The organism is Pseudomonas iranensis (assembly GCF_014268585.2).
Classification (GTDB): Bacteria; Pseudomonadota; Gammaproteobacteria; order Pseudomonadales; family Pseudomonadaceae; genus Aquipseudomonas; species Aquipseudomonas iranensis.
Window position 1 is genome coordinate 5234804 of sequence record NZ_CP077092.1, and the last position, 54826, is coordinate 5289629.

General features: G+C 60.3%; 60 protein-coding genes, 2 tRNA genes and 3 pseudogenes (1 of these 65 only partly in view). 39 read left to right on the forward strand and 26 right to left on the reverse strand.

Features of this window, described 5'->3' with window-relative positions; all coding sequences use genetic code 11:
- Positions 1-371: 371 nt before the first annotated feature.
- Both HU724_RS28070 and HU724_RS28075 read left to right on the forward strand, forming a co-directional pair.
- A pseudogene (locus HU724_RS28070) lies at positions 372-569 on the forward strand (HAMP domain-containing protein); the annotation flags it as partial.
- Positions 570-680: 111 nt separating this feature from the next.
- Positions 681-1424: a methyl-accepting chemotaxis protein gene (locus tag HU724_RS28075; protein ID WP_371915155.1), complete on the forward strand. Its 744-nt coding sequence runs from the start codon at positions 681-683 to the stop codon at positions 1422-1424.
- Positions 1425-1630: 206 nt separating this feature from the next.
- On the opposite strand, the gene HU724_RS23505 is transcribed toward HU724_RS28075, so the two are convergent.
- The 3 genes from HU724_RS23505 to HU724_RS23515 are packed head-to-tail and all read right to left on the reverse strand — an operon-like array spanning position 1631 to position 2742.
- Positions 1631-2254, reverse strand: a complete 624-nt coding sequence (locus HU724_RS23505) for an SOS response-associated peptidase (RefSeq protein ID WP_186569164.1) — start codon at positions 2252-2254, stop codon at positions 1631-1633.
- 35 nt (positions 2255-2289) lie between these two features.
- Positions 2290-2550 (reverse strand): putative signal transducing protein, encoded by a 261-nt coding sequence (locus HU724_RS23510; RefSeq protein WP_024014272.1) that lies wholly within the window; start codon positions 2548-2550, stop codon positions 2290-2292.
- Between the two features lie 9 nt (positions 2551-2559).
- On the reverse strand, positions 2560-2742 hold the full coding sequence (locus HU724_RS23515; protein ID WP_186569163.1) for a CPXCG motif-containing cysteine-rich protein: 183 nt from the start codon (positions 2740-2742) through the stop codon (positions 2560-2562).
- A gap of 141 nt (positions 2743-2883) precedes the next feature.
- Here HU724_RS23515 and HU724_RS23520 point away from each other — a divergent pair, with 141 nt between their 5' ends.
- Positions 2884-4047 (forward strand): 1-acyl-sn-glycerol-3-phosphate acyltransferase, encoded by a 1164-nt coding sequence (locus HU724_RS23520; RefSeq protein ID WP_186569162.1) that lies wholly within the window; start codon positions 2884-2886, stop codon positions 4045-4047.
- Positions 4048-4178: 131 nt separating this feature from the next.
- Here the strand turns inward: HU724_RS23520 and HU724_RS23525 are convergent, their stop codons facing one another.
- The gene (locus HU724_RS23525; RefSeq protein WP_016770663.1) at positions 4179-4457 is read right to left on the reverse strand and encodes a hypothetical protein; all 279 of its coding nucleotides are present in this window, start codon (positions 4455-4457) and stop codon (positions 4179-4181) included.
- A 193-nt stretch (positions 4458-4650) separates the two neighbouring features.
- Here HU724_RS23525 and HU724_RS23530 point away from each other — a divergent pair, with 193 nt between their 5' ends.
- A complete protein-coding gene (locus tag HU724_RS23530; protein WP_016770662.1) occupies positions 4651-4857 on the forward strand; it encodes a hypothetical protein in 207 nt (68 codons plus the stop codon).
- Between the two features lie 349 nt (positions 4858-5206).
- On the opposite strand, the gene HU724_RS23535 is transcribed toward HU724_RS23530, so the two are convergent.
- Positions 5207-5791 carry a YajG family lipoprotein gene (locus HU724_RS23535; protein WP_024014276.1) on the reverse strand — a complete coding sequence of 195 codons (585 nt, stop codon included), beginning with the start codon at positions 5789-5791 and terminating at the stop codon, positions 5207-5209.
- A gap of 205 nt (positions 5792-5996) precedes the next feature.
- Here HU724_RS23535 and HU724_RS23540 point away from each other — a divergent pair, with 205 nt between their 5' ends.
- Entirely contained in the window at positions 5997-6230 is a 234-nt protein-coding gene (locus tag HU724_RS23540) for a hypothetical protein (RefSeq protein ID WP_186569161.1), read from the forward strand.
- A 704-nt stretch (positions 6231-6934) separates the two neighbouring features.
- Positions 6935-8443, forward strand: a complete 1509-nt coding sequence (gene mqo, locus HU724_RS23545; protein ID WP_133338292.1) for a malate dehydrogenase (quinone) — start codon at positions 6935-6937, stop codon at positions 8441-8443.
- Between the two features lie 76 nt (positions 8444-8519).
- Here mqo and HU724_RS23550 read toward each other — a convergent pair whose 3' ends face one another.
- From HU724_RS23550 to HU724_RS23560, 3 genes are all read right to left on the reverse strand, one after another.
- Positions 8520-8807 carry a PA4642 family protein gene (locus HU724_RS23550; protein ID WP_110603002.1) on the reverse strand — a complete coding sequence of 96 codons (288 nt, stop codon included), beginning with the start codon at positions 8805-8807 and terminating at the stop codon, positions 8520-8522.
- A 63-nt stretch (positions 8808-8870) separates the two neighbouring features.
- Positions 8871-9350, reverse strand: a complete 480-nt coding sequence (locus tag HU724_RS23555; protein ID WP_186569160.1) for a hypothetical protein — start codon at positions 9348-9350, stop codon at positions 8871-8873.
- 180 nt (positions 9351-9530) lie between these two features.
- Positions 9531-10088 carry a hypoxanthine-guanine phosphoribosyltransferase gene (locus HU724_RS23560; protein ID WP_016773231.1) on the reverse strand — a complete coding sequence of 186 codons (558 nt, stop codon included), beginning with the start codon at positions 10086-10088 and terminating at the stop codon, positions 9531-9533.
- Between the two features lie 165 nt (positions 10089-10253).
- Here HU724_RS23560 and upp point away from each other — a divergent pair, with 165 nt between their 5' ends.
- Both upp and HU724_RS23570 read left to right on the forward strand, forming a co-directional pair.
- On the forward strand, positions 10254-10892 hold the full coding sequence (gene upp, locus HU724_RS23565) for a uracil phosphoribosyltransferase (protein WP_024014279.1): 639 nt from the start codon (positions 10254-10256) through the stop codon (positions 10890-10892).
- A gap of 2 nt (positions 10893-10894) precedes the next feature.
- Positions 10895-12169: a uracil-xanthine permease family protein gene (locus HU724_RS23570; protein ID WP_186569159.1), complete on the forward strand. Its 1275-nt coding sequence runs from the start codon at positions 10895-10897 to the stop codon at positions 12167-12169.
- Between the two features lie 132 nt (positions 12170-12301).
- On the opposite strand, the gene hemH is transcribed toward HU724_RS23570, so the two are convergent.
- Positions 12302-13327 carry a ferrochelatase gene (gene hemH, locus HU724_RS23575; RefSeq protein WP_186569158.1) on the reverse strand — a complete coding sequence of 342 codons (1026 nt, stop codon included), beginning with the start codon at positions 13325-13327 and terminating at the stop codon, positions 12302-12304.
- A 13-nt stretch (positions 13328-13340) separates the two neighbouring features.
- Complete coding sequence (locus HU724_RS23580; RefSeq protein ID WP_024014281.1) at positions 13341-14243, reverse strand: TIGR01777 family oxidoreductase; 903 nt, start codon at positions 14241-14243, stop codon at positions 13341-13343.
- A gap of 197 nt (positions 14244-14440) precedes the next feature.
- On the opposite strand from HU724_RS23580, the gene HU724_RS23585 reads away from it, so the two are divergent.
- The 12 genes from HU724_RS23585 (at position 14441) to HU724_RS23640 (ending at position 24562) form a co-directional block, all read left to right on the forward strand.
- Positions 14441-15427: an NAD(P)/FAD-dependent oxidoreductase gene (locus HU724_RS23585; RefSeq protein ID WP_186569157.1), complete on the forward strand. Its 987-nt coding sequence runs from the start codon at positions 14441-14443 to the stop codon at positions 15425-15427.
- Positions 15424-15639 carry a TIGR02450 family Trp-rich protein gene (locus HU724_RS23590; protein WP_076564097.1) on the forward strand — a complete coding sequence of 72 codons (216 nt, stop codon included), beginning with the start codon at positions 15424-15426 and terminating at the stop codon, positions 15637-15639. The genes HU724_RS23585 and HU724_RS23590 overlap by 4 nt, the downstream gene beginning before the upstream one ends.
- Positions 15640-15852: 213 nt before the next feature.
- The gene (locus HU724_RS23595) at positions 15853-16815 is read left to right on the forward strand and encodes a YbgA family protein (RefSeq protein WP_186569156.1); all 963 of its coding nucleotides are present in this window, start codon (positions 15853-15855) and stop codon (positions 16813-16815) included.
- Positions 16815-17756: a MerR family transcriptional regulator gene (locus HU724_RS23600; RefSeq protein ID WP_186569155.1), complete on the forward strand. Its 942-nt coding sequence runs from the start codon at positions 16815-16817 to the stop codon at positions 17754-17756. The genes HU724_RS23595 and HU724_RS23600 overlap by 1 nt, the downstream gene beginning before the upstream one ends.
- Positions 17757-17772: 16 nt before the next feature.
- The gene (gene phrB / locus HU724_RS23605) at positions 17773-19218 is read left to right on the forward strand and encodes a deoxyribodipyrimidine photo-lyase (protein WP_136492720.1); all 1446 of its coding nucleotides are present in this window, start codon (positions 17773-17775) and stop codon (positions 19216-19218) included.
- On the forward strand, positions 19211-19633 hold the full coding sequence (locus HU724_RS23610; protein WP_133338275.1) for a nuclear transport factor 2 family protein: 423 nt from the start codon (positions 19211-19213) through the stop codon (positions 19631-19633). The genes phrB and HU724_RS23610 overlap by 8 nt, the downstream gene beginning before the upstream one ends.
- Positions 19630-20412, forward strand: coding sequence for an SDR family NAD(P)-dependent oxidoreductase (locus tag HU724_RS23615; protein WP_016773219.1), 783 nt, complete (start codon positions 19630-19632; stop codon positions 20410-20412). Before HU724_RS23610 ends, HU724_RS23615 begins: the two co-directional genes overlap by 4 nt.
- On the forward strand, positions 20409-21656 hold the full coding sequence (locus HU724_RS23620; protein WP_186569154.1) for an NAD(P)/FAD-dependent oxidoreductase: 1248 nt from the start codon (positions 20409-20411) through the stop codon (positions 21654-21656). Before HU724_RS23615 ends, HU724_RS23620 begins: the two co-directional genes overlap by 4 nt.
- Positions 21653-22468 (forward strand): DUF1365 domain-containing protein, encoded by an 816-nt coding sequence (locus HU724_RS23625; RefSeq protein ID WP_186569153.1) that lies wholly within the window; start codon positions 21653-21655, stop codon positions 22466-22468. The genes HU724_RS23620 and HU724_RS23625 overlap by 4 nt, the downstream gene beginning before the upstream one ends.
- Positions 22455-23720, forward strand: coding sequence for an SAM-dependent methyltransferase (locus tag HU724_RS23630; protein WP_186569152.1), 1266 nt, complete (start codon positions 22455-22457; stop codon positions 23718-23720). Before HU724_RS23625 ends, HU724_RS23630 begins: the two co-directional genes overlap by 14 nt.
- Positions 23713-24204 (forward strand): DUF2878 domain-containing protein, encoded by a 492-nt coding sequence (locus HU724_RS23635; protein WP_186569151.1) that lies wholly within the window; start codon positions 23713-23715, stop codon positions 24202-24204. The genes HU724_RS23630 and HU724_RS23635 overlap by 8 nt, the downstream gene beginning before the upstream one ends.
- A 52-nt stretch (positions 24205-24256) precedes the next feature.
- Positions 24257-24562 carry a YkgJ family cysteine cluster protein gene (locus HU724_RS23640; RefSeq protein ID WP_024014290.1) on the forward strand — a complete coding sequence of 102 codons (306 nt, stop codon included), beginning with the start codon at positions 24257-24259 and terminating at the stop codon, positions 24560-24562.
- 135 nt (positions 24563-24697) lie between these two features.
- Here HU724_RS23640 and HU724_RS23645 read toward each other — a convergent pair whose 3' ends face one another.
- From HU724_RS23645 to hemA, 6 genes are all read right to left on the reverse strand, one after another.
- Positions 24698-25216 carry an acyloxyacyl hydrolase gene (locus HU724_RS23645; protein ID WP_024014291.1) on the reverse strand — a complete coding sequence of 173 codons (519 nt, stop codon included), beginning with the start codon at positions 25214-25216 and terminating at the stop codon, positions 24698-24700.
- A gap of 111 nt (positions 25217-25327) precedes the next feature.
- Complete coding sequence (gene murI / locus HU724_RS23650) at positions 25328-26119, reverse strand: glutamate racemase (RefSeq protein WP_186569150.1); 792 nt, start codon at positions 26117-26119, stop codon at positions 25328-25330.
- On the reverse strand, positions 26112-26867 hold the full coding sequence (locus HU724_RS23655; RefSeq protein WP_186569149.1) for a molybdopterin-synthase adenylyltransferase MoeB: 756 nt from the start codon (positions 26865-26867) through the stop codon (positions 26112-26114). The genes murI and HU724_RS23655 overlap by 8 nt, the downstream gene beginning before the upstream one ends.
- Complete coding sequence (gene prmC, locus HU724_RS23660; protein WP_186569148.1) at positions 26861-27691, reverse strand: peptide chain release factor N(5)-glutamine methyltransferase; 831 nt, start codon at positions 27689-27691, stop codon at positions 26861-26863. Before prmC ends, HU724_RS23655 begins: the two co-directional genes overlap by 7 nt.
- Positions 27692-28774 (reverse strand): peptide chain release factor 1, encoded by a 1083-nt coding sequence (gene prfA, locus HU724_RS23665; protein WP_016773210.1) that lies wholly within the window; start codon positions 28772-28774, stop codon positions 27692-27694. It lies immediately after the preceding gene.
- Positions 28771-30057 (reverse strand): glutamyl-tRNA reductase, encoded by a 1287-nt coding sequence (hemA, locus tag HU724_RS23670; RefSeq protein ID WP_016773209.1) that lies wholly within the window; start codon positions 30055-30057, stop codon positions 28771-28773. Before hemA ends, prfA begins: the two co-directional genes overlap by 4 nt.
- 182 nt (positions 30058-30239) lie before the next feature.
- On the opposite strand from hemA, the gene HU724_RS23675 reads away from it, so the two are divergent.
- The 8 genes from HU724_RS23675 (at position 30240) to ychF (ending at position 37162) form a co-directional block, all read left to right on the forward strand.
- Positions 30240-31964: a tetratricopeptide repeat protein gene (locus tag HU724_RS23675; RefSeq protein WP_041480005.1), complete on the forward strand. Its 1725-nt coding sequence runs from the start codon at positions 30240-30242 to the stop codon at positions 31962-31964.
- Positions 31965-31967: 3 nt separating this feature from the next.
- Positions 31968-32585 (forward strand): lipoprotein insertase outer membrane protein LolB, encoded by a 618-nt coding sequence (gene lolB / locus HU724_RS23680; RefSeq protein WP_016773207.1) that lies wholly within the window; start codon positions 31968-31970, stop codon positions 32583-32585.
- A gap of 3 nt (positions 32586-32588) precedes the next feature.
- A complete protein-coding gene (ispE, locus tag HU724_RS23685; protein WP_186569147.1) occupies positions 32589-33440 on the forward strand; it encodes a 4-(cytidine 5'-diphospho)-2-C-methyl-D-erythritol kinase in 852 nt (283 codons plus the stop codon).
- Positions 33441-33477: 37 nt separating this feature from the next.
- A tRNA-Gln gene (locus tag HU724_RS23690) sits at positions 33478-33552 on the forward strand.
- A 45-nt stretch (positions 33553-33597) separates the two neighbouring features.
- Entirely contained in the window at positions 33598-34539 is a 942-nt protein-coding gene (locus HU724_RS23695; RefSeq protein WP_186569146.1) for a ribose-phosphate pyrophosphokinase, read from the forward strand.
- A 141-nt stretch (positions 34540-34680) separates the two neighbouring features.
- The gene (locus HU724_RS23700) at positions 34681-35283 is read left to right on the forward strand and encodes a 50S ribosomal protein L25/general stress protein Ctc (protein WP_110602994.1); all 603 of its coding nucleotides are present in this window, start codon (positions 34681-34683) and stop codon (positions 35281-35283) included.
- 171 nt (positions 35284-35454) lie between these two features.
- Positions 35455-36039 carry an aminoacyl-tRNA hydrolase gene (gene pth / locus HU724_RS23705; protein WP_016773203.1) on the forward strand — a complete coding sequence of 195 codons (585 nt, stop codon included), beginning with the start codon at positions 35455-35457 and terminating at the stop codon, positions 36037-36039.
- Positions 36040-36061: 22 nt separating this feature from the next.
- On the forward strand, positions 36062-37162 hold the full coding sequence (ychF, locus tag HU724_RS23710; protein ID WP_016773202.1) for a redox-regulated ATPase YchF: 1101 nt from the start codon (positions 36062-36064) through the stop codon (positions 37160-37162).
- A 182-nt stretch (positions 37163-37344) separates the two neighbouring features.
- Here the strand turns inward: ychF and HU724_RS23715 are convergent, their stop codons facing one another.
- Positions 37345-38562, reverse strand: a complete 1218-nt coding sequence (locus HU724_RS23715; protein WP_073473520.1) for an MFS transporter — start codon at positions 38560-38562, stop codon at positions 37345-37347.
- A 331-nt stretch (positions 38563-38893) separates the two neighbouring features.
- Between HU724_RS23715 and HU724_RS23720 the strand changes: the two genes are divergently transcribed.
- Complete coding sequence (locus HU724_RS23720) at positions 38894-40951, forward strand: methyl-accepting chemotaxis protein (protein ID WP_186569145.1); 2058 nt, start codon at positions 38894-38896, stop codon at positions 40949-40951.
- Positions 40952-41066: 115 nt separating this feature from the next.
- Positions 41067-41143, forward strand: a tRNA-Met gene (locus HU724_RS23725).
- A gap of 361 nt (positions 41144-41504) precedes the next feature.
- On the opposite strand, the gene HU724_RS23730 is transcribed toward HU724_RS23725, so the two are convergent.
- Both HU724_RS23730 and HU724_RS23735 read right to left on the reverse strand, forming a co-directional pair.
- Positions 41505-41729, reverse strand: a complete 225-nt coding sequence (locus HU724_RS23730) for a SymE family type I addiction module toxin (RefSeq protein ID WP_186569144.1) — start codon at positions 41727-41729, stop codon at positions 41505-41507.
- Positions 41730-41810: 81 nt separating this feature from the next.
- Positions 41811-42203, reverse strand: coding sequence for a helix-turn-helix domain-containing protein (locus HU724_RS23735; protein WP_225927643.1), 393 nt, complete (start codon positions 42201-42203; stop codon positions 41811-41813).
- A gap of 364 nt (positions 42204-42567) precedes the next feature.
- Here HU724_RS23735 and HU724_RS27685 point away from each other — a divergent pair, with 364 nt between their 5' ends.
- The 6 genes and pseudogenes from HU724_RS27685 (at position 42568) to ggt (ending at position 46440) form a co-directional block, all read left to right on the forward strand.
- Positions 42568-43032, forward strand: coding sequence for a hypothetical protein (locus HU724_RS27685; protein ID WP_225927644.1), 465 nt, complete (start codon positions 42568-42570; stop codon positions 43030-43032).
- A pseudogene (locus HU724_RS27850) lies at positions 43029-43348 on the forward strand (S-type pyocin domain-containing protein); the annotation flags it as partial. The gene HU724_RS27685 and the pseudogene HU724_RS27850, both read left to right, overlap by 4 nt.
- Before the next feature lie 114 nt (positions 43349-43462).
- Positions 43463-43813, forward strand: coding sequence for a pyocin-S2/colicin E7-DNase domain-containing protein (locus HU724_RS27855; RefSeq protein WP_367617208.1), 351 nt, complete (start codon positions 43463-43465; stop codon positions 43811-43813).
- A gap of 9 nt (positions 43814-43822) precedes the next feature.
- Positions 43823-44092 (forward strand): bacteriocin immunity protein, encoded by a 270-nt coding sequence (locus HU724_RS23745; RefSeq protein ID WP_130888171.1) that lies wholly within the window; start codon positions 43823-43825, stop codon positions 44090-44092.
- 50 nt (positions 44093-44142) lie between these two features.
- Positions 44143-44391, forward strand: coding sequence for a bacteriocin immunity protein (locus HU724_RS23750; protein ID WP_186569143.1), 249 nt, complete (start codon positions 44143-44145; stop codon positions 44389-44391).
- Between the two features lie 216 nt (positions 44392-44607).
- On the forward strand, positions 44608-46440 hold the full coding sequence (gene ggt, locus HU724_RS23755) for a gamma-glutamyltransferase (RefSeq protein ID WP_186569142.1): 1833 nt from the start codon (positions 44608-44610) through the stop codon (positions 46438-46440).
- Positions 46441-46513: 73 nt separating this feature from the next.
- Here the strand turns inward: ggt and HU724_RS23760 are convergent, their stop codons facing one another.
- From HU724_RS23760 to HU724_RS23775, 5 genes and pseudogenes are all read right to left on the reverse strand, one after another.
- Entirely contained in the window at positions 46514-47146 is a 633-nt protein-coding gene (locus HU724_RS23760) for a LysE family translocator (protein ID WP_071173586.1), read from the reverse strand.
- A gap of 73 nt (positions 47147-47219) precedes the next feature.
- Positions 47220-47819, reverse strand: coding sequence for a flavin reductase family protein (locus HU724_RS23765; protein ID WP_186569141.1), 600 nt, complete (start codon positions 47817-47819; stop codon positions 47220-47222).
- Positions 47820-48035: 216 nt separating this feature from the next.
- Complete coding sequence (locus HU724_RS28080; protein ID WP_241663599.1) at positions 48036-48596, reverse strand: methyl-accepting chemotaxis protein; 561 nt, start codon at positions 48594-48596, stop codon at positions 48036-48038.
- Positions 48576-49352, reverse strand: a pseudogene (locus tag HU724_RS28085) (PAS domain-containing protein); the annotation flags it as partial. The pseudogene HU724_RS28085 and the gene HU724_RS28080, both read right to left, overlap by 21 nt.
- Before the next feature lie 114 nt (positions 49353-49466).
- Positions 49467-50780 (reverse strand): MFS transporter, encoded by a 1314-nt coding sequence (locus tag HU724_RS23775; protein WP_186569140.1) that lies wholly within the window; start codon positions 50778-50780, stop codon positions 49467-49469.
- 338 nt (positions 50781-51118) lie between these two features.
- Here HU724_RS23775 and HU724_RS23780 point away from each other — a divergent pair, with 338 nt between their 5' ends.
- The gene (locus HU724_RS23780; RefSeq protein WP_016773194.1) at positions 51119-52537 is read left to right on the forward strand and encodes a short-chain fatty acid transporter; all 1419 of its coding nucleotides are present in this window, start codon (positions 51119-51121) and stop codon (positions 52535-52537) included.
- A gap of 36 nt (positions 52538-52573) precedes the next feature.
- Here HU724_RS23780 and HU724_RS23785 read toward each other — a convergent pair whose 3' ends face one another.
- Complete coding sequence (locus HU724_RS23785; protein ID WP_186569139.1) at positions 52574-52918, reverse strand: HepT-like ribonuclease domain-containing protein; 345 nt, start codon at positions 52916-52918, stop codon at positions 52574-52576.
- Positions 52915-53205, reverse strand: coding sequence for a nucleotidyltransferase family protein (locus HU724_RS23790; RefSeq protein WP_042609686.1), 291 nt, complete (start codon positions 53203-53205; stop codon positions 52915-52917). Before HU724_RS23790 ends, HU724_RS23785 begins: the two co-directional genes overlap by 4 nt.
- Positions 53206-53422: 217 nt before the next feature.
- Between HU724_RS23790 and HU724_RS23795 the strand changes: the two genes are divergently transcribed.
- Both HU724_RS23795 and HU724_RS23800 read left to right on the forward strand, forming a co-directional pair.
- Entirely contained in the window at positions 53423-54595 is a 1173-nt protein-coding gene (locus tag HU724_RS23795) for a hypothetical protein (protein ID WP_186569138.1), read from the forward strand.
- Between the two features lie 176 nt (positions 54596-54771).
- A protein-coding gene (locus HU724_RS23800; protein ID WP_186569137.1) for an SET domain-containing protein-lysine N-methyltransferase crosses the window boundary here: on the forward strand, positions 54772-54826 show its start. Its footprint extends 470 nt past the window's final position; only the first 55 of its 525 coding nucleotides appear in the window; it begins with the start codon at positions 54772-54774; the stop codon falls past the right edge of the window.

Genomic DNA, 54826 nt, shown 5'->3' on the forward strand with positions numbered 1-54826 from the left:
ATTTCATTCAGGACATGCTACTCGCCGCCAACCAGAAGCTTTACAGCGGCGCCGGTGAAATGGCTCTGGTCGGCGGCAACGGGCGGATCGTTGCCTACACCAAGGACTCGAGCAAATTCGGTGAAAAAGTCAGCGACATCCTCGACGCCGAACAGGCCGGCAACCTAGCCAGTCTCAAGCGCGACGAGGTCACCTATGCGGTGAATCAGGCCAAGGGTCGTATCGAGCTGTACCTGCCGTTCGGCATCGGCCAGACCGACGCACGCTGGACGCTGATGCTGCAACTGCCGCTCAACGCGGTCATGGCCGATCTGCAAAACCTCCAGGCTGATCTTGATGCCCAGCGCAAGTCCGACACCTTCGGCATGGCCATGGTCGGCCTGATCATCGCCGGCATCGGCCTGCTGGTGATCTGGCTGGTGGGCCACGGCATTGCGCGGCCACTCAAGCAAATGGTCGCCATGCTCGATGACATCGCTCAGGGCGAAGGCGATCTGACCCGTCGCTTGAGCAGTGACCGCAGCGACGAACTGGGCTCGATTGCCAAAGGCTTCAACACCTTCCTCGCCAAGTTGCAGGCGATGATTACGCAAGTGGTGACCTCGGTGCAGAGCGTCAGCGATTCTTCGGAACACACCGCCGACATCGCCATTCGCACCAACATCGGCGTGCAGAAACAAATGGCCGAAATCGATCAGGTGGCGACTGCGGTGCAGGAAATGACCGCCACCGCCCAGGACGTGGCGCGCAACGCCACCCAGGCAGCACAAGCGGCAAGCCACGCCGATCAGGCCGCCAGCCAAGGCATGCAGATCGTGCGCGACACGTCGAATTCGATTGGCGTACTGGCGGTGGAAATCGGCAAGGCTGTCGAGGTGGTGCAGACGCTGGCCAAGGACAGCGAAAACATCAACGCCATCCTCACCGCCATTCGCGGCATCGCCGAACAGACCAACCTGCTGGCACTGAACGCGGCAATCGAAGCCGCGCGCGCCGGCGAGCAGGGTCGCGGTTTCGCCGTGGTTGCGGATGAAGTGCGCAATCTGGCGCAGAAAACCCAGAAGGCCACCGAAGAAATCCAGAGCATGATCCAGCAGTTGCAACAGGGCACCCGCGATGTGGTGCGCGTCATGGAAGACAGCCAGAACCGCACCGACGAAAGCGTGCAGCACGCGGCGAAAGCGGCCGAAGCGCTGGAGACCATTACCCAGGCCGTGTCGGTGATCAATGACATGAACACGCAGATCGCCAGTGCGGCAGAAGAGCAAAGTGCAGTGGCCGACGACATCAACCGCAATGTGATCAATATCGGTCAGGTGGCGAATGAAGTGGCCGGCGGTGCGGATGAGTCGAGCTCGGCGAGCGCCGGGTTGACCAAACTGGCGGAACAGCAGCGGCGGTTGATCAATCAGTTCAAGGTCTGAAAGATCAAAAGCCCCTCACCCTAGCCCTCTCCCGGAGGGAGAGGGGACCGACCTCGATGTCTTGCGTTATACATCGACCTGAAAAAAACAGTCGATTATGGATTCACAACAGATCGTTCAGGTCGGTGTACCTCTCAAGCATCCCCCATTCGGCTCCCTCTCCCTCCGGGAGAGGGCTGGGGTGAGGGGCTTTTGATCAACGCAAATCAAGCCGGGGTGAGGCACTCCGGCCCGTTCAACTTCGGATCATTCACCAGATTCGCCAACACCCGCTCGCGCAGCGCCGCCGGTTCACTGGCGAGCAAACCCTGCAAGACATGCATCGGCGTTTCGGGATCAAGCCAGGCAGCCTGCCCCGCTTCATCAAGAATCAACGGCCGCCGCTGGCTCGCCGCCGACTGAGTAATCACCGCCGTGCTCAGCCAGACCTGTTCCTGCACCGGATACGCTTCCCAGATCGCGGCGAAAAACAACGACGAGCCCTCCCCCGGCGTCAACCAGTAAGGCCGTTTGCGCTGGGTGCCGCGCCATTCGTAGAAGCCGTTGGCCGGCAGCAGGCAACGCCGCAGACGCAGCGCCTCACGAAACATCGGTTGTTCAGCGACGGTTTCGGCGCGGGCATGGGCCGGGGTCTTCGACAGATCGGTCAGCCACGGCGGCGTCAGGCCCCAGCGCGCACGGGCCAGCGTGCGCTGGCCAGCTTCTTCGGCACGCAGCATCAACACCGAATCATTCGGGGAAATGTTCCACTGCGCCTGCTGATCGGCGGGAAAACCTGGCAGGGCCGCGAACTCGCGGTTCCAGCGAAACAGGGCATAACGTCCACACATGGGGCAACACGACTCTGAATAAAACGAAGGCCAGCCTAACAGACCAGCGTGCCGGGAAAGCTTTCCGGCTCGTCGCCGGGCAGCGGCAGCGCGGCATTGTACGCGGTGATCAGCTCGCGGGCGTATTCGGCCTGATCGTTATCCACCGACAGCCAGAGCAGGCCGAAGATCGGCAATTCACCCGCACCGCCCACCAGATCACGACCGATCAGATGCGCCTCGATCCCCTCACTGGCAAGCATGCCCTTGAGCATTTCGCCCTCCATCAGGTTCGCCGGTTCGTAGATGCGCTGCATACGCGGCCCTCACTGGTTTTCGCTGAAGACTTCCAGATGCCACTCTTCTTCATGTACCTGCAGGACAAAGGTGATCGGACGACAGCACACCTGGCAGTCTTCGATATACGTCTGATCCCCACCGGATAAATCCAGAGTGGTCTCGACTTCCTCACCGCAATACGGACATTCATACAGTGCATTTTCCAGCATCGCGGTCTCCCCAGTGACTTGTGCGTATAATCGCCGGTCTATTTGCAGGGCTATTTTTGTCTGGCTACTTTTCAGACCGTGCCCCGCGGGTTTTCGATCAAACCCTTTACTTACCCTAGCCGTTTCCAACAAGAGAGCATGATGGGCGAATTCGATGCCATCCGACCTTACGACGACAGCGAAGTACCTGCGGTACTGGCAAGGCTGCTCGGCGACAAGGCGTTTCTAGATATCCTCACCCACTTCCGCTTCCCGCGTTTTGCCGGTGCCTTCGGCTGGATGCTCAAACCTCTTATAGCCCATCGGCTGCGTCGTGAGTTTGCCGACGTGAATTCCGTGGCTACCTTACAGGACAAAGTCGAGTTCTACGTCGACCACACCATCGAGCGCGCCACCGACGGCGTGACGTATACCGGTGTCGAGCAATTCAAGTCCGGCAGCGCCTACCTGTTCATCGCCAACCACCGCGATATCGTCATGGACCCGGCCTTCGTCAACTACGCCGTGTACCACGCCGGCCTGCCGACGCCGCGCATCGCGATTGGCGACAACCTGCTGCAAAAGCCGTTTGTCAGTGACCTGATGCGCTTGAACAAGAGCTTTATCGTCCACCGTTCGATCACCGGCCGTCGCGAGAAAATGGCTGCGTATCAATTGCTGTCGGCGTACATCAATCACTCGATCCGCAACGATTGCGCGTCGATCTGGATTGCTCAGGCGGAAGGTCGGGCGAAGGACGGCGACGACCGCACCGAGTCGGCGATCCTCAAGATGTTCCACATGAGCCGCAAGGACGAGCCGTTCGGCGAAGTGATCCGCTCGCTCAACGTGACGCCGGTGTCGATCAGCTATGAGTACGACCCGTGCGATCAGGCCAAGGCCCGCGAGCTGTACATCCGCGTCACCACCGGCACCTACGCCAAGGCGCCGGGCGAGGATGACGTGAGCATCGCCAAGGGCATCACCGGCTACAAGGGCCGGGTCCACGTGAATTTTGCCGCGCCGATCACCGAGGTGTTTGAAGACACCAAGCAATTGGCGATCGAAATGGACAAGCAGATTCTCGGCGGCTACCGGTTGTTCCCGGTGCATTACCTGGCGTACGCGCAGTGGGCGGATGCCGATTCGCAACTGAACGTGCCGAAAGCGGCCGAGGTGTTCCCGGCTGACGAACTGGCCAAGGCGCAGGATGAATGGCAGAGCCGACTGGACGCCTGCCCCGCTGAGCATCGGCCGTACCTGGTGCTGCAATATGCGACGCCGGTGCGCAACCAGTATCGGGTCAAGGCTGGATTGCCGCTGTAAAGCAACAGCTGTGGCGAGGGGATTTATCCCCGCTGGACTGCGCAGCAGGCCCTGTTTTTCTCAGGTAAAAACTTGGGAGCGCTGCGCACACCAACGGGGATAAATCCCCTCGCCACAGGTTTGCTATTGCTTCAGAAGCGGGTGCTGATCCAGGAGACGATCAAAGCAAGCCCCAGGCAAGCAAAACCAAAACGATAGAAAAACCGGTTCATGCGCAACGTCGCCCAATCGAGCATCGGCTCGGCATTCGGCTGCGCCTGGCGCTGTGCCGCCAGACTGGCCTGGGCGCGTTGCTCTCGTCGGCGGGTCGCGTGCAGCAGCCAACTGCCTGGAAAGGCCAGGAGCAAGGCCAGCAGGTTGATCAACTTGGCGGGATGGGCGGTAAACAGCGTCATCAAGTGCAGCGACATCACAGACCTCGAACTTAACCGGTGTGGCAGACGCCAGACCGACGACCGCGGCGCGGATTCTACCCAAACCGGCCCACCCTGCCCCAGCCTTTGCGACAAATAACCTGACAATCGACCGATGGCTGTCCTGTGTCATGGCATCGTCACGTGGATGCTTCACCCTGCGCGCCTCGAAACCCGAATGGAATGCGACATGCTGCACGCGGAAAACCAGGATCGCCTGTACCTCATCACTCCTTACGACGACCAGCAAAGCCTGGTCGGCAGCCTCGCCTTCAACGTGCAGGACCGGCACTGGCTGGTGTATTGCGCGCTGGGCGGGCATCAGCATGCGGACTTGCCCGAGACCGATTTGCTGACTGGCGTGAGCGTGCTCGATTTTTATTCTCAGGCTGCCTGAACGTCAAAAGCACCCTCACCCTAGCCCTCTCCCAGAGGGAGAGGGGACTGACCGAGGTGTTTGCGGTAGATACGCCGACATGAGATACCGCGCCGAACTCAGGTTTTGAAGCACACGCGATCGACTCCCTCTCCTTGGGGAGAGGGGACTGACCGAGGTGTTTGCGGTAGATACGCCGACTTGAGATACCGCGCCGAACTCAGGTTTTGAAGCACACGCGATCGGCTCCCTCTCCCTCGGGAGAGGGCTGGGGTGAGGGGAATCGATTTCCCATACGACACAAATCTCAGATCCACAAAAAAGCCCGGAACCATCACTGGCCCCGGGCTTTTTCAGATTCGCTGCAAACTTACTCAGCGAGCACCTGCCCCACGGTCGGGTCCTTGAACAGACGCGTCAGTGCATCGCTCAATACATCGCTGACCAGTTTGGTGTTGGTTTCCTGATTCGGCGCCATGCCGAAGCGCTGGTCCAGCGACGCACCGTAACGGCCGCTGTAGCGGCGGTTGGCGTTCTGCACGTCGGAGCGGAAGGTCGCGCCGATGGTCGCTTCGGTCACGTACATGCCTTCTTTCGGCGACTGGTATTTCAGCTCGGCCAGGGTCACGGTCAGCTGCGGCGCGTTGGGTGCGTTGGTGGTCGGGGTGAAGCCGAGCAGGCGTACGGCGGCTTCGGCCTGGGCTTGCAGCTTGGGCAGGATCTGCTCGCGCTGTACGGTGATGGCGCTGGTTTCCGGGTACAGACCGCCACGGGTGCCGAGGGTTGGCGACGGACGACCGTCGACCACACGCACGATGACAGGCTGGCCGCGACCGACCGCTGGCAGTTGCGTGGTCAGCTTCGGCTCCGGATTCAGTTGTTGCGGGCTGTGGGCGCAGCCGGCGAGGGTCAAACCGGCGACAGTGATCAAACCGAACAACAGGCGTTGCAACATGCTCTTCTCTCCAGAATCAGGCACAAACAGGCCGGCAGTATAGCGGTGGGCCACTGCGCGTAACCAGCGCCGCACAGTGAATACTGCAATGTCAGACAAACCCCACCGAAAGCGGTTCCTGTCACACATTCTTCACCGTCCATACACCCTGGCGTCATGGCTTGCCGACAAGCTTCAAAGCAGTCCTCCTTCAAGGAACTCTGCCATGCGCTATCTGATCTCGCTGTTCGCCCCACGCCCGCTGCATCGCAGCTTCGCCCTGCTCGACCGCAACGGCCATTGCCAGGCTTTCAAGCAGTGCAGCCTGCAACCGATGGGCGATGGTTGGGTGGAAATCGAAGAAATCCGCCTGATCTGGTTGAACCAGCCGCTGCCCGCCAGCGCCCGGGTCGTACCGCGACAAATGCGCGCACGGGGTCAGGTGCAGTTGAGCATCTGACCGGATGCCTAATAAAAGTCATTAAACACGAGCAACTGCGCGCATTTCTTCGCTACAATCTCCCCCCGATTATAAGGACGTCTCCTGATCGGGCCCCGCAACAGCGTCAATGCGCATGCATCGACATCAAAATCGCCCACAGAGAGCCGCCCACACAGATCGAGTGAAGTTGGCGCGCTTGCCTGTTCTTCCGGCAAAAACCCGCTTTTCGCGAATCTGCAGAGCTGTCATTCGCTCGGCCACCGCGTTGTTTTGCCCTAGCGGGCAGGTGCCAGGCCAAGGCAGCCCTTTTTTGAGGTTCACGTCTTCAAAAGAGCGTGAAAAAAACGGGTTTTCACAACTTCACAAGAGTGTGGCGAGCAAATGAATAGTTTTGCGTCTGAACATGCACCATTAGCGTCCGAAACAGCCCAACGACACAGGACCGGGTATACCTCGAACATCGGAGCCTGAAGCCTGTCCGCTACGGATTTGGTTGCACGAAAACGGATGACTCGACCATAAGTCGAATTGCCAGCCCTGCGTGAAAATGCGTTCATGGAACGCTTGAAACCAGGCCGCACGCATCCGTCGAAGTTGCGAAAAATTGCGAAGATTCGGACATGGCCCACCTGACCACGGATAGCCCGGGCCCACTGACCTGCCCTGGAACGCCTGGCAGCCATGCCGACAATTTGGTGCTGCAGATTTGGGAGACGCGTTAAATGGCGCATAACGAAGCAGTCGACGTAGTTCTGGTAGGGGCCGGCATCATGAGTGCCACCCTGGCCGTACTGCTCAAAGAGCTCGACCCCGCGATCAAGCTGGAAGTCGTCGAGCTGATGGATTCCGGCGCCGCCGAGAGTTCCAATCCGTGGAACAACGCCGGTACCGGTCACGCCGGCCTGTGCGAGCTGAACTACACGCCGCAGGCCGCCGACGGCAGCGTCGACATCAAGAAAGCCGTGCACATCAACACCCAGTTCGAGGTGTCGAAACAGTTCTGGTCGTACCTGACCAAAAAGGGCACGTTCGGCTCGAGCAAATCCTTCATCAGCCCGGTGCCGCACCTGAGTTTCGTTCAGGGCGAGAGCGGCGTGTCGTTCCTCAAGGAACGCTTCAATGTCCTGAGCAAGCACCACGCGTTCGCCGACATGGAGTACACCGAAGACAAGGGCAAGATGGCCGAGTGGATGCCGCTGATGATGCCGGGCCGCTCGCCCGACGAAGTCCTCGCCGCCACCCGCGTAATGAACGGCACCGACGTCAACTTCGGCGCCCTGACCAATCAGTTGCTCAAACACCTGAGCAGCGCGCCGGACACCCAGGTCAAATACTGCAAGCGCGTGACCGGCCTCAAGCGTAACGGCGCCGGCTGGACCGTCAGCATCAAGGACGTCAACAACGGCAACACCCGCGAAGTCGACGCAAAGTTTGTCTTCCTCGGTGCCGGTGGCGCGGCCCTGCCGTTGCTGCAGGCTTCGGGCATCGAAGAAAGCAAAGGCTTCGGCGGCTTCCCGATCAGTGGCCAGTGGCTGCGTTGCGATAACCCGGAAGTGGTCAAGCAGCATCAGGCCAAGGTCTACAGCCAGGCTGCCGTGGGTTCGCCACCGATGTCGGTGCCGCACCTCGACACTCGCGTCGTCGACGGTAAGAAATCCCTGCTGTTCGGGCCATACGCCGGTTTCACCACCAAGTTCCTCAAGCACGGCTCCTTCATGGACCTGCCAATGTCGGTGCGCGCCGGCAACATCGGGCCGATGCTGGCGGTGGCGAAAAACAACATGGACCTGACCAAGTACCTGGTCAGCGAAGTGATGCAGTCGATGGAACAGCGTCTGGAATCCCTGCGGCGTTTCTACCCGCAGGCGAAAGCCGAAGACTGGCGCCTGGAAGTGGCCGGCCAACGGGTGCAGATCATCAAGAAGGACCCGAAAAAGGGCGGCATCCTGCAGTTCGGTACCGAACTGGTCGCGGCGAAGGACGGCTCCCTCGCTGCCCTGCTCGGCGCATCGCCAGGCGCGTCGGTGACCGTTTCGATCATGCTCGAACTGATCGAGAAGTGCTTCCCGGCCAAGGCGTCCGGCGAGTGGGCAAGCAAACTCGCGGAAATCTTCCCGGCCCGTGAAAAGGTTCTGGAAACCGATGCTGCGCTGTATCGCAAGATCAACACGCAGAACAACATCGCCCTGGAACTGGTTGAAGAAAGCAGCGAGACCCCAAGCTTCGCTTGATCTTGCGGCATAAAAAAACGCCCCATTGGGGCGTTTTTTTTGCCTGTCAAAAAGCAAAAGATCTCGTCTTTTGACCTTAACCGCGAGCCTTGTCGATCAACACGATGTACTCGGCGGCATTGCGCTGATCCTTGATGTGATCAACAAAGGTCTGGCCCTCTTCATCCTTGCCATCAACGTCATAACCCGCCGCAACGAAGAAGCCCAGAAAGCGCTCGAAATCGTCGATGCGCAAACCGCGATAAGCCTTGATCAGTTTGTGCAGCGACGGCGAAGTGGCGTCGACCGGCTCAAAATCGAGGAACAGCTTGATCTGCTCATCGCCGATCTCGTCACCAATCACTTGTTTCTTATCTTTACGCATTGCCGACTCCAGCTCGCAGACATGACACGGGGCGGGCAGTTTACCCCTGCCCGACCGCCCGGCTCAACGCGGACGAATTGCCCCGGTGTGCAAATCGGCCCAGATATGGCCATTGGCATAACTGAGGAACTGCACATACACCGTGTCGTTGCGCAACAGATCCATCACCACGCGGTATTGAGCGAGCGGATAGAACAGCGTCAGGGTTTTGCTTTTGTCATCGTAAGCCGGTTTTTTCAGGCTTTTGCTCTCGCCGTCGAAACTCACCAGCACCTGGCTGATGGTCGCGCCCTTGTTCAGCGATTTGCCTTTGAGGCGGATCAACAAGGATGAGGTGACCGGAATCGGCTGCTGATTGGACTGGCGCTGCGCACCGACCACCACCGAATACTCGCTGACCTGCAGCAGTTGCTGCTGCTCGGGTTCAGCGTCGCGCAGGGTGAGATCGTCCGGCGGCAGGAACTGGCTGTGCATCGGCGCGGCGGACAGCGGCAGGCTGAGCGACAGCAACAGGGCGGCGAGACTGCGGATCAAGAGGCGCATGACAGGCTCCGGAGGGCGGGGCCGAGCACTCTAGCATGGCTGTCGCGCAAGGATCGGCACACACAAAAACAACTGTGGGAGCGAGCCTGCTCGCGAAAGCGGTGTGTCAGCTTTCAATGATGCTGACTGACACGACGCCTTCGCGAGCAGGCTCGCTCCCACAGGGGGCAATGCAGGTTCTTACATGCCTTTAACGGCGTAAATCCCGTTGGCGTTGCGCCAGTAGCCCTTGTAGTCCATGCCATAACCGAAGATGTAGCGGTCGATGCATGGCAGGCCGACGAAATCGGCTTTCAGGTCAGGACGTGCCTTGCGGTCGTGGTCCTTGTCGATCAGCACGGCGGTGTGCACTTTGCGTGCGCCGGCGTGTTTGCAGAAGTCGATGATCGCGCCCAGGGTATGACCTTCGTCGAGGATGTCGTCGATGATCAGCACATCGCGGTCGATGAACGAGACTTCCGGCTTGGCTTTCCAGAACAGGTCGCCGCCGCTGGTTTCGTTGCGATAACGGGTCGCGTGCAGGTAGGACGCTTCCAGCGGGAATTGCAGATGCGTCAGCAGTTTGCCGGAGAAGATCAGGCCGCCGTTCATCACGCAGAACACCACCGGATTGCTGTCAGCCAGTTGTTCGTTGATTTGTGCACCGACGCGGGCGATGGCCGCCTCGACTTCAGATTCGGTGTACAGGCAGTCAGCCTCTCGCATGATTTGACGGATATGCTCGAGATCAGCGGACATGGCGCTCTCCAGGGGGTTGGCGGAATTGGAAAAGCGGGCAAAGGTACGCATCCCGCGAGGTCGAATCAAGCTCTTATGGACTAACGTACAGAATGTCCTATAGGACATCACCCTCGGATAGATTAATCTAGGCCGGTTTTTTTGCCCGCCGCCGGAGCCTTTCCCATGCCCATCCTCGAGATCCGCCATCCGCTGATCCGTCATAAACTCGGCCTGATGCGCCGCGCTGACATCAGCACCAAGAATTTCCGCGAGCTCGCTCAGGAAGTCGGCGCCCTGTTGACCTATGAAGCTACAAAAGATCTGCCGCTCGAATCCTACGACATTGCCGGCTGGTGCGGCACCGTGTCGGTGGAGAAGATCGCCGGCAAGAAGATCACCGTCGTGCCGATCCTGCGTGCCGGTATCGGCATGCTCGAAGGCGTGCTCAGCCTGATCCCGGGCGCCAAGGTCTCCGCTGTGGGCGTTGCCCGCAACGAAGAAACCCTGCAAGCGCACACCTATCTGGAAAAACTGGTACCGGAAATCGACGAGCGCCTGGCGATGATCATCGACCCGATGCTAGCCACCGGCAGCTCCATGGTTGCCACCATCGATCTGCTGAAAAAGGCCGGTTGCCGCGACATCCGTGCCATGGTCCTGGTGGCCGCGCCGGAAGGCATTGCTGCCGTCGAACAAGCGCACCCGGACGTGACCATCTACACCGCGTCCATCGATGAACGTTTGAACGAGCACGGCTACATCATTCCTGGGCTTGGCGATGCTGGTGACAAGATCTTCGGCACAAAGCAGAAGGACGCGTGACCATGCAGCAAGAGTTCAACGATCCGCTCTGGCGCACGGTGCTGTCCGGCGCGCAGATGCTGTTCGTGGCCTTCGGCGCCTTGGTGCTGATGCCGCTGATCACCGGCCTGGACCCGAACGTGGCACTGTTCACCGCGGGTCTGGGGACGATCCTGTTCCAGATCGTCACCGGGCGTCAGGTGCCGGTGTTCCTGGCGTCGAGCTTCGCCTTCATCACGCCGATCATTCTCGCCAAGGGCCAGTTCGGTCTTGCCGCGACCATGGGCGGGGTAATGGCGGCCGGTTTCGTCTACACCTTCCTCGGCCTGGCTGTGAAGATCAAAGGCACCGGCTTCATTGACCGTTTGCTGCCGCCGGTAGTGATCGGTCCGGTGATCATCTCCATCGGCCTGGCCATGGCGCCGATTGCCGCGAACATGGCGATGGGCAAGGCCGGCGACGGCACCGAGCTGATCCACTATCAGACGGCGATGATGATTTCCATGCCGGCGCTGCTGACCACGCTGATCGTGGCGGTGTTCGGCAAAGGCATCTTCCGTTTGGTGCCGATCATTTCCGGCGTGCTGGTGGGCTTTGCCATGTCGTTCTATTTCGGCGTGGTCGACACAGCGAAAATTGCTGCAGCGCCATGGTTCGCCCTGCCGCACTTCACCGCGCCCGAGTTCAACTGGCAGGCGATTCTGTTCATCGTTCCGGTAGCGCTGGCCCCGGCGATCGAGCACATTGGCGGCGTGATTGCCGTGGGTAGCGTGACCGGTCGCGATTACCTGAAGAAGCCAGGCCTGCATCGCACCCTGCTCGGTGACGGCATCGCCACCACTGCTGCCGGCCTGTTCGGTGGCCCGCCCAACACCACTTACGCCGAAGTGACCGGCGCGGTGATGCTGACCAAGAACTACAACCCGAAAATCATGACCTGGGCGGCGGTCTTCGCCATCACCCTGGCGTTCATCGGCAAGTTCGGCGCGCTGCTGCAAAGCATTCCGGTGCCGGTGATGGGCGGGATTCTGTGCTTGCTGTTCGGTTCGATCGCAGCGGTGGGCATGAACACCCTGATCCGTCACAAGATCGACCTGGGCGAAGCGCGCAACCTGGTGATTGTTTCGGTGACGCTGGTGTTCGGTATCGGCGGCGTGCTGGTCGGCACCGGCACCGGTCCTGATGACTTCGGCCTCAAAGGCATCGCGCTGTGCGCGGTGGTGGCGATTGCGCTGAACCTGATCCTGCCGGGCAATGACGGCTGGAAGAACAAGAAGGCGGATGAGCCGCTGATTTAACCCCCCGCAATGATCGTTCCCACGCTCCGCGTGGGGATGCCTCAAGGGACGCTCCGCGTCCAGTGACGCGGAGCGTCACGGGCTGCATTCCCACGCAGAGCGTGGGAACGATCACTGTGTGAGCGGGCTTGCTCAGAGGGCCAGCGGCGCTCGTTCGCAGAGCGTGGCCAACGCCTTGGCCCATTGCGGGTCGTCGTTCAGGCACGGCACCAGCAGCAACTCCTCGCCCCCCGCTTCGCGGAACTGTTCCTTGCCGCGATCGCCGATCTCTTCCAGCGTCTCGATGCAATCGGCGACGAACGCCGGGCACATCACCAGAATCTTTTTCACCCCGCTTTTGGCCAGTTCATCCAGCCGCGCTTCGGTGTACGGCTCGATCCATTTCGCCCGGCCCAGGCGCGACTGAAACGACACCGACCATTTGCCGTCCGCCAGGCCCATGCTTTTGGCGAAGGCGGCGGCGGTACGGAAACACTGCGCGCGATAACAGGTCGCCAATACCGCCGGCGAGGCGGTCTGGCAGCAATCGGCGCCCTTGAGGCAGTGATTGCCCGTCGGGTCGAGCTTGCTCAGATGGCGCTCAGGCAAGCCGTGAAAGCTCAGCAGCAGATGATCGTAGTCCTGCTGCAGATGTGGTCGAGCACTGGCGGCCAGTGCTTCGATGTATTCAGGCTGATCATAGAACGGTTGCAGGATCGACAACTGCACGTCGAGTTTCTTCTCGCGTAGCACGCGTCGGGCTTCTTCGATCACGGTGGTCGTGGTGCTGTCGGCGAACTGTGGGTACAACGGCGCCAGCGTGATCTTCTTATGTCCCGCTTTGACCAGACGCAGCAGACAGGTTTCGATCGACGGCTCGCCATAACGCATCGCCAGATCCACCGGGCCGTGTTTCCACGTCCGGGTCATCTGCTCCTGCAAGCGGCGGCTGAGCACCACCAGCGGCGAGCCCTCCTCCCACCAGATCGAGGCGTAGGCATGCGCCGATTGCTCGGGGCGCTTGATCAGGATCAGCGACACCAGCAACCGCCGCAGCGGCCATGGCAGGTCGATCACGTAGGGGTCCATCAGAAATTGATTGAGGTAGCTGCGCACATCGGCCACCGAGGTGGAGGCCGGAGAGCCCAGGTTGACCAGAAGCAAAGCGTGATCGGTCATGCAACGTCCTATTTCAGAGGCGGCTGGAGAGATCATCCAGAGCCGCGCGTAAATCCGTAAAGCGGAAGCTGAACCCCGCTTCCACCAGGCGTGCCGGCGTCGCGCGCTGGCCGCCAAGCAATAACAGTGACAGCTCGCCGAGCATGACTTTCAGCGCCAGGGTCGGCATCGGCATGAACGCCGGGCGGTGCAACACACTGCCCAGGGTCTTGGCAAATTCGCGGTTGCGCACAGGTTTCGGCGCGCAGGCATTATAAGGACCGCTGGCCTGATTCCGGTGCAGAAGAAAATCAATCAGGGCGATTTGATCGTCGATATGGATCCACGGCATCCACTGTCGACCATTGCCCAAAGGCCCGCCGAGCCCGAGCTTGAACGGCAGCAACAGCCGCGACAAAAAGCCGCCCTCGGCCGACAGCACCAGACCGGTTCGCACCAGCACCACGCGGATGCCGAGGTTCTCGGCACGCAGCGCGGTCTCTTCCCAAGCGATACACAACTGACTGGCGAAGTCGTCGATGCCGGGCGGTGATTCTTCAGTCAACTCGCGTTCGCCAGCGTCGCCGTACCAGCCGATCGCCGAGCCGGAAATCAGCAGCGCCGGTTTCTGCGCGCGAGTTTCCAGCCACGCCAGCAGCGTTTCCGTCAGGGTGATGCGGCTGCTCCACAGCAACGCCTTGCGTCGATGGGTCCAGGGGCGGTCGGCAATCGGCGCACCGGCGAGATTGACGATCGCATCCAGCGGCTCTTCGCCGAGGTCCTCCAGACGCGAAATTCCGCGCACTTGCGCGCCGCAGATCTGCGCGACTTTTTCCGCGCGGCGACTCCACACCGTCAGCCGATGGCCCTGCTCCAGCCAGTGCCGGCAGAGCTGACGTCCGATCAAACCAGTACCGCCGGTCAGCAATATGTGCATGACATCTTCCTCGCGTGGCGTTTAACCCGGATCACTAGTCTATTTTTATAGGCAGGGATCTTTTCGATCGGGCAGGCTCTATGGTTTAACAATAGGCCAAGCTGTCAGAACGAGAACGCTAGAAGTTATACCAAAAAACAGAATTGTACAGGTTTGATCGACGGCGTAGTCTGTACAGAAAGGTAAACGAGGCCCCTATGACTGTACCTATCGCAATCATCGGCACCGGCATCGCCGGGCTCTCCGCCGCTCAGGCTCTGACAGAGACCGGGCATACCGTTCAACTGTTCGATAAAAGCCGCGGCAGCGGCGGGCGCATGTCGAGCAAGCGCAGCGACGCCGGCTCGCTGGACTTGGGCGCTCAATACTTCACCGCGCGTGACCGGCGCTTCGTCACCGAAGTGCAGCGCTGGCAGAGCCAGGGCTGGGCCGCCGAGTGGGCGCCGCAGCTGTACACCTTCCAGGGCGGCCAACTGAACATGTCGCCGGACGAGCAGACCCGCTGGGTCGGCACGCCGCGCATGAGCGCCATCACCCGCGGCCTGCTCGATGGCCTGGACGTGCAGTTTGCCTGCCGCATCACCGAGGTCTATCGCGGTGAAGAACACTGGCATCTGCAGGACGCCGACGGCTGCACCCACGGCCCCTTCAGCCATGTGGTGATCGCCACACCGGCACCGCAAGCCACCGCGTTGCTGGCCGCCGCGCCGAAACTTGCCGGCGTCGCTGCCGGGGTCAAAATGGAGCCGACCTGGGCCGTCGCTCTCGCCTTCGAAACCCCGCTGGATACGCCAATCGAAGGCTGCTTCGTACAGGACAGCCCGCTCGACTGGCTGGCGCGCAACCGTAGCAAACCCGGGCGCGACAGCACTCTCGACACGTGGGTGCTGCATGCAACCAGCGCCTGGAGCCGGCAACACATCGACCTCTCCAAGGAAGCAGTAATCGAGCATCTGCACGGTGCTTTCGCCGAACTGCTGCACAGCGCCATGCCTGCGCCGAGCTTCAGCCTCGCCCACCGCTGGCTCTACGCCCGCCCCGCTACCGGCCATGAATGGACCACACTGGCTGATGTCGATCTGGGCCTGTACGCCTGTGGCGACTGGTGCCTGTCGGGCCGCGTTGAAGGCGCCTGGCTCAGTGGTCAGGAGGCTGCACGTCGCTTGCACGAACACCTGCAATGAATCGCATCAATCCGCGCAAATTGCTGCTGTCGAAGTGGACAGCAGCCCATCCGCAAAATCGCGAAAAACATTTTCTGGTCACCGAACTGATCCGCGACGAGGAAGGTACGGTGCTGGAAGTTGAATTGCAGGCGGTGCTGACCCAGCGTAGCGAGCGGCTGGATTGGCAGGTGCTGAAAGACAGCGAGCACTGGTTACTCGGCTGGAAATAGATTTCCCTTGTGGGAGCGAGCCTGCTCGCGAAAGCGCTGTATCAGATTCGAATTCGTCGACTGCTCCACTGCTTTCGCGAGCAGGCTCGCTCCCACAGATCAACGCCGCACAAAAATCTTATACAAATCATTTGACTTGTACATCCATCGATCTATGCTGAGGAAAAGTTGTACAGAGATAACTCTCTGTACAGGTATAGATTCGAGGTGCTCATGTCTACTGCTTCCCTGTCCAAGCCGAAGATCGCCATCAGCGCCTGCCTGTTGGGCGAAGAAGTGCGCTACAACGGTGGGCACAAGGAATCGCGGCTATGCAGCCGTACCCTCACCGAATATTTCGATTTCGTCCCGCTGTGCCCGGAAGTCGCCATCGGCATGGGCATTCCCCGTGAGCCGATCCGGCTGGTCGGCGACCCTGAACAACCCGAGGCGGTCGGCACCGTCGACCGGACCATCAACGTCACCAGGCCGCTGGCCGAATACGGCGAGAAAATGGCCGCCGAGTTGCAGGACTTGTCCGGCTACATCTTCATGCAGCAGTCGCCCTCCTGCGGGCTGGAACGGGTCAAGGTCTATCACGACAACGGCGCGCCAGTGAACGGTGGCGGGCGCGGCATCTATGCGCAGGCATTCTGTGCACGGCATCCGGATCTGCCGGTGGAAGAAGCCGGGCGCCTCAACGATCCGGTGCTGCGGGAAAACTTCATCACCCGCGTCCTGGCCTACAGCGCCTGGCAGCAAGTGCTCGCCGAGGGCCTGAGCCGCCGCGCCCTCACCGAATTCCATTCGCGCTACAAGTACCTGCTGATGGCGCACAACCCGCTGCAATACAGAAACCTCGGCAAGATGCTTGGCAATATGGCTGACAGCGATCCCGCCGAGCTCGGCCCGCGCTACTTCAGCGAGCTGATGGCCGCGCTGAAGAAATGCGCCACGCGCGGCACCCACTGCAACGTGCTGCTGCACCTCAGCGGTTATTTGAAACAATCGTTGAGCGCCGAAGACAAACAGGAAATGCAGCAGATCATCGGCCAGTACCGCCAAGGCATCGTGCCGCTGGTGGTGCCATTGACGCTGCTCAAACACCATTTTCGACTCCATCCGGACCCGTACATCGCGCAGCAGGTTTACCTGCAGCCGCATCCGGAAAACCTCAGTCTGCGAAACGCGATCTAATGAACGATAAAACCGACAGCAGCGCCCGGGAAGACCTCGGCGCCGATTTCAAGAAAGCCCTCGACGAGGGCTGGTTGCCGATTCGCGAAGTCGCGCGGCAGACCGGCGTCAACGCCATCACCCTGCGCGCTTGGGAACGTCGCTACGGCTTGGTGGTGCCCCAGCGCACGCCCAAGGGCCATCGGCTGTATAGCGCTGAACATGTGCAGCGAATCATGGCCATCCTCACCTGGCTCAACCGTGGCGTTGCGGTCAGCCAGGTCAAGCCACTGCTCGATGCGCCGCAGGCCTTCACGGAAACCGTGGAAAACGATTGGCAGCGTCTGCATCAGACGTTGCTGGCGGCGGTCACCTCGCTCAATGAGCGCACGCTGGATGACAGCGTCAATCAGGCCATCGCCCTATACCCGCCGCGGACGTTGTGCGAGCAATTGCTGATGCCGCTGCTGGCCGAGCTCGAACAGCGCTGGCAAGGCCAATTCGGCGCGCAGATGGAGCGCACGTTTTTCTTTTCCTGGCTGCGCAGCAAGTTCGGCGCACGCATCTACCATAACAACCGCCAGCTGCATTCGGCGCCGCTGCTGTTGATCAATCATTCCGACCTGCCGCTGGAGCCACATCTGTGGCTATGCGCATGGCTGATCAGCAGTGCCGATTGCCCGGTGCAAGTGTTCGACTGGCCACTGCCGGCCGGTGAACTGGCGCTGACCGTCGAGCATCTGCAAGCCCGTGGCGTGCTGCTGTATTCGAGCAAAGCCATGCAACTGGCGCAGCTGCCCAAGCTGTTGGCGAACGTCAATTGCCCGACCTTGATTGCTGGCCCCACGGTGCACATTCACCACACCGAGTTGTCCGCACGCACCGCCCACACTGCCGATCTGTTCCTGGCTGAAGATCCGCTTGCCGCACACCAGGCGCTGCTCGAGCGCGGATTGATTTGATGATGGGTTTAATCACATGCAACTGATCTGGCTGCGCAGCGACCTGCGCCAACATGACAACACCGCCCTCGCGGCCGCCGCAGCGCGCGGCCCGACTGTGGCAGTGTATCTGTTGAGTCCGCAGCAATGGCTGGAGCACGACGATGCGCCGTGCAAAGTGGATTTCTGGCTACGCAATTTGCGCGAACTGAGCCAGAGCCTCGGCGCGCTGAACATTCCGCTGTTGATTCGCAGCGCGCCGCACTGGGATCAGGCGCCAGCAGAACTGCTCAAGCTGTGCCGGCATTTGAAGATCGAGGCGGTGCACGTCAACGAGGAATACGGCGTTCACGAAAGCCGTCGTGATGAAGCCGTGGCCGAAACGTTGCGAGCCGAAGGCATCGAATTCCACAGTTACCTGGATCAGTTGCTGTTCAAACCCGGCACAGTGCTGACCAAGACCGGCACCTACTTCCAGGTGTTCAGTCAGTTTCGCAAAGTCTGCTACGAACGCCTGCATCGCTCGATGCCGGCACTGGTCAAGGCACCCGGCAAGCAGGCCGCGCTGGATATCGCCAGCGATGCAATTCCCGAGGCGGTAAAAGGCTTCGCCACGCCGAGCGAATCCCTGCGCGCCTTGTGGCCGGCCGGCGAGCAAGAGGCGCGGCGCCGCCTCGACACCTTCACCGACGCGCAGATCGACTACTACCGCAGCGAACGCGACTTCCCGGCCAAACCCGGCACCAGCCAATTGTCGGCGTACCTCGCCGCCGGGGTGATCTCGCCACGCCAGTGCCTGCACGCTGCACTGCAAAGCAATCAGGGCGAGTTCGAAAGCGGCAAGGTCGGCGCAGTGACCTGGATCAACGAGCTGCTGTGGCGCGAGTTCTATAAACACATTCTGGTCGGCTATCCACGCGTCTCGCGGCATCGCGCCTTCCGCCCGGAAACCGAGGCGCTGGCCTGGCGCGATGCGCCGGAAGAACTCAAGGCCTGGCAGGAGGCACGCACCGGTCTGCCGATCATTGACGCGGCGATGCGCCAACTGCTGGAAACCGGCTGGATGCACAATCGCCTGCGCATGGTCGTGGCGATGTTCCTGACCAAAAACCTGCTGATCGACTGGCGCGAGGGCGAACGCTTTTTCATGCGCCACCTGATCGACGGCGACCTGGCGGCCAACAACGGTGGCTGGCAGTGGAGCTCGTCGACCGGCACCGACTCGGCGCCGTACTTCCGTATCTTCAACCCGTTGAGCCAGTCGGAAAAATTCGATGCCGAAGGCGTGTTCATCAAGCACTGGTTGCCGGAACTGGCCGGGCTCAACAAGAAGGAAGTGCACAATCCGGCGGCAGCCGGAGGACTGTTCGGCGTGGCCGATTATCCGGCGCCGATCGTCAACCTCAGCACTTCACGCGAGCGTGCGCTGACGGCGTTCAAGAACCTGCCGTCGCGCCAGCCAGTGGGCGGCAGCGATGAGTGAATTCCTGCGCAGCTTCGCCCGCGAGTTTTCCGGGTTGAACAAAGACAACCTGCATCGCCTCGGCGAGCTGTACAGCGACGACATTCATTTCACCGATCCGCTGCACGAAGTTCAGGGCCTGGCACAACTGCAGGATTACTTCAGCGAGCTGTACGCCAACGTCAGCGATCTGCGTTTCGATTTTCATGGTTTCGACCAGATCCGCGAAGGTGAGGGTTACCTGCGCTGGGTCATGAGTTATCGCCATCCGCGTCTGGCCAAGGGCCGGGAAATCAGGGTCGGTGGCTGCTCGCACCTGCTCTGGCGCGACAAGGTTTATCGCCATCGGGATTATTTCGATGCCGGGGCGCTGCTGTATGAACACTTGCCAATATTGGGCCGGGCGATTGCTTGGCTGAAAAGGAGAATGGGATGAGTCGTACACCTCCACGGCGGTATTGGTTGACCGGCGCCAGCAGTGGCATCGGCGCAGCATTGTGTGAGGACATTCTGAAAAGCGGCGCGCACCTGGCGGTCAGCTCGCGCTCGGCCGCGCCGCTGAAAGTCTTGTCTCAGCGTTATCCGGGCCAGGTGCTGGTGGTACCCGGCGATCTGACCAACAGTCAGACCGTGCGCGAAATCGGTGAGCAGATCGCCGAGGCCTGGGGTTCGCTGGACAGCGTGATTCTCAACGCCGGCACCTGTGAATATGTCGACGCGCGCCAGTTCGATTCGTCGATCATCGAGCACGTGGTGCGCACCAATCTGCTCGCCAGCAGCTATTGCATCGAGGCCGCCCTGCCGCTATTGCGCAAAGGCACGGCGCCGCACCTGGTCGGCATGGCCAGCTCGGTGACTTACCTGCCGCTGCCTCGCGCCGAAGCCTATGGCGCATCGAAGGCCGGGCTGCGTTACCTGTTCGAATCGCTGCGCATCGATCTGGCGGATGAAGGCATTGAAGTCACCATCATCAGCCCGGGTTTTGTCGAAACGCCGCTGACCGAAAGGAACGATTTCCCGATGCCGCTGAGCTGGCCTGCGGATAAAGCGGCGCGGCACATCTTCGCCAAACTCAAGGACCGTCCGCTGGAAATTGCCTTCCCGGGGCTGTTCATGGCCGCGCTGTGGCCACTGTCCAAGCTGCCCGCTCGCGCGCAATTGGCGATCGGCAAACGCATGGTGCGCAAGAACCCTCCGCAGCGGGACCCGATATGAAAATCGCCGTAATTGGCAGCGGTATCGCCGGGCTCACCTGCGCCTACCTGCTGAACCGCCGCCACGACATCACCGTGTTCGAAGCGAGTGACTGGGTCGGCGGCCATACCCACACCGTACCGGTCAGCGTGGCCGGGCAATCGTTCGCCATCGATACCGGTTTTATCGTGTTCAACGACTGGACTTACCCGAACTTCATTCGCTTGCTCAACCAGCTCGGCGTGGCGTTCAAGCCGGCCGAAATGAGCTTTTCGGTAACCGACCCGGACACTGGCGTGGAGTACAACGGCAACAATCTCAACAGCCTGTTCGCCCAGCGCAGCAATCTGTTGTCGCCGGGGTTCTGGGGCATGCTGCGCGACATTCTGCGCTTCAACAAAGAAGCCCAGCGCGACCTGATCGAACTGCGCATCGCCGCCGACACCACCCTCGACGATTACCTCAAGGCCGGCGGCTACGGCGAGCGCTTCGTCCTGCATTACATCGTGCCGATGGGCGCGGCAATCTGGTCGATGCCGATGGCGGAAATGCTCAATTTCCCGCTGCAATTCTTCCTGCGTTTCTTCAAGAATCATGGCCTGCTCTCAGTCAGCGATCGTCCGCAGTGGCAGGTCATTGAAGGCGGTTCCAGTGCCTACGTGGCGCCGCTGACTGCTTCATTCAGCGACAGGATTCGTCTGAACTGCCCGGTCAAGCGCGTCGAGCGCAACCAGCACGGCGTGGTTATCCACAGCCCGGCCGGCCTCGAACATTTCGACAAAGTGGTGTTCGCCTGTCACAGCGATCAGGCGCTGAAACTGCTGGCCAACCCGAGCGACGCCGAGCGCTCGATTCTCGGCGCCCTGCTCTACGCCGACAACGATGTCGTGCTGCACACCGACACGCGCCTGCTGCCGACGCGCAAACTGGCCTGGGCCAGCTGGAATTATCGCCTCGGCGGCGCCGGCCACACGCGCGCAGCAGTCACGTACAACATGAATATTCTGCAGGGCATCGAGAGCGACACTACGTTCTGCGTCAGCCTCAACCAGACTGCCGGCATCAGCCCGGATAAAGTGCTGGCCCGCTATACTTACGCCCACCCGCAATACACCCTCGCCGCAGCGGCCGCGCAAAACCGTTGGGGCGAACTCGACGGCGAGCAGCACACGCATTATTGCGGCGCCTACTGGGCCAACGGTTTTCATGAAGATGGCGTGGTCAGCGGGCTGCGCGTAGCCGCCGCGTTCGGTGAAACCCTGTGAACAGTGCTCTGTACAGCGGCGTTATCGGCCACCGACGTTTTTCGCCGCGCCGCCACGAATTCCGCTACCGCATCGGTTTGGTCTACCTCGACCTGAGCGAACAGGACGCCGTACTGGCCCTGTCGCCACTGGCCGGGCGCAGCCGCTTTGCGCCGTTCTCGTTTCGCGAAACCGATTACCTCAAAGCCTTCACCGGCAAGGGCATGCGCCTGATCGACGCGGTGCGCCAGCAGGTCGGCGCAGCCATCGGTCATGAGCCACAAGGCGCGGTGTGCCTGCTGACCCAGCCGCGCAGTTGGGGCCTGTCGTTCAATCCGGTGAGTTTCTTCTATTGCCATGAAGCCGACGGACAACTCGCGGCGATCGTTTGTGAAGTAACCAATACGCCATGGCGCGAGCGTTATCACTATGTGCTGCCGGCGCAGGTGCCGACCAGCCTGGTGGATTTCCACCAGCATTTCGCTGTGGCCAAGGCGTTTCACGTCTCGCCGTTTCTACCCCGCGACCTCGAATACCGCATGAGCTTCAGCCCCGCTGCGCAAAGCCTTGGCGTGCACATGGCCGATTGGCAGGGCAACGAGAAACTGTTCGACGCCACGCTCAATCTGCGCCGCGAATCCCTCGATCGCCGCAGCCTGCACCGCTACCTGCGGCGCTTCCCGTGGATGACCGCAAAAACCGCTCTGGCGATTTATTGGCAAGCGTTGCGACTGCTGCTCAAGCGCGCGCCGATCTTCCCTCACCAGGCTGCCGCCGGCAGCTTTCAAACCGCCACTGTGCCTCCGAAGGAGCCGCACCATGAAATCCTCTAGCCTGCCGCTCGGTCGCTTCAGCACCAACGGTTTGACCGGCTCGCTGCTGCGCCGTGGCGTGTTGCGCCAATTGGCCCAGCTCAAACACGGACAATTGATGGTCGTCGAGGATGGCGAACGAATGCTTTTCGGCACCCCGGGCAGTGCTCTGCTCGGCGAAGTCCATGTACTCGACCCGGCTCTGTGGGGCATGGTTGCCAGCAACGGCTCGATCGGCGCCGGCGAAGCATTCATCCACGGCTATTGGAGTTCGCCGGACCTGACCGCGGTGGTGCGCGTGTTCGTCAGCAATCTCGAGGTGCTCGACGCCATGGAGGGTGGCCTGGCGCGACTCGGCCGGCCCTTCGTGCAAGGCCTGCACTGGCTCAATCGCAACACGCGCAAGGGTTCGCAGAAAAACATCGCCGCGCACTACGACCTCGGCAATGAACTGTTCGAACAGTTTCTCGACCCGACCATGATGTATTCCGCCGCCCAGTTCCTTTCGCCGAGCGACACCCTGGAACAGGCGCAATTGAACAAACTTGAACGCATCTGCCAGAAACTCGCGCTCAAACCCAGCGACCACCTGCTGGAAATCGGCACCGGCTGGGGCAGCATGGCGTTGTACGCGGCGCAGCATTACGGTTGCCGCGTGACCACCACGACGCTGTCGAAAGAGCAGTTCGCGTTCACTGCCAAACGCATCGAACAATTGGGCTTGCAGGACCGCGTCACCTTGCTGCTCAAGGATTACCGCGACCTCAGCGGCGAGTACGACAAACTGGTGTCGATCGAGATGATCGAAGCGGTCGGCCATCGGTTCCTGCCCACCTACTTCAAGCAATGCGCGCAGTTGCTCAAGAGCAACGGCCTGATGCTGCTCCAGGCGATCACCATTCGCGAACAACGCTACGAACAGGCCAAGCGCAGCGTCGACTTTATCCAGCGCTATATCTTTCCCGGTGGCGCCCTGCCCTCGGTGCACAAGATGCTCGATGTGGTCAGCCGCGAAACCGACATGAACCTGCTGCACATGGAAGATTTCGGCCTGCATTACGCCAAGACCCTGCGCCTGTGGCACGAGAACTTTCGCCTCGCCCACGGTCGCCTGAGCGAACTGGGCTACGACGATTATTTCCTGCGTTTGTGGGAGTTCTATCTGTGCTACTGCGAGGGCGGATTCCTCGAACGCACCATCGGCACCGCGCAATTGCTGCTGGCCAAACCGGCGGCGATGACCGCGCCGTTGCTCGGGCGCTTCGATGCGTGAGCAAATCGCCAATGCCGTGCTGTTTCAGCTCGGCTGGCTGGCCTGCGTGCTCGGCGGCAACAGTTTATGGCTGTTGCTGGCGCTGGCGGCTCTGGTGATTCATCTGCGCTGGATCAGCAGTTGGGCGGCAGAAGGACGTTTGATTCTGTGCGTGGTGATTGTCGGCACGGCGGTGGACAGTGTCCTGCGTTACCTCGACGTGTTCCGCTTTGCAGACGCGTCACCGCTGATTCCGCTGTGGCTGATGCTGCTGTGGGCGCTGCTCGCCACCACGTTGCGCCACTGCCTGGCCTGGAGCGCGCGGCCATGGTGGCTGGCCAGCGCACTTGGCGCGGTGGGCGGCGCATTGTCGTACTACGCTGGCGGACGCCTGGCGGGCGTGCAATTTCCCTATGGCGAGGCGGCGACGCTGATCGTTATCGGGCTGCTCTGGGCAGGCTTGTTCCCACTGTTGCATTTGATGGCGCGGCGTCTGGCGCCGTGAGCGTCCGTCAGCGCTTTCACACCCAAAGCGATCACTGCCTTACACTGCCGCTATGAAAACCATCCCTCACACCCAAATTGCCGAACCGGCGGTCACCTGCTCGACCTGTGCGGCGTGCTGCTGCCAGCTCGAAGTGATGCTGATCACCGACACCGGCGTGCCTGATCGCTTTATCGATACCGATGAATGGGGCGGTGAAGTGATGCTGCGTCTGGACGACGGCTGGTGCGCGGCACTGGATCGCGACAGCATGATGTGCACGATCTATGAACGACGCCCGCTGATTTGCCGCGAGTTTGAAATGGGCGCGCCGGAGTGCATCGAAGAGCGCCGGGGTATTGCGACAGCCTACCGCTGATTTCTTTGACAACGCAGAAACAACTGTGGGAGCGAGCCTGCTCGCGAAGGCGGTGTGTCAGCCACCATTTGAATTGACTGACACTCGGCTTTCGCGAGCAGGCTCGCTCCCACGTTGGTTCCGCGTAGCGGCGTGTTACAGCGGCATTGTGTAATGCAGCGCGTAGCTTTCTACACCATCGTTGTCGCTGGACAGGCCGGCGTTGGAGTAGTGCGTGGCGCGGATGCCGACTTCGTGTCCGCCGTTGAAGCGCAGGCCGAAACCGATACGGTCTTCGAACTGGAAGGAACCGCCCAGCTTGTTGCTCTCATATTCGGTGTTGGAGAAGAACGCCGCGCCGATACCCGCTTCAACGTACGGTTTGACCGACTGGCCGGCAAACTCGTAAACGAATACAGGCGAGAACGACAGGCTGTTGTTGCTGGAAGTCTTGTCACCTTCCCAGTACGTATAAGCACCGCTCCAGTAGCCGGTCAGGCGACCCACGTCGCTCTGCAGCCAGCTCTTGTCCCAGTCGAAATTCATGCCTAAGCGATACGTCATTGTCGAATCGCTGGTACCGCCGACGGCGAATTCAACGCCAGCGGCTTGTGCAGAAATGCTTTGCCCCATCAGTGCGGCCGCAATCGCGGCCAAGCAGAATAGTCGCTTCACTTTGAAACTTCCTTTTCCGGAACGATCGTTTGGTTTTTAGTTGCTGCTGTCGCTATAGAAATCCGCGCTTGGTCAGAAGTTCAGCGTTTTTTCAGTTATTTCACATTTTTTTTACAAGTCGAAGTTTTGCACATTCGACGCAGTTTGGCCCAGCAACGGTAGGATTTTTCTGAGGGACTGCGGATCGGCGCTGGTCCAGAACTTCACCGGCTGGCTCGGACATTGCGCCAGCAGATCACGCTCGGCGAGCAAACGCTGCAACTGCCGGGCCACGGCAGCTCCGGTATCGATCAGGCTGACATCGTCGGCGATCATCGATCTCAGTAACGGTTTCAGAAAGGGATAATGGGTGCAGCCCAGGATGATCGTGTCGCAGTTTTGCGCCAGCAATGGAGCGACGTAACCTTGCAATAAAGTGCGTAATTCGGCGCTGTGCAGATCACCCGTTTCGATCAGCTCGACCAGTCCCGGACATGGCTGGGTGATGACTTTTATGTCAACCGCGAAACGATCGAGCAACGCGGCAAACTTTGCGCTCTGCAATGTGCCTGTCGTGGCCAGGACGCCAACCACGCCGCTTCGCGTGGCCGCAGCGGCCGGTTTGACCGCCGGTTCCATGCCGACAATCGGCCATTCGGGAAAGTCGCGACGCAAGTCGGCAACACCGGCCACAGTCGCGGTATTGCACGCCAGCACCAAAGCCTTGGCACCCTGCTCGCGAAAAAACCCTGCCATCGCACTGCAACGCTGGCGGATGAATTCCGGGGTTTTCTCGCCGTAAGGAATGTGCCCGCAATCGGCGACATAAAGCAGCGATTCGTTGGGCAGCAAGCGCTGAATTTCGCCGAGAACCGACAAGCCGCCGACCCCGGAATCGAACACGCCGATCGGCGCTTCACGCATGGCGGGCGCCACAGACGCTGCAGCCCGGATCGCGCTTGACCCGCAGCTCACGGAAGCGCGAACCCAGAGCGTCGATCAGCAACAAACGCCCCACTAATGGCTCGCCAAAGCCGACCAGCAGTTTCAACGCTTCCAGCGCCTGCAAGCTGCCGACCAGACCGACCAGCGGCCCGACCACGCCGGCCTCGCTGCAGGTCAGTTCGGCTTCGCTGCCGTGTCCATACAGGCAGTGGTAGCAAGGGCTTTCGGCACGCCGTGGATCGAACACCGACAGCTGCCCTTCCAGACGAATCGCCGCGCCGCTGACCAATGGCTTGCGCGCGGCAACACAGGCGGCGTTGACTGCCTCACGGGTAGAGAAGTTGTCCGAGCAATCGAGCACCAGATCCGCCGCTGCCACCGCTGCGGAGAGGGCGTCGGCGTCCAGCGCCTGACGATGGGCGACCAGTTGAATCTCGGGGTTGATCGCGCCCAGGCGCTTGAGCGCCGAGTCGACCTTGGACATGCCGACACTGTCGGTGTCGTGAATGATCTGCCGTTGCAGGTTGGTCAGATCGACCGTGTCGAAATCCGCCAGATGCAACTCGCCGACGCCCGCTGCCGCCAGATACAACGCCACCGGCGCGCCGAGACCGCCAAGGCCGACGATCAGCACGCGGCTGGCCTTGAGCTTCAGCTGCCCGTCGATGTCGATGTGCTGCAGCAGAATCTGCCGGCTGTAGCGCAGCAATTCCTGATCATTCAGCACGGCAGGCGCCCCAGACTGATGCGTTGATGGCCGCCCAGATCGGTGCGGCTGTGGACTTCTGCAAAGCCACGAGTGAGCAGCAGATCACGCACGGCTTCGGCCTGATCATAGCCGTGTTCTAGCATCAGCCAGCCGCCGGCTTCAAGATGATCCGGCGCCTGCGCAACAATCAGGCGCAAATCGTCGAGGCCATCTTCACCGGCGATCAGCGCACTGGCCGGTTCGAAGCGTACATCGCCCTCGACCAGATGCGGATCGGTGGCGGCAATGTACGGCGGGTTGCTGATGATCAGCTGAAAGCGCTGGCCTGCAAGTGCGCTGAACCAATGGCTGCTCAGCACCGTGGCGTTGTTCAGGTGCAGACGCTGGCGGTTGCGTTCGGCCAGGGCCACGGCTTCGAGCACGCGATCCACAGCGGTGACTTTCCACGCCGGGCGCTCGCTGGCCAAGGCCAAAGCAATCGCGCCACTGCCGGTGCCCAGATCAAGAACCTTGGCCGGAGTTGCCGGCAGCAGCTCAAGGGCTGCCTCCACCAGCAATTCGGTGTCCGGGCGCGGAATCAGCGTGTGCGGCGCGACTTCCAGATCGAGTTTCCAGAAGCCCTGCTGGCCGAGAATATAGGCCACCGGTTCACCGCTACGCCGCCGTTGCAGATATTCGGCAAAGGTCAGCGCAGCCTCGCTCGGCACGATGCGCTCGGGCCAGGTGTGCAGGAAGCTGCGCGACTTGCCCAATGCGGCGGCCAGGAGCAATTCAGCGTCCAGACGCGCAGTCGGCGAGTCCGGCAACTCGGCAGCGCGCAACAGGCTGGCGATGATGGTCATTTATTCACCTATCGCTGCGAGTTGGTCAGCCTGATATTCGGCCAGCAACGGCTCGATCACGGCTTCAACGCCACCGGCGAGAATTTCATCCAGGGAATACAGGGTCAGGTTGACGCGATGGTCGGTGACCCGGCCCTGGGCGTAGTTGTAGGTGCGGATACGCTCGGAACGATCGCCGGAGCCGACCAGCAACTTGCGCTCACTGGCAATCGCGTTGGCCGCCGCTGCGTTCTGCTGATCGTTGAGCTTGGCCGACAGCCACGCCATCGCCCGGGCACGGTTCTTGTGCTGGGAGCGTTCTTCCTGACACTCGACGACGGTGCCGGTCGGGATGTGGGTAATGCGGATCGCCGAATCGGTGGTGTTGACGTGCTGACCACCAGCGCCGGAGGAACGGTAAGTGTCGACACGCAGATCCGCCGGGTTGATCTCGATGGCTTCGCGCTCGTCCGGCTCGGGCAACACCGCCACGGTGCACGCCGACGTGTGGATCCGGCCCTGGGATTCGGTGGCCGGTACGCGCTGGACGCGGTGTGCGCCGGACTCGAATTTCAACTTGCCGTAAACGTTGTCGCCTTCAATGCGCGCGATGACTTCTTTATAGCCACCGTGCTCGCCTTCGTTTTCCGAGAGGATCTCGACGCGCCAGCCACGCCGCTCGGCATAACGCGAGTACATGCGGAACAGGTCGCCGGAGAAGATCGCCGCCTCGTCGCCACCGGTGCCGGCGCGGATTTCGAGGAACACGTTGCGCCCGTCATTCGGATCTTTAGGCAGCAGCATGCGCTGCAGATCGGATTCCAGCGTGACCAGCAACTCCTTGGCTTCGCGAACTTCTTCCACGGCCATTTCGCGCATGTCCGGGTCGTTGTCCTTGAGCAGCGCCTGCGCGCCTTCAAGATCGCTTTGTACGCCGAGCAGCTTTTTATAGGCGGCCACTACCGGCTCGAGTTCGGCGTACTCCTTGGAATAGGCGCGGAATTTGGCCTGATCGGCAATGACTTCACCGTCGCCGAGCAGCGCGGTCAGTTCCTCGAAACGGTCCTGGAGAATGTCCAGCTTGTTGAGCAGTGACGCTTTCATTGCGGTTTTTTATCCGAAAAACTATCCGGTGAGCCCTCAAGGGCAAAGAGTTCCTGGGCCATGGCCAGCGCATCGAGGCGGCCTTCGGCAGACAGCTTTTTCAACTGCACGCTGGGCGCATGCAAGAGTTTGTTGGTCAGGCCACGGGCCAGTTGCCCGAGCACGTCTTCGGCGTTGCCGCCGTTGGCCAGCAGACGCAGGGCCTTCTGCAATTCTTCGTCTCGCAGGCGTTCGCTCTGTTGACGATAGGCCTTGAGCACATCGACCGCCGCCAGTTCGCGCAGGCGCACCATGAAATCGTCGGCGCCGACCGAAACCATTTCCTCCGCCGCTTGCGCAGCGCCCTGACGGCTCTTGAGGTTCTCGGCGACCACTTCGTGGAGATCGTCGACGCTGTACAGGTAAACGTCGTCGAGCTCGCCGACTTCCGGCTCGATATCGCGCGGTACCGCAATGTCGACCATGAAGATCGGCTTGTGCTTGCGCAGCTTCAGCGCACTTTCCACCGCACCCTTGCCGAGGATTGGCAACTGGCTGGCGGTCGAACTGATGACGATATCGCTGCGCACCAGCTCCGCCGGAATGTCCGAGAGCAGTACCGCGTGGGCGCCGAACTGCTCGGCCAACTGACTGGCGCGCTCCAGCGTGCGGTTGGCAACGACGATGCGCTTGACTCCCAGCTCATGCAAATGGCGCGCGACCAGCGTAATCGTCTCGCCGGCACCGATCAGCAGCGCCTGACTGCGTTGCAGATCGCTGAAAATCTGTTTCGCCAGGCTCACTGCGGCAAACGCCACCGACACCGGGTTCTCGCCGATCGCAGTATCGGTACGCACCTGCTTGGCGGCATTGAACGTCGCCTGAAACAGCCGCCCCAGCAGCGGGCCGATGGTGCCGGCCTCGCGGGCCACGGCGTAGGCCGATTTCATCTGGCCGAGAATCTGTGGTTCGCCCAGCACCAGCGAGTCAAGCCCGGAGGCGACGCGCATCATGTGACGAACAGCCGCATCGTCTTCATGCACATAGGCACTGGCGCGCAGTTCGTCGAGGCTCAGATGGTGATAATCGGCCAGCCAGCGCAGCACGACATCGGCCGACAGCTGATCCTGTTCTATATAAAGCTCACTGCGATTGCAGGTGGAGAGGATCGCGGCTTCGCGGCTGTCGGTCAGTCGGCAGAGCTGCTGCAAGGCCTCCACCAGCTGCTCAGGGGTAAAGGCCACGCGCTCGCGGACGTCTACTGAAGCAGTCTTGTGGTTGATACCGAGTGCAAGGAAGGCCATTCAAGGTCGCTGGTGGTGACGTGAAGCCGGCAATTGTCCTACTTCGAAAGATTCAGAACAACTACCGCTGACTATTGTCCCAATCGTCAGCCCCTATAATGGCCACAATTGAGTCTCGGTTATGTTTGGCCGAAGGCTTGTGTCATGATGATCCGACCGCAGGTTAGTCGTCCTCTTCCTATATGAATAGATCTTCCGCGTTGCTCCTCGCTTTTGTCTTCCTCAGCGGCTGCCAGGCCATGGCGCCCGTTGCGCCGGACGGCACCCCGCCGGTCGAAGACACCACGCCCGCACCTGAAAAGCCCAAGGTTTACGGCTCGTTCAGCGAGGAAACCGTGTTCAGTCTGCTGAGCGCCGAACTCGCTGGCCAGCGCAATCGTTTCGACATTGCCCTGGACAACTATGTGACCCAGGCCATCAACACTCAGGATCCGGGCGTTTCCGAGCGTGCGTTCCGCATCGCCGAATATCTGGGCGCCGATCAACCGGCCCTCGACACCGCGCTGATCTGGGCCCGCAATGCCCCGGACGATCTCGAAGCGCAACGCGCCGCTGCCGTGCAACTGGCTCGCGCCGGGCGCTACGACGACTCCATGGTCTACATGGAGAAAGTCCTGCAGGGCAAGGGCGACACCCATTTCGACTTCCTCGCACTGTCGGCCGCCGACACCGATCAGGAAACCCGCAACGGTCTGATGAAAAGCTTCGACCGTTTGCTTGAGCGCCACCCGAATAACAATCAGCTAATTTTCGGCAAGGCTCTGCTGCTCCAGCAAGACGGCGACAATCAAGGCGCGCTGACCCTGCTTGAAGACAACCCGCCGGAAGACGGCGAAATAGCACCGATCCTGTTGCGCGCGCGCCTGCTTCAATTGCTCAACCGTGGCGACGAAGCGCTACCGCTGTTGCAGAAAAGCATCAGGAAATACCCGGAAGACAAGCGCCTGCGCCTGACTTATGCGCGCATGCTGGTCGAACAGGACCGCATGGACGACGCCAAGGCCGAATTCTCCACCCTAGTTCAGCAATACCCGGAAGACGACGAATTGCGATATTCGCTGGCACTGGTGTGCCTGGAAGCCAAGGCGTGGGATGAGGCCAAAGGTTATCTGGAAGACCTGATCGCTCGCGAAAGCCACGTCGATTCGGCGCATCTGAACCTCGGCCGGATTGCCGAAGAGCGCAATGACCCACAAGGCGCGCTCATCGAATACGCCCAGGTCGGCCCGGGCAATGACTATCTGCCGGCACAGCTGCGTCAGGCCGATATCCTGATGAGCAACGGTAAAACCGCCGAAGCGCAGAGCAAGCTGGCGGCCGAGCGTGACGAGCAACCGGATTACGCGATTCAGCTGTATCTGATCGAGTCGGAAAGCCTGTCGGCCAACAAACAGGACGACAAGGCCTGGAAAGTTCTGCAACAAGCGCTGCAGAAATACCCGGACGATCTCAACTTGCTTTACACCCGCGCCATGCTCGCGGAGAAACGCAATGATCTGGCGCAAATGGAGAAAGACCTGCGCCTGATCATCAAGCGCGATCCGGACAATGCCATGGCGCTGAATGCGCTGGGCTACACCTTGTCCGATCGCACCACCCGCTACGCTGAAGCGAAAACGCTGATCGAGCAGGCGCACCAGATCAATCCGGAAGACCCGGCGGTTCTCGACAGCCTCGGCTGGGTAAACTATCGCCTGGGCAATCTGGACGACGCGGAGAAATACCTGCGCCAGGCGCTCGAGCGTTTCCCTGACCACGAAGTCGCCGCGCACCTTGGCGAAGTCCTCTGGGCCAAGGGCAATCAACGCGAAGCCAAACAAGTGTGGGGCAAGTTCCTCAAGGATCAGCCCGACAGCACCATTCTGCGCAGCACCATCAAGCGCCTGACCGGATCCGAGAATCTTTAAACCATGCTTTTGCGCCACGTTATTGTTTTCAGCTTCATCGCCCTGCTCGCCGGTTGCTCGGGTTTCGGCACTCGCGAATCGGTCGAGGGCCACGGCAGCCCGGCCCAATGGGCGGCAAACAAACAGCAATTGACCGGCCTTGATGGCTGGCAGATCGACGGCAAGATCGGCATCCGCGCGCCGAAGGATTCCGGCAGCGGCACGCTGTTCTGGCTGCAGCGTCAGGACTACTACGACATTCGCCTGTCCGGCCCGCTGGGTCGTGGCGCGGCGCGCCTGACCGGGCGTCCGGGCAAGGTGTCGCTGGAAGTCGCCAACCAGGGCCGCTACGAATCGCAGTCACCCGAAGCTCTGCTCGAAGAACAGCTGGGCTGGAAATTGCCGGTGTCGAATCTGGCCTGGTGGGTTCGTGGCCTGCCCGCGCCGGAAAGCAAAAGTCGCTTGAATCTGGACGCCGACAGTCGTCTGGCCAGCCTTGAGCAGGACGGCTGGAAAGTCGAATACACCGCCTACACCGAACAGAATGGTTATTGGCTGCCCGAGCGCATCAAGCTGCACGGCACCGACCTCGACGTGACGCTGGTGATCAAAACCTGGCAACCGCGCAAGTTGGGGCAATGACGCATGACCGCTGCACGCCTGACCCTGCCCTCGCCGGCCAAACTCAACTTGATGCTGCACATTCTCGGTCGCCGTGAAGACGGTTATCACGAATTGCAGACGCTGTTTCAATTCCTCGATTACGGCGATGAAATCACTTTCGCCGTACGCGATGACGGCGTGATCCAGCTGCACACCGAGTTCGCCGGCGTGCCCCACGACAGCAACCTGATCGTGCGCGCGGCGAAGATGTTGCAGCAACAGTCCGGTTGCGCGCTCGGCATCGACATCTGGATCGACAAAGTCCTGCCCATGGGCGGCGGCATTGGTGGCGGCAGTTCGAATGCGGCGACAACGTTGCTCGGGCTCAACCATTTGTGGCAACTGGGCTGGGATGAAGATCGCCTCGCCGCACTGGGCTTGTCACTCGGTGCCGACGTACCGGTGTTCGTCCGTGGCCATGCGGCGTTTGCCGAGGGCGTCGGCGAGAAACTGACCCCGGTCGACCCCGAAGAACCGTGGTATCTGGTGCTCGTGCCGCAAGTCGCTGTTAGTACGGCAGAAATTTTTTCCGATCCTTTGTTGACACGTAACACACCGCCCATTAAAGTGCGCCCCGTTCCCGAGGGAAACAGTCGAAATGACTGCTTGCCGGTGGTAGCAAGGCGTTATCCAGAGGTACGTAACGCATTGGATTTGTTAGGTAAATTTACCGAAGCAAAGCTCACCGGAACTGGAAGTTGTGTGTTTGGGGGCTTCCCAAGCAAAGCTGAAGCTGATAAAGTCTCGGCCCTTCTGACAGAGACCCTTACAGGGTTTGTAGCGAAAGGAAGCAACGTTTCGATGTTGCATCGCAAGCTGCAAAGTCTGCTCTAAAGGAATCAAGTGCCCGGCACTTGAAAGCAACAGATACAGGGGCGTCGCCAAGCGGTAAGGCAGCAGGTTTTGATCCTGCCATGCGTTGGTTCGAATCCAGCCGCCCCTGCCATTTTCTCTACTCATCCAGGTTACCCTCAGCCTCTAGGTACTGCGCGTGTCCAAGATGATGGTCTTTACGGGGAATGCCAACCCCGATCTGGCTCGGCGTGTCGTACGTCAGCTGCATATCCCTCTCGGTGACATCTCTGTCGGCAAGTTTTCCGACGGCGAAATCACAGCCGAGATCAATGAAAACGTTCGCGGTAAAGACGTCTTCATTATTCAGCCGACCTGCGCTCCGACCAACGATAACCTGATGGAACTGGTAGTGATGGCTGACGCCTTCCGCCGCTCCTCGGCTACTCGTATCACTGCTGTTATTCCTTATTTTGGTTATGCCCGTCAGGATCGCCGTCCGCGTTCCGCACGTGTGGCTATCAGCGCGAAAGTCGTTGCTGACATGCTTACCGTAGTCGGCATCGACCGTGTTCTCACGGTTGATCTGCATGCTGACCAGATTCAGGGCTTCTTCGATATTCCGGTAGATAACATCTACGGCTCCCCGGTTCTGGTGGATGACATCGAAGATCAGCGCTTCGAAAACCTGATGATAGTGTCCCCGGACATTGGTGGCGTCGTGCGTGCACGGGCTGTTGCCAAGTCGCTGGGCGTCGATCTCGGGATCATCGACAAACGCCGTGAGAAAGCCAATCACTCTGAAGTGATGCATATCATCGGTGATGTCGAAGGGCGTACCTGTATTCTCGTCGATGACATGGTCGATACCGCCGGCACTCTGTGCCACGCGGCCAAGGCCCTGAATGAGCATGGCGCAGCCAAGGTCTTTGCCTATTGCACACACCCTGTGCTGTCGGGCCGGGCCATCGAGAATATCGAAAATTCCGTGCTGGACGAGCTGGTGGTGACCAACACCATCCCGCTGTCCGCTGCAGCACAAGCCTGTGCACGTATCCGTCAACTGGATATCGCACCGGTTGTTGCCGAAGCGGTTCGCCGCATCAGCAATGAAGAATCGATCAGCGCGATGTTCCGTTAAGGGCCCTGCCCTTCGCGAAATGTCTCGTTGACGAAAAGCGCCCCGCCCCGGCATTCCTGTCGGGGCGGGGCTTTTTTGCCCATACCGTGTTCGGCGCTGGTCGCAAACGCCACTCGGTCATGGCTATTTTGGAGATACAAAATGAACGATTTTACTCTGAATGCTGAAGTGCGTTCCGACCTGGGGAAAGGTGCGAGCCGCCGCCTGCGTCGTCTCGCAAGCCTGGTTCCAGCTGTAGTTTACGGTGGCGACAAAGCCCCTGAATCCATCAGCATGCTGGCCAAAGAAGTTGCCAAACTGCTCGAAAACGAAGCGGCTTACAGCCACATCATCGAGCTGAACGTTGGTGGCACCAAGCAGAACGTAATCATCAAGGCTCTGCAGCGTCACCCGGCCAAAGGCCACGTGATGCACGCTGACTTCGTACGCGTTGTAGCTGGCCAGAAACTGACCGCTATCGTGCCTGTACACTTTGTTGGCGAAGAAGCTCCAGTGAAGAAAGGCGGCGAAGTTTCGCACGTTGTTGCTGAAATCGAAGTGACCTGCCTGCCAAAAGATCTGCCTGAGTTCATCGAAGTCGACCTGTCGAAAGCAGAAATCGGCACCATCATCCACCTGTCGGACCTCAAAGCTCCTAAAGGTGTTGAGTTCGTTGCTCTGGCACACGGCGATGACAAGGCTGTTGCCAACGTCCACGCTCCACGTGTTGCTGCAGAACCTACCGAAGAAGGCGCAGCAGAGTAATTCACTCTGTCATGCCGGAGTGAGCAAGTAACATCGCGGACTGGAACGTAGCGAGAAAGCGGGCGAGAACGCGGAGTTTACATCCATGGTAAATGAGCATTTTTCGTCCACTTTCGCCGCTTTCCCCGATCGCGGCAATGTTATCCACCACTCCAAGGAAGGGCCCCTATCGTGACTGCCATCAAACTGATCGTTGGCCTGGGAAATCCAGGCGCTGAATACGAACAGACCCGGCATAACGCAGGGGCCCTTTTTGTTGAGCGCATCGCCCACGCACAGAATGTGAATCTTGTGGCCGATCGCAAATATTTCGGCCTGACCGGGCGCTACTCGCATCAGGGTCAGGATGTTCGTCTGCTGATTCCCACCACCTACATGAACCGCAGCGGCCAGGCCGTGGCGGCACTCGCCGGTTTCTTCCGCATCAAGCCTGAAGAAATCCTCGTGGCGCATGACGAACTCGACTTGCCTCCGGGCGTTGCCAAGCTCAAGCAGGGCGGCGGCCATGGCGGTCACAACGGGTTGCGCGACATCATTGCGCAACTGGGCAATCAGAATACGTTCTACCGCCTGCGGCTTGGCATCGGCCACCCGGGCGTTGCCAGTATGGTTTCAAATTTCGTCCTGGGTCGTGCGCCACGCGCCGAACAGGAAAAACTCGATGCCAGCATCGACTTTGCCCTCGGCGTGCTGCCGGATATCCTCGCCGGGGAATGGAACCGCGCGATGAAAAACCTGCACAGCCAGAAGGCCTGACTTTTACCCGAGGGGAAACACCATGGGATTCAATTGCGGCATCGTCGGCCTGCCTAACGTCGGCAAGTCCACCCTGTTCAACGCCCTGACCAAATCCGGTATCGCGGCCGAGAACTTCCCCTTCTGCACCATCGAGCCGAACAGCGGCATCGTGCCGATGCCGGATCCGCGCCTGGAAGCTCTGGCGGCCATCGTCAATCCGAAGCGCATCCTGCCGACCACCATGGAATTCGTCGACATCGCCGGCCTCGTCGCCGGCGCCTCGAAAGGTGAAGGTCTGGGCAACAAGTTCCTGGCCAACATCCGTGAAACCGACGCTATCGCTCACGTGGTGCGCTGCTTCGAAGACGACAACGTGATCCACGTGTCCAACAGCGTCGACCCGAAACGCGACATCGAAATCATCGACCTGGAACTGATCTTTGCCGACCTCGACAGCTGCGAGAAGCAACTGCAGAAAGTCGCGCGCAACGCCAAGGGCGGTGACAAGGACGCCGTGGTTCAGAAGGCTCTGCTCGAGCAACTGATCGCGCACTTCACCGAAGCCAAGCCGGCACGCAGCCTGATGAAAAACATGAGCGCGGATGAGAAAGCCGTGATCAAGGGCTTCCACCTGCTGACCACCAAGCCGGTCATGTACATCGCCAACGTGGCTGAAGACGGCTTCGAGAACAACCCGCACTTGGACGTGGTCAAGGCCATCGCCGAAGAAGAAGGCGCCATGGTCGTTCCGGTGTGCAACAAGATCGAAGCGGAAATCGCCGAGCTCGACGACGGCGAAGAGAAGGACATGTTCCTCGAGGCCTTGGGCCTGGAAGAGCCTGGCCTGAACCGCGTGATCCGCGCCGGCTACGAAATGCTCCACCTGCAGACCTACTTCACCGCCGGTGTCGAAGAAGTCCGCGCCTGGACCGTCAAGGTCGGTGCCACCGCCCCACAGGCCGCTGGCGTGATCCACACCGACTTCGAAAAAGGCTTCATCCGTGCCGAAGTCATCGCCTACAACGACTTCATCCAGTACAAAGGCGAAGCCGGCGCCAAAGAAGCCGGCAAATGGCGTCTGGAAGGCAAGGATTACATCGTCAAGGACGGCGACGTGATGCACTTCCGTTTCAACGTCTAAGCAACAGCCGGGCAAGAAAAAGCCGCGTTTGATACGCGGCTTTTTTGTGCCTGAAATTCAGTGACTGAGTATATTTCCCCGTGGGAGCGAGCCTGCTCGCGAATGTGGCGTGTAAGCTAAGCATTCGTCAACTGACCCACCCATTCGCGAGCAGGCTCGCTCCCACAGTTCGATTCGTCTGTTCAGGCCTTTCTGGTACGCGGTAAAAAGATCGCCAACACACCAAACAACGGCAAGAACGAGCACAGGAAGTACACATACTCAATCCCGTGCACATCCGCCAGATGCCCGAGCAGCGCGGCACCAATCCCGCCGAAACCGAACATCAGGCCGAAGAAGATCCCGGCAATCATCCCGACATTGCCTGGCACCAGTTCCTGCGCGTACACCACGATCGCCGAGAATGCCGACGCCAGAATGAAGCCGATCACCACGCTGAGAATGCTGGTCCAGAACAGATCGACATGCGGCAGGATCAGGGTGAATGGCGCCACCCCCAGGATGGAAAACCAGATCACTGCCTTGCGCCCGATCTTGTCGCCAATCGGTCCACCGAAGAACGTACCCGCCGCCACTGCGCCCAGGAAAAGGAACAAGTGCAGCTGCGAGCTGGCCACCGACAGGTCGAACTTCTCGATCAGGTAGAAGGTGAAGTAGCTGGTGAAGCTGGCCATGTAGAAATACTTGGAGAACACCAGCAGCCCGAGCACCACAAGCGCACTGGTCACCCTGCCCTTCGACAAGCCGTGCGTCGCCGCTTGGCCGGCCTTGAGCTTGAATAGGTTGAGGTGGTTGGCGTACCAGCGGCTGATGCGGTACAGCACGAACAGCGCAAAAACCGCGAACAGGCCAAACCACGCCACATTGCCTTGGCCGAAGGGAATGATGATCGCCGCCGCCAGCAACGGGCCGAACGCGGAGCCGGCATTGCCGCCAACCTGAAAGGTCGATTGCGCCAGACCAAACCGGCCGCCCGAGGCCAGTCGCGCAACACGCGAGGCTTCCGGGTGAAAGGTCGACGAGCCGATACCAATCAGCGCCGCCGCCAGCAGAATCAATGGGAAGCTGCCGACCACCGACATCATCAGAATGCCGATCAACGTACACACCGTGCCCGCCGGCAACAGCCACGGTTTGGGGTGGCGATCAGTGTGATAACCGACCCACGGCTGCAACAGCGACGCGGTCAACTGGAAGGTCAAGGTGATCAGGCCGACCTGGGTGAAGGTCAGGCCATAGTTGGCTTTGAGCATCGGGTAGATCGACGGCAGCACCGACTGGATCAGGTCGTTGATCAAATGCGCCAGCGCCACCGCGCCGATGATGCGCATCACCAAGGGGCTGCTTTGCGGAGCAGCGGTCGCCGAGGCAGCGGCGGTCTGAACGTTGCTGATAGCCATGGCAAATTCCGGACAGCAGATGGGTGCCCGCAGGCAGGTGCGTCAATGTGCCATTTTTCGGTGCGCTCGCGCTATCCCCTTAGGCAGCTAACTAACTGACTGGTCGTCGAGCAAACGGTGATAGCGCAACGCCATGGTCTGAATCTTGCCTTGCTTCTGCCCTTGAACACGATCGCCTTACAAAGGCGCTCGACAATGGGAAGTTTCGCTACAGAGCCGGCCTACAGAGCGGGCACGGGTGAACTTTCGAGGCCTTTTAGAGGGCACAGTCGCAGCCGAAAGGTTCGCGATGCACGCCAATGGTGCGTGGTGTCCAGAGGAGTCATGAGGCATGCAGGCTTTCCTTTCACCGGGGATCAAATTGCTGGGGCGGTTTGGCTTCGCAGGTAAATTCCAATTGTTGTTTCTGCTGTTTATTCTGCCGCTGGCCGGCAGCCTGTTGATGATCGGCCATGACTATCGCGAGAAGCTCAATCTGATCTCCGGCGAACGTGCCGGTGTGCGTCAATTGCTCGCGCTGGATGCGCTGGACAACCTGCTCGCCGCGCAACGCGACCGCGCCGCCCGCTGGCGCGCCACCGAGACCAATCGTCAGCCGACACCGGCCACCCTCGCCGCCATGGCTGCCTTCGATGGCGTGCAACCGGCGGTGCTGCAAGCCACCACCGAGCTGGGCAATGCCCTGAACCAGCAAGGCGCCGACGGCGCAATCCTCGAGCGCTTTCAGGCGCTGCAAACCGCGCTCAATGGCCTTGATTCGAAAAGCCTCAGCAGTGTCGGCTGGTGGCCGGACGGTTATGACAGCTTCACCAATGCCCTGGGCGCGCTGCAAGCCTTGCGCGAGCAGATCGTCATGGACAATCGCCTGACCCTCGCGCCGTGGCTGGAAACCTACCTGCTGACGCAGATTTCCACGCAACACGCACCAGACCTGATCGAGCGGGTCGGGCGTCTCGCCGCGGTCGGCCAGGCTTCGGTGGTCTCCGGGCAGTTCACCCTGCAAAGCCGCTTGCAGTTGCGCGACCTGCGCAGTCGCATCGGGGACGCCCGCGAGCAACTGGTGAAAACCGCCGGCCTGCTGGAGGCGCGTTTGCCAGCCGAGCTGCAAGCCTGGGCCGGTCAGTATCACGACAGCCTGGAACACCTCGACAGCGGCCTGAAAGTCCTCGACGACGGTGTGTTTGGCGGCAGCATCAACCTCAAGCCAGAGGACTTCGAACGCAGCCTCGACGCGCTGCTCACCGACCTCGCTTCCCTGCGCCAGCAATCCCTGGTCGCGCTGGATCAGCGGCTCGATGCGTATTACAGCTCGGCGATCCGCCAGTTCATTGTTGTCGCCGCAATCTTCGGTTGCCTGCTGCTGGCCGCGTTGTACCTGTTCGTCTGCCTGCAAGCCTCGATCCGCCGCAGTGCCAGCGGCATCACCTTGCTCGCTGAGGCCTTGCGCGACGGCAACCTGAGCCTGCAAGTGCCGGTGGTGGGGCGCGATGAGCTGGCGGCGATCAGCACCGCGCTCAACGTCGCCGTGGTGCAACTGCGCAGCAGCATGCTCGGCGTCGACCACGAGACCTCGCAGTTGAGCAACGCGGTACGCAGCCTCAACCAACACTCCAGCGGCGCCCTCGGTGAAGTTGAGGCGCAGCAGTTGCAGATCAGCCAGATCGCCGCTGCCGCCACGCAATTGGCCGCCACCTCGCAAGGCGTCGCGCAGAGTTGCGAACAGGCCTCCGGCAGCGCCCAGCAAACCCGGCGCATCGCCGCCGACAGCAGCCGCGACAGCCAACGCACCACGGCCAGCATTCAGCAGCTCAATCAGCGCCTGAACGACACCGCCGCCGCGCTCGGCCGGGTCAGCGAGCAAGGCCAGCAGATTCAACTGGTCGTGGACACCATTCGCGGCGTCGCCGAGCAGACCAACCTGCTCGCACTCAACGCCGCCATCGAAGCCGCCCGCGCCGGCGAACAGGGTCGCGGTTTTGCCGTGGTCGCCGACGAGGTGCGCAGCCTCTCGCAACGCACGCAATCGTCCACCGCGCAGATCGCCGGTACCGTCGACAGCCTGCGCGCCACGGTCAACGAAGCGGTGAACCTGATGGAGGCCGCCTGTGGTCAGGCGCAATCGGATGCCGAGGCGGTCACCGGACTCGGCGAACGCCTGGGAGAAATCGCCAGCGCCGTACAGAGCGTCACCGACACCCTGGCGCAAATCGCCACGGCGGTTGAAGAACAGGCCAGCACCGCCGACGAAGTCAGCGGCAATATCCAGCAGGTCGATCAAGCGGCGGTGCGTTTGCTTGAAGGCGCACGTGCGGTGAACCTCGCGGCCGACACCTTGAGCCAGGGCAGCGAAGCCCTGAGCGCCAATACCGCCAGATTCCAATTGCGCTGACGCCCTCCCCGGCCCCGATTTTCGGGGCCCGAGGATAAGCGGTTGAAAACAGGAAGAAATATTTTCGATTTACGCTTGACGCTTTGCCATTTCAGGGGAATAATGCGCGCCACTTGGCTACATAGCTCAGTTGGTTAGAGCATAGCATTCATAATGCTGGGGTCCGGGGTTCAAGTCCCTGTGTAGCCACCAAGTACTAAAAACGGCTTACCGAAAGGTAGGCCGTTTTTTTATGCTTGCAATAATCCCCCCTTCGGTTCCCCACCTACAGAAGGTCTATCTTCAGCCCTTCGATTGGATCAGTGGGTTCGCAGTCGCTCATCCGTCAGACTTTTCTTACAGTTTGCACTTCGCCTTTTTTACATAAGCCAATATCAAATTCAAGATAATGCCTTCCTCACAACCAGGCTTTTAGCCAGGTATTACAGGCCCCGCCCGCCATAAAATTCAAGATAATCAAAAGCGCTATTTGAGAAAAAACGCCGCTATCCCGTGAGGGTTAGCGGCGTTTTTCCTACGCAAATAGCGTTGCGGCTTTACGTGGACGATTCATCTATTCCGCTGTAATCACCAGACACCCTTTCATCACACGCACTTTGACGCTCTCGTTTACCTCGAATCCTGCCTGCCGCAACCACAGTCCGCGAAGCCTGATCCATGGCACCGGTTTGGCGGGGCTATAGGATTTTTCCTTTGTGTGTAGGGGGTGAAAATCAGCGGCGATTTTCAGCCGGCGTTCAGTGATGGGGGTTGATGTCGTATGATTGGTTTTAGCCATGGTTCAGCTCCTTTTAAGCTGCTTTGTGGTTAGCGGGGCCGGGGTGTTCGTGCACCTTGGCTCCGCGTTCTCTGCGTTACTTCAAACTTCTTTTTCTTCGTTGCTCGTTTTGGTCGCTGCCTGTGCAATCAGCGCGTCAAGCATCTGCGCAATTACCTTCTGTTGGACCTTCGAAAGCTCATTGATGGACTGCAGTCGTCGATACCACGTCGAGGTCAAGCTGCGTCTGGGCGTCTCCGTGTACGAGGGAACCCCGAGCAGGTCTTCAACAGGCACGCGCAGCGCAAATGCTATCTTCACCAGTGTCGTGACCGGCATGCTGCGCGTGCCCTCCTCGTAACCCTGAAAGGTCTGCCGGGAAAGACCTAAAGCCCTTGCAAACCGCGTCTGCGTTATCTCGTGCACCGTGCGTAAGTGAGCAATGCGACTGCCCATCGCCACCAGAAAATCGCGGTCCTCATTGGAAATGCTCATGACAATGGCCGGCTGAAAATAAAATCGAATGGCAACGGACTCATCCTCTTCATCTGATATTTATCCTGGAAAAACTACAGAAAACATCCTCAGGCAGCGGCGCGTAGGTTGTCGACCTGAATAATCTGTAAGAGAAATCCGGCGTAGTCAGCGATTCAAAGGAAAAGACTACAGGCGCGACCGACAATGGTTTTGCCCGAATCAGGCGCAAAACCGCTGGACTGAGATAGCCCTGTAGGAAGCAGGCTTTGCTCACGTAAGAACTGGATTTTTCATCACTTCAAGCACCCGCCGCTCTCTCCCTGAATTGCCCTTCGACCGACAAGCTCCCCTGGCTCGATTCAGCGCCATGCAGGGAGTTGGCATGCCTCAATACAAATACCTTCTCGATGATGACTGGTTATTAAATCCGTATAGCGGTGGCAGGGCCTGGTTTACTTTGCTTCCACCGAAAGCGCCGGAGCCGGTGTACATCGAGAAGGATGAGTGGCCTGCGCCCAAGCCACGCGAAGACAGGGTATTTGCCAAGTCCTGCACGCCGGACAACTGGTGTCGCGCGGACGCTGGCACTGCCGAGGAGCCAGCCAGCAACTTCGGCAAGATCATGGTCGCCGGCGCCATGCTCATGCCATCCGCCAGCACCGCGATCGCGACGGCAATAGGCGCCGACCTGGCTTTGGGGCGTCTGGCCGGCGGCGGGATTTTGCAACAGCGCCTGAACTGGGCCATCCGTGGCGCCGGCGGGCCGGCAAGCGTGTTTGTGCTGGGAATGCTGCCGAGCAAAATGGCCGACGGCACGCTTCACACGACTAAGAACTACGCCGCATGAGCCGCGCCACCACGCGCGTGCGTTTCCAGTTTCGTCGTGATGCCGAAGGTGTTCTGCGGGTCTACGGCATCCACTCCGGCGCCTCTGGCGACGACGCCGTACGCACGGTGAACGTCAAGTGGAACGCCGACAAGACCGCCATGGAGGCCAAGCTCAACGGCATCACCATCTCTGGACGCCGCAGCGCGGGCCGTTGGGGTCGATGCCTCCGCTGGTTTATCCCGACCATGGTGAGGCACTCGACCCGATCCTCGTCCACCCGATCCCGGACAACACCGATAGCCAGATTGAGGGACTGCCGGGCGAGGATGTAACGGCCGAGGATTGTATTCTGGTGTTCCCGGCGGACACCGGGCTGAAGTCGTTATATGTGGTTTATTCGAGGCCGGCGAGGCAGACGCCGGGGATCGTTACGGGGGTGGGTGAGGATGTGGGCGGTATTTGGCTTGACCATGCTCAAGCTCAGGGTGGCGCCCCTATTCCGACCAGCATCGCCGATAAACTCAGAGGGAGCGAATATTCTAGTTTTGATTCGTTTAGGCGGGCTTTTTGGGCCGTTGCCTCAAAAGACAGCGCAGTGGCACAACAGGTCAGCGAAGATAATCTACGACGTATGCGCAACGGAAATGCGCCCCGCGCCCGCTTAGGTGATGCAGCAGGGAAAAGGATCTCTCATGAGATTCATCATGTGGAACCGATATCCGAAGGTGGTGATATCTACAACGTAGATAACCTAAGGGTCTACACACCCAAAAACCATGTCGACGTACACCGTAAATAAGGGCATACCATGAGCGACCCATTCATCAAAAGCAGCTTTTCCGACTATACCGAGCAGGATTTCATTGATCTCATAGATGAAATAAGAAAGGAAGATATAGCGCCGACAGATCTCCGTGCAGATGCATTGATACTGCACTTCAACAAGATAGTAGGACATCCGAGCGGGATGGATCTGATCTACTACCCCGAGCCCGGAGCAGATACAACATCTGCCGGAATAGCTCGTACAGTCATGGCATGGCGCGAAGCGAATCGACTACCCGGGTTCAAGACATGAATCCTGCCGCCCGTTTCATTTGAACTGTGGAACTTCAACTTGAGGACGTTATGACTAACATATCCGACTACACCGAAGCAGAATTCTTGAAATTTGTGCAATCTGTTCTTGCAGCCAACACAAGCCCAGACAAGATTCTCGATCCCCTGTTGTTTGAATTTGTACGTCTGTGTGAGCACCCAGCGGGCACTGACCTTATCTATTGGCCCGAGGATATGAAACAACAAACAGCCGAGGGCATTACCGAAATCGTGAAAAGGTGGCGCTGTACCCATGGTCTACCTGGCTTCAAGCAATAAGTTTCTGACTCACTAACCCTGCATCACTCTCAAGAAGATCGCATCGCCTGAGTTACCGCTTTCGCGAGCAGGCTCGCTCCCACAAGGGCATCGTTTTCGGCCAATCGATTGGCGCGGCCGCTGAGCGGGAGGGCTGTAATCCTCACGCGGTTTGCACCCCGCCGGCCCGCTCGATAAAGTCCCCCAAGACTTCTACCCCACGGACGGAGAGCCCGCGTGTTTCCAGCCCAGCCTTTGAAGCGCTTTCGCCTGCCAGCCCTGACACTGCTTGTCAGCGCTCTGACCCTCACCGCATGCAACGCCCCGCCCTCTTCTTCTTTGCCACTGGCACCGGAAGCTGCATCCGGTTACCGCACTGATCTGCAAACCCGACACGCCAATAAACACATGGCCGCTGCTGCCAATCCACTCGCGGCCGAAGCCGGGCGGGAGATGTTGCGTCAGGGTGGTTCGGCGATTGATGCGGCGATTGCGATGCAGGCGGTGTTGACGCTGGTTGAGCCGCAGTCTTCCGGGATCGGTGGCGGGGCGATGATTGTGTTGTGGGATGGCAAGCAGGTGCGCACCTATGACGGCCGCGAAACGGCGCCGGCCGGGGCCACCGAGAAGCTGTTCCTGAAGGCTGACGGTAAACCGATGGCCTTTACGCAAGCGCAGATCGGCGGGCGCTCGGTCGGTACGCCCGGGGTATTGCGCGCGCTGGAGCTGGCGCATCGGCAACACGGTCGCTTGCCATGGGCGAAGCTGTTTGAGCCGGCGATCAAACTGGCCGAACAAGGCTTTGCGATTTCCCCGCGCCTGCATTCGCTGCTGACTGCCGATCCTCTGATACGCCAGTCGCCAGACATGGCTGCGTACTTCCTGAATGACGATGGCAGCGTCAAAGCCGTCGGCACGCGCCTGCAAAACCCGAAGTTGGCCGCCGTGTTCAAACGCATCGCCAGCGAAGGTGCCGATGCGCTGTACAAAGGTCCGATCGCCGAAGAGATCGTCTCCAGGGTTCAACAGCACGCCAACCCCGGCAGCCTGTCGCTGACCGATTTGCAGCGTTATCAGGCCAAGGAGCGCGCGCCGCTGTGTACCGACTACAAGCGTTGGCAGGTCTGCGGCATGCCGCCACCGTCGTCGGGCGGGATCGCCGTGGCGCAGATTCTCGGCACGTTGCAGGCGCTGGAGACTCGCGATCCACGCCTGTCGCTGACCCCGCTCAAACCAGTGAACAGCAATAGGCCGGCCGGCATCGAACCGGCGCCGCAAGCGGTGCATCTGATCGCCGAGGCTGAACGTCTGGCCTATGCCGATCGCGCGCAATACGTGGCCGACACCGACTTCGTCCCGGTGCCGATCAAAGGGTTGCTCGATCCTGCCTACCTGGCCAGCCGCGCCAGCCTGATCGGCGAGCGCAGCATGGGCAGCGCCAAACCGGGCACACCGCCGGGCGTACAGGTTGCCTACGCACCGGACCGCTCGCCGTTGCGCATCTCGACCTCGCAAGTGGTCGCGGTGGATGACCTCGGCGGCGCCGTGTCGATGACCACCACCATCGAAGCCGCCTTCGGCTCGCACCTGATGGTTCAGGGCTTTCTGTTGAACAACCAGATGACCGACTTCTCCTTCATCCCTGAAGAGAACGGGCAGAAAGTCGCCAACCGCGTCGAACCGGGCAAACGCCCACGCTCGTCGATGGCGCCGACGCTGATCTTTGATCGCAACACTGGTGAATTCGTCGCCACAGTCGGCTCGCCCGGCGGCTCGCAAATCATCGAATACGTGGCGAAAACCACCATCGGCCTGCTCGACTGGAACCTCGATGCACAAAGTGCGATCAACCTGCCCAACTTCGGCAGCCGCAATGGCCCCACCGAACTGGAACAGGGACAGTTCAGCGCGGCGCTGATTCAGGCGCTCAAGGACAAGGGCCACACGCTCAGCGAAATCGACATGACCAGCGGCACCCAAGCGATCGTGCGGGTGAAGGATGCGCAGGGCAAAGCGACATTGACGGGGGGTGCCGACCCTCGCCGTGAGGGAGAAGCGTTGGGGGATTGAGTATTACGAAGTGGGCAGAAAAGGCTTACCGGGAGGTAGGCCTTTTTTTGCGCACAGCGATTGCTCTCATTGATCAGCGATTCGCCACCAAATGCACCCCAAACAACAAATAGCACCCACCTGCCAACCGATCCAGCCACTGGCGTGACCGCTCGTAGACACCGGCAACCCGGCGGCTGGCGAAGAACAGAGCGACGCTGCAATACCAGCTGAACGACAGCGTGGCCATGGTCAGCACGGCCAGCGCCAGCAGTAGCGGCGGCACGTGGGGCGGCATGGCGGTGGCGAAGATGGTGGCGACAAAGAGTGCCGATTTCGGATTAGTCATGTTGCCGAGGAAACCGCGAGCGTAGACGCCGAAATAAGTCTGCCGGGGCGCAGCCGATGCACCGGGGGCAATCGCAGCCTTGCGCTTGAATTGCTTCAGCCCCAGATAAATCAGGTAGCAACCGCCGGCAATCTTGAAGCCCAGATAGAGGGTCGGCGCGGCGCTGAACAGCGTCTTGATTCCCAAGCCGCCGGCAAGGCCCCACAGCACCGTGCCGGTGGCCACACCCAGCGCAGCCACCACGCCATGTCGGCGCGAGTGACTGGCCGCTAGTTGCGCGATGTTGAAGAAATTTGGCCCGGGCGTGACCACCGCCACTGTCCACAACAGCGCCAGCGAGAGCAACGGGGCAAGATAACCGGCAACAGAAACGTCCATGAGCGTTGCGCCTGAGCAGTGGAATGAAGCTTCTACCTTGCTACATCCGCTGACGGTTTTCCATCAACGTCATTTAAACCGCCAACGTCTTGCCATCCACCCCATCCCCAATCTTCAGGAAATGCCCGCCCGCAACGTGATGCAGCGTGCGCAAGCCGTCATGCCCCTCGAAATGCCAGCGCCCATCGCTGAACACACGCTCATCGGCCTGGGCAGCAATGACTTCGGCAAGGAACAGGTCGTATTGCTCGTGATTGCGCGGCTCCGGCAGCAGACGGCATTCGAGCCAGGCGACACAGCCCTCAAGCAGCGGCGCTTCAATCTGTTCGCCAGCGAAGGTTTGCAGGCCGTACGCCTGAAACTTGTCCTGACCTTGGTTGCGGGTGATTTCCAGGCCGGAGGTGTTGCCGACGGTTTGCACGATATCGGCCTGATTGACGCAAGGCACATTCAGCACAAAAGTGCCGGAGGCTTCGAGCAACTGGCGAGTCCAGGTGGATTTGTCGAGGACGACGGCGACTTTCGGTGGTTCGAAATCCAGCGGCATGGCCCAGGCGGCGGCCATGATGTTGCGCTGGCCGTCGTGAGCGGCGCTGACCAGCACGGTCGGCCCGTGGTTGAGCAGGCGGTAGGCTTTGTTCAGGGGCACCGGACGGCGGTGGGAGACGCTCATGGGATCTGCTCCGGAGGAAAAGGAGCCGATTGTAGCGCTGTCACTGGAGAAACACAGAACCTGTGGGAGCGAGCAGATGCGGCGCTGCCCCTCGGTGATCGTTCCCACGCGCTGCGCGGGAATGCATCCTGTGACGCTCTGCGTCACGCCAGTGAAGGAACGCGGAGCGTCCCGGGCGGCATTCCCACGCAGAGCGTGGGAACGATCAGTGCGGTGTCAGTGAGAGAGCTGATTGGCAAACTGGCCGACCGCATCCACCACTTTCTGCGCACCGTCCTGAATCTCGACGATCACCGTGCCCGCCTCCGCCGCCAGCGCCAGGCCCTGTTCAGCCTGGAGCTTGCCGTCGGTCATCAGTGCCACGGCATTGCGGGCCATTTCCTGGTTCTGCCGTACCACGCCGACGATTTCGTCCGTCGCCTGGCTGGTGCGCGAGGCCAGTTGCCGGACCTCGTCCGCGACCACGGCAAAACCACGGCCCTGCTCGCCGGCCCGGGCGGCTTCGATCGCGGCGTTGAGCGCCAGCAGGTTGGTCTGTTCGGCAATGCCGCTGATGGTTTTGACGATCGTGCCGATCACCAGCGACTGCTCGTTGAGCGCCTCGATACCTTCGCCAGCGGCTTGCATGTGCCGCGACAAATCACGCATCACGTTCACCGCTTCGGTGACGACCGTGGTGCCCCGTTGCGCGGTGCTGTCGGTTTGTTGCGAGGTGCTGTAAGCGATGCTGGCCGCATCGGCAACCGCCTGCTCGCGGTTGACCTGATCGGTGATCACCGTGGCGAATTTCACCACTTTGTACAGTTTGTCGTTGGCATCGACCACCGGGTTGTAGGACGCTTCCAGCCACACCGTACGACCATGGCTGTCGATACGTTTAAAGCGGCCTGCGACGAATTCACCGCTGTTCAAGCGCCGCCAGAAGTTCTGGTACTCGGCGCTGTTGTACTCATCCGGGGCGCAGAAGGTGCGGTGATGTTTGCCTTTGATCTGCGCCAAGCTGTAACCCATGCCGTTGAGGAAGCGATCATTGGCGCTGAGCACATTGCCGTTGAGGTCGAACTCGATCACGGCGGTGGAGCGCACCAGCGCGCCGATCAGGTTCTCATGCTCGCGGGAGGCTTCGATGGTGCGGGTCAGGTCGCTGGCGTAGAAGGAAATGTGTCTGATCCGGCCATCGGACGAGCGCACCGGTTGCACGATGGAACGCAGCCACGCCTCGTCGCCATTGCCGCGCAACAGGCGCACGGCGCCGGCGAAATGCTCGCCACGGCTCATCGAGTTCTTGAAGCGCTGATGGAATTCGTCGGTTTTGACGTGGGCCGGGACGATGTCTTCAATTGCCCGGCCGACCAGGTCCTGGCTCTTGTAGAGCATTTCATCGAGAAAATTCTGGTTGACCGAACGAATCCGCCCGTCGGGCTCAAGGGTCAGCGCGAGCATTTCGCTTTCCAGGCTTTCCTTCACTTGTACAAGGCTGGAGAGTTCTTCGCGCAGAGCGGCCAGCTCTTGTTTCAAGCGTTTATTGAACATGGGAAAGCACCGATGGCAGGGTAGTTAGCGGATACAACCTAGCCATCGGCCTTGCGCAGCTTTTCTGAAGCCAGCGCCAGACCCGTCAGTCGAAAATAATCCGGCGCTTGCGGCTCAGGCAGCGCCGGCCGCCTGACACGGTCCGGTACGTGGCATGCGCGCACCGAAATACGCCGCCGTCACAATCCCCACAGCGCCCATCACGGCACAAAAGATCACGCAGATCCATGGGCTCCACGGCATCAGACCAATCAGCAACAGCGGTGTGATACTTGCCCAGGCGGCGTAGGCAATGTTGTAGGTGAAGGAAATGCCCGACACTCGAATCCGCGCCGGAAAAAGCCCGACCATCACCGAAGGCACGGCACCCACTACCCCGCAAGCCAGGCCGGCGACCGCATAGGCCATGCCGATCCACTGCCCGCCCATGATCAGGCAGCCATACAACACGCCAATGCCTAGCGGCAGCAACAAGCTGTAGAGCATGACCGTGCGCCAGGCGCCGATGCGGTCGACCAGCAGACCGGCGATCACGCAGCCAATGTTGAGAAAGACGATGCCCAAGGCACTGAGGCCGAAGGTGTAGCTGGCGGTCATGCCGAAGGTTTTCTGCATCATGGTCGGGGTGATGACCACGAAGACCACCACCGCCGAGGTGAGTACGCAGGTGAGCAACATGGCCGGGAGCATGGCAAGACGATGCTCACGCAACACCGTGCGCAGCGGCAGTTCGACCCGCGCCTCGCGTTGCGCTTCCATGGCCATGAACACCGGCGTTTCGCTGAGCCAGCGGCGCAGATAAACGCCCACCACGCCGAACACGCCGCCGAGCAGAAACGGATAGCGCCAGGCGTAATCGAGAATTTCGGCAGGCGTGAAAACCTGCGCCAGGAAGGTCGCCGTGAGTGCGCCGATCAAGTAACCGAAGGTCAGGCCGGCCTGCAGAAATCCCAAGGCGTAACCACGATGGCCGACAGGCGCATGCTCGGCGACGAACACCCAGGCACTTGGCACTTCACCACCCACCGCCGCGCCTTGCAGGATGCGCAGCGCCAACAACAATAACGGGGCGAAATAGCCGATCTGTGCGTAAGTCGGCATGATCCCGATCAGCAGACACGGCAGGGCCATCATCAGGATGCTCAGGCTGAACACCTTTTTGCGGCCCAGACGGTCGGCGAAATGCGCCATAAGAATCCCGCCCAGCGGCCGCGCCAGATAACCGGTGACGAAGATGCCGAAACTCTGCAGCAAACGCAGCCACTCGGGCATTTCCGGCGGGAAGAACAACTGACTCAGGGTCAGTGCGAAGAATACGAAGATGATGAAATCGTAGATTTCCAGCGCCCCGCCGAGCGCGGCAAGGCCGAGGGTCTTGTAGTCGGAGCGGCTGAACGGCGCCGGTCGGGCTGAAGAATGGGCAGTCATGACAAAGAACTCAGGCATCGGCAAAAACCAAGGCGCTCATGGTCTACGCAAAAGCGCGGATCGACAACCCGTCAGACCATAGTCTCGGTTTGCGAAAACCTGCTCAACAAAAGGGCGGCGCTTGATTTACTGTTAGTGCCTGTCTGCTGGGCCACAGCTTACAAAGCACGATGAATCCCTGTGGGAGCGAGCTTGCTCGCGAAGAGGCCGGTACATTCAACATCACTGTTGACTGACCTGACGCCTTCGCGAGCGAGCTCGCTCCCACAAGGTACGGTGACAATGCTGAAATTGTGGCCAGAGACCAAAATAACCATAAAAAATCAGAGGTACTTCCCGTGGCCGTTGATATCGAAGATAGCCGCTCCGCGCGCTTTGCCCTGCGCTGTTCCAGTTTTGCCGAACGCTGGTTTCCCGACTCCTGGGTATTCGCCGCGTTGGCCGTGATCATCGTTGCGCTGGCCACGTTGGCCATGGGCGCCAAACCCACCGCTGCAGCGATGGCCTTCGGCGACGGCTTCTGGAGCCTGATCCCGTTCACCATGCAGATGGCCTTCGTGGTGATCGGCGGTTATGTCGTCGCCAGCTCTCCGCCCGCAGTCAAACTGATCGACAAACTGGCACGCATCCCGAAGAACGGCCGCTCCGCCGTGGCCTGGGTGGCGTTGATCTCGATGGTCGCATCGCTGCTCAATTGGGGTCTGTCGCTGGTATTCGGCGGGTTGCTGGTACGCGCCCTCGCCCGCCGCACCGATCTGAAAATGGATTACCGCGCCGCCGGTGCTGCGGCATACCTGGGACTTGGCGCGGTGTGGGCGCTGGGCTTGTCATCGTCCGCCGCGCAGTTGCAGGCCAACCCGGGCAGCCTGCCGCCGTCGATCCTGTCGATCACTGGCGTCATCCCGTTCACCGAAACCATTTTTCTCTGGCAGTCCGGGGTCATGCTGCTGGCACTGATCGTGATTTCGATCATCATCGCCTACGCCACCGCGCCCGGGCCGAATTCGGCACGCGACGCCAAGGCCTGTGGCATCGACCCGGCGTTCAACCTGCCGCCGCTGCAACCGCGCACGCGCCCCGGCGAATGGCTGGAACACAGCCCGTTGCTGATCATCGTGTTGGTGCTGCTGGCGGCGGGATGGCTGTTTCACGAGTTTTCGACCAAACCGGCGATTACCGCGATTTCCGGCCTGAACACCTATAACTTCCTGTTCATCATGCTCGGCGCGCTGCTGCACTGGCGCCCGCGCAGCTTCCTTGATGCGGTGGCCCGTGCGGTGCCGACCACCACCGGCGTATTGATCCAGTTCCCGTTGTACGGCTCGATCGCCGCGCTGATGACCACGGTCAAAGGCGCCGATGCGCAAACCCTCGCGCATCACATCTCGACTTTCTTTGTCAGCATCGCCTCCCACGACACCTATGCGCTGCTGATGGGCGTCTATTCGGCGATTCTCGGTTTCTTCATCCCGTCCGGCGGCGGCAAGTGGATCATCGAAGCGCCGTACGTGATGCAAGTCGCCAATGACCTGCAATACCATCTCGGCTGGGCAGTGCAGATCTACAATGCCGCCGAAGCCCTGCCGAACCTGATCAACCCGTTCTACATGCTGCCGCTGCTTGGCGTGCTCGGGTTGAAGGCGCGGGATCTGATCGGCTTCTCGTTCGTGCAATTGCTGGTGCACACGCCACTGGTGCTGCTGTTGTTGTGGGCGCTGGGGACGACATTGGCGTATACGCCGCCGGTGATGCCGTAGGTAGACTTTAATACGCCTGTCTTCGGACAGGCGTATTCAACCTTGAGCGGTCGGAAGGGACTTCAACAGTGCAGGTATCGCAACCTGAACGGTTTCCCAGACAACGTCCAGATTGATATCGAAATAACCGTGAGCAATTCGATTACGCATCCCACGCATGCTGCGCCACGGCACCTGCGCGTTTTCAACAGTGAACTCAGGGTAACGATCCATGATCTTGGTCGCTGCCTCTCCAATGATGATCAGGCTCATGATCACCGCTTGCTGCGTTCTCTTATCTTCAGCGAATTCATCTTTGTTCAGGCCCTCGACGAAGATAAGCGCATCGCTCGCGGCCTGACGAATATGTTCAAGATAATCATCTCGCCGGTTCTCGTTCATACGGGGCGCGCCTGATCAAGCACCTGCTGACGAAATTTCACTGGCAGGTCGCCGGGGGTCAGCACCTCGACCGCAACACCCAGCAGGTCTTCAAGCTCAACCTGAAGTCCGCCCAGATCAAAAAGCGTCGTGCCGGGCAGCGGGTCAACCAGCAGATCGAGATCGCTACCGTCCAGATCCGTCCCCAGCAATGCTGAACCAAATACACGCGGGTTGGCCACACGAAAGCGCCCGATCACTTCGCGGACGGCGGACCTTTGCATGTCGAGAGCAGTAGAAGGCTTCATGAATCACCCGTGAAAAAATCAATGTCGCTGCAGTCTAGCAGTGCGGACGCGCACCAGGCAGCGTGCTTGTTGGCACAGCCGTAACAATATGTGCGCTGCTTGGGTAATACCGCATTCAGGCAAGAATCCACACTCAACCGCTTTTCTGTCAGACACCACTGATCCACTATGAAGCGCCCCCAAACCGAGGGGAACGCACGCTGAAAAGGATCTGAGCATGTCCAAACTCGCAGGACTTACCCTCGTTGCACTGACGTTAAGCGCCGCCGCTCACGCCGATGTCGACGTGAAACTGGGCAGCACCGAGCGCGTCACCCGCCTCTTCGCCTACCCCAACAACTGTAGCGTGATCTGCTTTCGCAAATGGACGCTGGAGCAGACCGTCGCTCATTACTTGAGCCAGAGCGTACAGCGCGACGGTTACGCCGATGCCAAGGTGCTGGTGAAGACCGACAACGATCAGATCTACGCCGAGATCAGCGGTGTCCCCGACGGCTATGACAAGCCGCTGTCAGCGTTGCTCGACGCCGGCGATCTGGCTTATGCCGGCGCCAGCAAGCTCAATGCCGATGGCAAATGGGCCTATAGCTGGTATCTGTTCCTGCCGTTGGGCATGGCCCTGGAGAATCGCAAGAGCGTCGAGTTGCTGCACTTCCCGCCTGACTACTCGCTGACCCAGGCGCAGGACTATCTGCGCTCGAACACCACCGATCGCTGGGCGACTTTGCTGACCGATAACGGCATCCCTGCCGGGCAGACGCCGGCTTACCAGACCATCATCGACATCGCCCCGATCGCCGCGCCGTCCAATGCCGGCGGTGATCTGGAAGACGTCTACGACTACTTCAAGGATTACCAGACCACGCTGGTCAAGCAGTTCAGCCAGACCGCCAGCGGCACGACGCTGCCGATGGTTGCGTTCGGGGCGCCGGTGCGCAACTGGATCAAGGAGCAATATGGGCCGACAGTTGGCGTATTGGGGCTGGCGAGCATCAGTCCGAGCGAAGGGGTGAATGTGCCGGTGCTCGGTTCGAATCACCCGAGTTACATCTGGTACGCCGCCGACCCAAAGAGCTACACCGGCGACGACGCCCAGGCCAAGGCCGACGCGGCGGGCCTGAAAGTCATGGGCCAGGATTTGAGTGCTGCCTGCTGGCAGGCTGGTATGGGCAGTAAACCGGGCAGCGATGCGCAGGCCACACTGAACAGTTGCACGCAAACATGGCAGGTGACGCAAAAGGTCAAAACCTGTGAGCTGTTCTACACCTCAATCCGCGATCTAAGCGCCGAAGAAGCGGCTGCCAAGTGCGCCACGCCGCCGGTCAAGACGCAACTGCAACAGCTGAAAGCGCCACTGCCTGCCGCCACAGTGCCCGCACCAGCGCTGTAAGCGCTGCCGGAGCAAACCCCGTGTCAGCCAATGCTGACGCGGGATAACGGCGAACGCGCCTGTCAGGTTTGACAGTAGACTCGATGTTGCAATTGCGCGACGCTTGGATCCAATCATGCGTCGCGAAACGACGCATGGGCACAACCCGGAGGCAACACCTACCAACAGGGATCGTTATGAACAATCAAGCCATGGGCCGGCACCCGCCGCGTGATACCAAAGGCATTTATC

Coding starts and splice junctions, on each gene's coding strand:
- prmC (WP_186569148.1), bottom strand. CDS start 27,691: ATGACCATCATCGCCAGCCTGTTGCGCGCTGCCGAGTTGCCGGACTCG.
- HU724_RS23620 (WP_186569154.1), top strand. CDS start 20,409: ATGAAAATCGCCGTAATTGGCAGCGGTATCGCCGGGCTCACCTGCGCC.
- HU724_RS23785 (WP_186569139.1), bottom strand. CDS start 52,918: ATGAACGAGAACCGGCGAGATGATTATCTTGAACATATTCGTCAGGCC.
- HU724_RS23580 (WP_024014281.1), bottom strand. CDS start 14,243: ATGCACATATTGCTGACCGGCGGTACTGGTTTGATCGGACGTCAGCTC.
- HU724_RS23540 (WP_186569161.1), top strand. CDS start 5,997: ATGCGCTATCTGATCTCGCTGTTCGCCCCACGCCCGCTGCATCGCAGC.
- HU724_RS23640 (WP_024014290.1), top strand. CDS start 24,257: ATGAAAACCATCCCTCACACCCAAATTGCCGAACCGGCGGTCACCTGC.
- HU724_RS23760 (WP_071173586.1), bottom strand. CDS start 47,146: ATGGACGTTTCTGTTGCCGGTTATCTTGCCCCGTTGCTCTCGCTGGCG.
- HU724_RS23765 (WP_186569141.1), bottom strand. CDS start 47,819: ATGAGCGTCTCCCACCGCCGTCCGGTGCCCCTGAACAAAGCCTACCGC.
- hemH (WP_186569158.1), bottom strand. CDS start 13,327: ATGACCGATCACGCTTTGCTTCTGGTCAACCTGGGCTCTCCGGCCTCC.
- HU724_RS23585 (WP_186569157.1), top strand. CDS start 14,441: ATGACTGTACCTATCGCAATCATCGGCACCGGCATCGCCGGGCTCTCC.
- mqo (WP_133338292.1), top strand. CDS start 6,935: ATGGCGCATAACGAAGCAGTCGACGTAGTTCTGGTAGGGGCCGGCATC.
- HU724_RS23635 (WP_186569151.1), top strand. CDS start 23,713: ATGCGTGAGCAAATCGCCAATGCCGTGCTGTTTCAGCTCGGCTGGCTG.
- HU724_RS23795 (WP_186569138.1), top strand. CDS start 53,423: ATGTCCAAACTCGCAGGACTTACCCTCGTTGCACTGACGTTAAGCGCC.
- HU724_RS27685 (WP_225927644.1), top strand. CDS start 42,568: ATGCCTCAATACAAATACCTTCTCGATGATGACTGGTTATTAAATCCG.
- murI (WP_186569150.1), bottom strand. CDS start 26,119: ATGCGTGAAGCGCCGATCGGCGTGTTCGATTCCGGGGTCGGCGGCTTG.
- HU724_RS23525 (WP_016770663.1), bottom strand. CDS start 4,457: ATGTCGCTGCACTTGATGACGCTGTTTACCGCCCATCCCGCCAAGTTG.
- HU724_RS23535 (WP_024014276.1), bottom strand. CDS start 5,791: ATGTTGCAACGCCTGTTGTTCGGTTTGATCACTGTCGCCGGTTTGACC.
- HU724_RS23615 (WP_016773219.1), top strand. CDS start 19,630: ATGAGTCGTACACCTCCACGGCGGTATTGGTTGACCGGCGCCAGCAGT.
- HU724_RS23560 (WP_016773231.1), bottom strand. CDS start 10,088: ATGTCCGCTGATCTCGAGCATATCCGTCAAATCATGCGAGAGGCTGAC.
- phrB (WP_136492720.1), top strand. CDS start 17,773: ATGCAACTGATCTGGCTGCGCAGCGACCTGCGCCAACATGACAACACC.
- HU724_RS23610 (WP_133338275.1), top strand. CDS start 19,211: ATGAGTGAATTCCTGCGCAGCTTCGCCCGCGAGTTTTCCGGGTTGAAC.
- HU724_RS23715 (WP_073473520.1), bottom strand. CDS start 38,562: ATGGCTATCAGCAACGTTCAGACCGCCGCTGCCTCGGCGACCGCTGCT.
- HU724_RS23515 (WP_186569163.1), bottom strand. CDS start 2,742: ATGCTGGAAAATGCACTGTATGAATGTCCGTATTGCGGTGAGGAAGTC.
- HU724_RS23505 (WP_186569164.1), bottom strand. CDS start 2,254: ATGTGTGGACGTTATGCCCTGTTTCGCTGGAACCGCGAGTTCGCGGCC.
- HU724_RS23520 (WP_186569162.1), top strand. CDS start 2,884: ATGGGCGAATTCGATGCCATCCGACCTTACGACGACAGCGAAGTACCT.
- HU724_RS23750 (WP_186569143.1), top strand. CDS start 44,143: ATGACTAACATATCCGACTACACCGAAGCAGAATTCTTGAAATTTGTG.
- lolB (WP_016773207.1), top strand. CDS start 31,968: ATGCTTTTGCGCCACGTTATTGTTTTCAGCTTCATCGCCCTGCTCGCC.
- HU724_RS23570 (WP_186569159.1), top strand. CDS start 10,895: ATGCAGCAAGAGTTCAACGATCCGCTCTGGCGCACGGTGCTGTCCGGC.
- HU724_RS23730 (WP_186569144.1), bottom strand. CDS start 41,729: ATGGCTAAAACCAATCATACGACATCAACCCCCATCACTGAACGCCGG.
- hemA (WP_016773209.1), bottom strand. CDS start 30,057: ATGGCCTTCCTTGCACTCGGTATCAACCACAAGACTGCTTCAGTAGAC.
- HU724_RS28075 (WP_371915155.1), top strand. CDS start 681: ATGGCCGAAATCGATCAGGTGGCGACTGCGGTGCAGGAAATGACCGCC.
- HU724_RS23510 (WP_024014272.1), bottom strand. CDS start 2,550: ATGCAGCGCATCTACGAACCGGCGAACCTGATGGAGGGCGAAATGCTC.
- HU724_RS23790 (WP_042609686.1), bottom strand. CDS start 53,205: ATGAAGCCTTCTACTGCTCTCGACATGCAAAGGTCCGCCGTCCGCGAA.
- HU724_RS23675 (WP_041480005.1), top strand. CDS start 30,240: ATGAATAGATCTTCCGCGTTGCTCCTCGCTTTTGTCTTCCTCAGCGGC.
- HU724_RS23555 (WP_186569160.1), bottom strand. CDS start 9,350: ATGCGCCTCTTGATCCGCAGTCTCGCCGCCCTGTTGCTGTCGCTCAGC.
- prfA (WP_016773210.1), bottom strand. CDS start 28,774: ATGAAAGCGTCACTGCTCAACAAGCTGGACATTCTCCAGGACCGTTTC.
- HU724_RS23630 (WP_186569152.1), top strand. CDS start 22,455: ATGAAATCCTCTAGCCTGCCGCTCGGTCGCTTCAGCACCAACGGTTTG.
- HU724_RS23735 (WP_225927643.1), bottom strand. CDS start 42,203: ATGAGCATTTCCAATGAGGACCGCGATTTTCTGGTGGCGATGGGCAGT.
- ispE (WP_186569147.1), top strand. CDS start 32,589: ATGACCGCTGCACGCCTGACCCTGCCCTCGCCGGCCAAACTCAACTTG.
- HU724_RS23600 (WP_186569155.1), top strand. CDS start 16,815: ATGAACGATAAAACCGACAGCAGCGCCCGGGAAGACCTCGGCGCCGAT.
- HU724_RS23595 (WP_186569156.1), top strand. CDS start 15,853: ATGTCTACTGCTTCCCTGTCCAAGCCGAAGATCGCCATCAGCGCCTGC.
- HU724_RS23550 (WP_110603002.1), bottom strand. CDS start 8,807: ATGCGTAAAGATAAGAAACAAGTGATTGGTGACGAGATCGGCGATGAG.
- HU724_RS23590 (WP_076564097.1), top strand. CDS start 15,424: ATGAATCGCATCAATCCGCGCAAATTGCTGCTGTCGAAGTGGACAGCA.
- HU724_RS23530 (WP_016770662.1), top strand. CDS start 4,651: ATGCTGCACGCGGAAAACCAGGATCGCCTGTACCTCATCACTCCTTAC.
- upp (WP_024014279.1), top strand. CDS start 10,254: ATGCCCATCCTCGAGATCCGCCATCCGCTGATCCGTCATAAACTCGGC.
- HU724_RS23775 (WP_186569140.1), bottom strand. CDS start 50,780: ATGACTGCCCATTCTTCAGCCCGACCGGCGCCGTTCAGCCGCTCCGAC.
- HU724_RS23700 (WP_110602994.1), top strand. CDS start 34,681: ATGAACGATTTTACTCTGAATGCTGAAGTGCGTTCCGACCTGGGGAAA.
- HU724_RS23720 (WP_186569145.1), top strand. CDS start 38,894: ATGCAGGCTTTCCTTTCACCGGGGATCAAATTGCTGGGGCGGTTTGGC.
- ychF (WP_016773202.1), top strand. CDS start 36,062: ATGGGATTCAATTGCGGCATCGTCGGCCTGCCTAACGTCGGCAAGTCC.
- HU724_RS23745 (WP_130888171.1), top strand. CDS start 43,823: ATGAGCGACCCATTCATCAAAAGCAGCTTTTCCGACTATACCGAGCAG.